55 protein-coding genes and 1 pseudogene (1 of these 56 cut by a window edge) are annotated in these 57,398 nt (G+C 53.4%); 26 read left to right on the top strand and 30 right to left on the bottom strand.

What is annotated here, in order from left to right; all coding sequences use genetic code 11:
- Positions 1 to 65: 65 nt before the first annotated feature.
- From BZK41_RS01375 to nagB, 3 genes are all read right to left on the bottom strand, one after another.
- Positions 66 to 1,286, bottom strand: a complete 1,221-nt coding sequence (locus BZK41_RS01375) for an N-acetylglucosamine repressor (RefSeq protein ID WP_043015581.1) — start codon at positions 1,284 to 1,286, stop codon at positions 66 to 68.
- Positions 1,287 to 1,294: 8 nt separating this feature from the next.
- Positions 1,295 to 2,443 (bottom strand): N-acetylglucosamine-6-phosphate deacetylase, encoded by a 1,149-nt coding sequence (nagA, locus tag BZK41_RS01370; protein ID WP_079936928.1) that lies wholly within the window; start codon positions 2,441 to 2,443, stop codon positions 1,295 to 1,297.
- 61 nt (positions 2,444 to 2,504) lie between these two features.
- The gene (gene nagB / locus BZK41_RS01365) at positions 2,505 to 3,305 is read right to left on the bottom strand and encodes a glucosamine-6-phosphate deaminase (protein WP_003022803.1); all 801 of its coding nucleotides are present in this window, start codon (positions 3,303 to 3,305) and stop codon (positions 2,505 to 2,507) included.
- Between the two features lie 342 nt (positions 3,306 to 3,647).
- Between nagB and nagE the strand changes: the two genes are divergently transcribed.
- From nagE to chiQ, 4 genes are all read left to right on the top strand, one after another.
- A complete protein-coding gene (gene nagE, locus BZK41_RS01360) occupies positions 3,648 to 5,597 on the top strand; it encodes a PTS N-acetyl glucosamine transporter subunit IIABC (protein ID WP_079936927.1) in 1,950 nt (649 codons plus the stop codon).
- 187 nt (positions 5,598 to 5,784) lie between these two features.
- Positions 5,785 to 7,452, top strand: coding sequence for a glutamine--tRNA ligase (gene glnS / locus BZK41_RS01355; protein ID WP_079936926.1), 1,668 nt, complete (start codon positions 5,785 to 5,787; stop codon positions 7,450 to 7,452).
- 436 nt (positions 7,453 to 7,888) lie between these two features.
- Positions 7,889 to 9,295: a chitoporin gene (chiP, locus tag BZK41_RS01345; RefSeq protein WP_003831346.1), complete on the top strand. Its 1,407-nt coding sequence runs from the start codon at positions 7,889 to 7,891 to the stop codon at positions 9,293 to 9,295.
- Positions 9,296 to 9,344: 49 nt separating this feature from the next.
- Positions 9,345 to 9,677, top strand: coding sequence for a ChiQ/YbfN family lipoprotein (chiQ, locus tag BZK41_RS01340; protein WP_008784106.1), 333 nt, complete (start codon positions 9,345 to 9,347; stop codon positions 9,675 to 9,677).
- A gap of 51 nt (positions 9,678 to 9,728) precedes the next feature.
- On the opposite strand, the gene BZK41_RS01335 is transcribed toward chiQ, so the two are convergent.
- From BZK41_RS01335 to ybfF, 9 genes are all read right to left on the bottom strand, one after another.
- A complete protein-coding gene (locus tag BZK41_RS01335; protein ID WP_079936925.1) occupies positions 9,729 to 11,024 on the bottom strand; it encodes an MFS transporter in 1,296 nt (431 codons plus the stop codon).
- Between the two features lie 53 nt (positions 11,025 to 11,077).
- The gene (gene tcuB, locus BZK41_RS01330) at positions 11,078 to 12,217 is read right to left on the bottom strand and encodes a tricarballylate utilization 4Fe-4S protein TcuB (protein ID WP_079936924.1); all 1,140 of its coding nucleotides are present in this window, start codon (positions 12,215 to 12,217) and stop codon (positions 11,078 to 11,080) included.
- A complete protein-coding gene (gene tcuA / locus BZK41_RS01325; RefSeq protein ID WP_079936923.1) occupies positions 12,204 to 13,607 on the bottom strand; it encodes an FAD-dependent tricarballylate dehydrogenase TcuA in 1,404 nt (467 codons plus the stop codon). Before tcuA ends, tcuB begins: the two co-directional genes overlap by 14 nt.
- 97 nt (positions 13,608 to 13,704) lie before the next feature.
- A complete protein-coding gene (gene tcuR, locus BZK41_RS01320) occupies positions 13,705 to 14,631 on the bottom strand; it encodes a tricarballylate utilization LysR family transcriptional regulator TcuR (RefSeq protein ID WP_079936922.1) in 927 nt (308 codons plus the stop codon).
- 128 nt (positions 14,632 to 14,759) lie between these two features.
- The gene (gene fur / locus BZK41_RS01315) at positions 14,760 to 15,206 is read right to left on the bottom strand and encodes a ferric iron uptake transcriptional regulator (RefSeq protein WP_003022836.1); all 447 of its coding nucleotides are present in this window, start codon (positions 15,204 to 15,206) and stop codon (positions 14,760 to 14,762) included.
- A complete protein-coding gene (locus tag BZK41_RS26810) occupies positions 15,199 to 15,285 on the bottom strand; it encodes a ryhB-regulated fur leader peptide (RefSeq protein WP_100247215.1) in 87 nt (28 codons plus the stop codon). The genes fur and BZK41_RS26810 overlap by 8 nt, the downstream gene beginning before the upstream one ends.
- 210 nt (positions 15,286 to 15,495) lie before the next feature.
- Positions 15,496 to 16,026 carry a flavodoxin FldA gene (fldA, locus tag BZK41_RS01310; protein WP_003022839.1) on the bottom strand — a complete coding sequence of 177 codons (531 nt, stop codon included), beginning with the start codon at positions 16,024 to 16,026 and terminating at the stop codon, positions 15,496 to 15,498.
- 155 nt (positions 16,027 to 16,181) lie between these two features.
- A complete protein-coding gene (ybfE, locus tag BZK41_RS01305) occupies positions 16,182 to 16,469 on the bottom strand; it encodes a LexA regulated protein (RefSeq protein WP_079936921.1) in 288 nt (95 codons plus the stop codon).
- 128 nt (positions 16,470 to 16,597) lie between these two features.
- On the bottom strand, positions 16,598 to 17,371 hold the full coding sequence (gene ybfF / locus BZK41_RS01300) for an esterase (protein WP_079937017.1): 774 nt from the start codon (positions 17,369 to 17,371) through the stop codon (positions 16,598 to 16,600).
- A gap of 194 nt (positions 17,372 to 17,565) precedes the next feature.
- Here ybfF and seqA point away from each other — a divergent pair, with 194 nt between their 5' ends.
- Together seqA and pgm are read left to right on the top strand one after the other, a co-directional pair.
- Complete coding sequence (gene seqA / locus BZK41_RS26805; protein WP_003022848.1) at positions 17,566 to 18,108, top strand: replication initiation negative regulator SeqA; 543 nt, start codon at positions 17,566 to 17,568, stop codon at positions 18,106 to 18,108.
- Positions 18,109 to 18,132: 24 nt separating this feature from the next.
- Positions 18,133 to 19,773, top strand: coding sequence for a phosphoglucomutase (alpha-D-glucose-1,6-bisphosphate-dependent) (pgm, locus tag BZK41_RS01295; protein WP_016152262.1), 1,641 nt, complete (start codon positions 18,133 to 18,135; stop codon positions 19,771 to 19,773).
- 100 nt (positions 19,774 to 19,873) lie between these two features.
- On the opposite strand, the gene kdpE is transcribed toward pgm, so the two are convergent.
- From kdpE to kdpF, 6 genes are read right to left on the bottom strand one after another with little or no spacing between them, the layout of a single operon-like run.
- On the bottom strand, positions 19,874 to 20,551 hold the full coding sequence (kdpE, locus tag BZK41_RS01290) for a two-component system response regulator KdpE (protein ID WP_079936920.1): 678 nt from the start codon (positions 20,549 to 20,551) through the stop codon (positions 19,874 to 19,876).
- Complete coding sequence (kdpD, locus tag BZK41_RS01285; RefSeq protein WP_079936919.1) at positions 20,548 to 23,232, bottom strand: two-component system sensor histidine kinase KdpD; 2,685 nt, start codon at positions 23,230 to 23,232, stop codon at positions 20,548 to 20,550. The genes kdpE and kdpD overlap by 4 nt, the downstream gene beginning before the upstream one ends.
- Positions 23,233 to 23,242: 10 nt before the next feature.
- Complete coding sequence (kdpC, locus tag BZK41_RS01280) at positions 23,243 to 23,809, bottom strand: potassium-transporting ATPase subunit KdpC (protein WP_079936918.1); 567 nt, start codon at positions 23,807 to 23,809, stop codon at positions 23,243 to 23,245.
- 8 nt (positions 23,810 to 23,817) lie between these two features.
- Complete coding sequence (gene kdpB / locus BZK41_RS01275; RefSeq protein ID WP_079936917.1) at positions 23,818 to 25,866, bottom strand: potassium-transporting ATPase subunit KdpB; 2,049 nt, start codon at positions 25,864 to 25,866, stop codon at positions 23,818 to 23,820.
- Positions 25,867 to 25,886: 20 nt separating this feature from the next.
- Positions 25,887 to 27,566, bottom strand: a complete 1,680-nt coding sequence (gene kdpA / locus BZK41_RS01270; protein WP_079936916.1) for a potassium-transporting ATPase subunit KdpA — start codon at positions 27,564 to 27,566, stop codon at positions 25,887 to 25,889.
- Positions 27,566 to 27,655 carry a K(+)-transporting ATPase subunit F gene (kdpF, locus tag BZK41_RS01265; RefSeq protein WP_001670793.1) on the bottom strand — a complete coding sequence of 30 codons (90 nt, stop codon included), beginning with the start codon at positions 27,653 to 27,655 and terminating at the stop codon, positions 27,566 to 27,568. Before kdpF ends, kdpA begins: the two co-directional genes overlap by 1 nt.
- 308 nt (positions 27,656 to 27,963) lie before the next feature.
- On the opposite strand from kdpF, the gene BZK41_RS01260 reads away from it, so the two are divergent.
- From BZK41_RS01260 to BZK41_RS01245, 4 genes are all read left to right on the top strand, one after another.
- Complete coding sequence (locus tag BZK41_RS01260) at positions 27,964 to 28,170, top strand: YbfA family protein (protein WP_003022870.1); 207 nt, start codon at positions 27,964 to 27,966, stop codon at positions 28,168 to 28,170.
- A 97-nt stretch (positions 28,171 to 28,267) separates the two neighbouring features.
- Positions 28,268 to 28,822 carry a DUF1722 domain-containing protein gene (locus tag BZK41_RS01255; RefSeq protein WP_123268345.1) on the top strand — a complete coding sequence of 185 codons (555 nt, stop codon included), beginning with the start codon at positions 28,268 to 28,270 and terminating at the stop codon, positions 28,820 to 28,822.
- An 18-nt stretch (positions 28,823 to 28,840) separates the two neighbouring features.
- Positions 28,841 to 30,259: a deoxyribodipyrimidine photo-lyase gene (gene phrB, locus BZK41_RS01250; protein WP_079936915.1), complete on the top strand. Its 1,419-nt coding sequence runs from the start codon at positions 28,841 to 28,843 to the stop codon at positions 30,257 to 30,259.
- A gap of 65 nt (positions 30,260 to 30,324) precedes the next feature.
- The gene (locus BZK41_RS01245) at positions 30,325 to 30,669 is read left to right on the top strand and encodes an Rpn family recombination-promoting nuclease/putative transposase (RefSeq protein WP_139762563.1); all 345 of its coding nucleotides are present in this window, start codon (positions 30,325 to 30,327) and stop codon (positions 30,667 to 30,669) included.
- Between the two features lie 49 nt (positions 30,670 to 30,718).
- Here the strand turns inward: BZK41_RS01245 and dtpD are convergent, their stop codons facing one another.
- Positions 30,719 to 32,200, bottom strand: a complete 1,482-nt coding sequence (dtpD, locus tag BZK41_RS01240; RefSeq protein ID WP_079936913.1) for a dipeptide permease DtpD — start codon at positions 32,198 to 32,200, stop codon at positions 30,719 to 30,721.
- Positions 32,201 to 32,489: 289 nt separating this feature from the next.
- Between dtpD and ybgI the strand changes: the two genes are divergently transcribed.
- From ybgI to nei, 8 genes are read left to right on the top strand one after another with little or no spacing between them, the layout of a single operon-like run.
- Positions 32,490 to 33,233, top strand: coding sequence for a radiation resistance protein YbgI (gene ybgI / locus BZK41_RS01235; protein ID WP_079937015.1), 744 nt, complete (start codon positions 32,490 to 32,492; stop codon positions 33,231 to 33,233).
- Between the two features lie 15 nt (positions 33,234 to 33,248).
- On the top strand, positions 33,249 to 33,905 hold the full coding sequence (pxpB, locus tag BZK41_RS01230) for a 5-oxoprolinase subunit PxpB (protein WP_079937014.1): 657 nt from the start codon (positions 33,249 to 33,251) through the stop codon (positions 33,903 to 33,905).
- Positions 33,899 to 34,831 carry a 5-oxoprolinase subunit PxpC gene (gene pxpC, locus BZK41_RS01225; protein WP_079936912.1) on the top strand — a complete coding sequence of 311 codons (933 nt, stop codon included), beginning with the start codon at positions 33,899 to 33,901 and terminating at the stop codon, positions 34,829 to 34,831. Before pxpB ends, pxpC begins: the two co-directional genes overlap by 7 nt.
- Positions 34,821 to 35,555: a 5-oxoprolinase subunit PxpA gene (gene pxpA, locus BZK41_RS01220; protein ID WP_079936911.1), complete on the top strand. Its 735-nt coding sequence runs from the start codon at positions 34,821 to 34,823 to the stop codon at positions 35,553 to 35,555. The genes pxpC and pxpA overlap by 11 nt, the downstream gene beginning before the upstream one ends.
- 52 nt (positions 35,556 to 35,607) lie before the next feature.
- The gene (locus BZK41_RS01215) at positions 35,608 to 36,330 is read left to right on the top strand and encodes a DUF969 domain-containing protein (protein WP_063940693.1); all 723 of its coding nucleotides are present in this window, start codon (positions 35,608 to 35,610) and stop codon (positions 36,328 to 36,330) included.
- Complete coding sequence (locus tag BZK41_RS01210) at positions 36,327 to 37,322, top strand: DUF979 domain-containing protein (RefSeq protein ID WP_079936910.1); 996 nt, start codon at positions 36,327 to 36,329, stop codon at positions 37,320 to 37,322. The genes BZK41_RS01215 and BZK41_RS01210 overlap by 4 nt, the downstream gene beginning before the upstream one ends.
- 9 nt (positions 37,323 to 37,331) lie before the next feature.
- On the top strand, positions 37,332 to 37,976 hold the full coding sequence (gene pcp / locus BZK41_RS01205) for a pyroglutamyl-peptidase I (RefSeq protein WP_079936909.1): 645 nt from the start codon (positions 37,332 to 37,334) through the stop codon (positions 37,974 to 37,976).
- A 14-nt stretch (positions 37,977 to 37,990) separates the two neighbouring features.
- Positions 37,991 to 38,782, top strand: coding sequence for an endonuclease VIII (gene nei, locus BZK41_RS01200; RefSeq protein WP_079936908.1), 792 nt, complete (start codon positions 37,991 to 37,993; stop codon positions 38,780 to 38,782).
- On the opposite strand, the gene BZK41_RS01195 is transcribed toward nei, so the two are convergent.
- The 3 genes and pseudogenes from BZK41_RS01195 to BZK41_RS27365 all read right to left on the bottom strand — a co-directional run bounded on the left by BZK41_RS01195 (position 38,779) and on the right by BZK41_RS27365 (position 41,598).
- The gene (locus BZK41_RS01195) at positions 38,779 to 39,825 is read right to left on the bottom strand and encodes an AbrB family transcriptional regulator (RefSeq protein ID WP_079936907.1); all 1,047 of its coding nucleotides are present in this window, start codon (positions 39,823 to 39,825) and stop codon (positions 38,779 to 38,781) included. The two genes, nei and BZK41_RS01195, sit on opposite strands and share 4 nt — an antisense overlap.
- A gap of 175 nt (positions 39,826 to 40,000) precedes the next feature.
- Positions 40,001 to 41,284, bottom strand: a complete 1,284-nt coding sequence (locus BZK41_RS01190) for a citrate synthase (RefSeq protein WP_079936906.1) — start codon at positions 41,282 to 41,284, stop codon at positions 40,001 to 40,003.
- Positions 41,285 to 41,487: 203 nt separating this feature from the next.
- Positions 41,488 to 41,598, bottom strand: a pseudogene (locus BZK41_RS27365) (hypothetical protein).
- A 383-nt stretch (positions 41,599 to 41,981) separates the two neighbouring features.
- Between BZK41_RS27365 and sdhC the strand changes: the two are divergent.
- From sdhC to sucD, 8 genes are all read left to right on the top strand, one after another.
- Complete coding sequence (gene sdhC, locus BZK41_RS01185; RefSeq protein ID WP_003831406.1) at positions 41,982 to 42,386, top strand: succinate dehydrogenase cytochrome b556 subunit; 405 nt, start codon at positions 41,982 to 41,984, stop codon at positions 42,384 to 42,386.
- On the top strand, positions 42,380 to 42,727 hold the full coding sequence (gene sdhD, locus BZK41_RS01180; protein ID WP_003831408.1) for a succinate dehydrogenase membrane anchor subunit: 348 nt from the start codon (positions 42,380 to 42,382) through the stop codon (positions 42,725 to 42,727). Before sdhC ends, sdhD begins: the two co-directional genes overlap by 7 nt.
- On the top strand, positions 42,727 to 44,493 hold the full coding sequence (sdhA, locus tag BZK41_RS01175) for a succinate dehydrogenase flavoprotein subunit (protein ID WP_003831409.1): 1,767 nt from the start codon (positions 42,727 to 42,729) through the stop codon (positions 44,491 to 44,493). Before sdhD ends, sdhA begins: the two co-directional genes overlap by 1 nt.
- A gap of 15 nt (positions 44,494 to 44,508) precedes the next feature.
- Entirely contained in the window at positions 44,509 to 45,225 is a 717-nt protein-coding gene (gene sdhB, locus BZK41_RS01170; RefSeq protein ID WP_003022921.1) for a succinate dehydrogenase iron-sulfur subunit SdhB, read from the top strand.
- Between the two features lie 328 nt (positions 45,226 to 45,553).
- A complete protein-coding gene (sucA, locus tag BZK41_RS01165) occupies positions 45,554 to 48,355 on the top strand; it encodes a 2-oxoglutarate dehydrogenase E1 component (protein ID WP_003831411.1) in 2,802 nt (933 codons plus the stop codon).
- Positions 48,356 to 48,369: 14 nt separating this feature from the next.
- A complete protein-coding gene (gene odhB / locus BZK41_RS01160) occupies positions 48,370 to 49,593 on the top strand; it encodes a 2-oxoglutarate dehydrogenase complex dihydrolipoyllysine-residue succinyltransferase (protein WP_003022925.1) in 1,224 nt (407 codons plus the stop codon).
- A 90-nt stretch (positions 49,594 to 49,683) separates the two neighbouring features.
- The gene (gene sucC, locus BZK41_RS01155; protein WP_003022927.1) at positions 49,684 to 50,850 is read left to right on the top strand and encodes an ADP-forming succinate--CoA ligase subunit beta; all 1,167 of its coding nucleotides are present in this window, start codon (positions 49,684 to 49,686) and stop codon (positions 50,848 to 50,850) included.
- A complete protein-coding gene (gene sucD / locus BZK41_RS01150) occupies positions 50,850 to 51,719 on the top strand; it encodes a succinate--CoA ligase subunit alpha (RefSeq protein ID WP_079936905.1) in 870 nt (289 codons plus the stop codon). Before sucC ends, sucD begins: the two co-directional genes overlap by 1 nt.
- Before the next feature lie 97 nt (positions 51,720 to 51,816).
- Here the strand turns inward: sucD and BZK41_RS01145 are convergent, their stop codons facing one another.
- The 8 genes in view from BZK41_RS01145 to otnK are tightly spaced (at most 34 nt apart) and all read right to left on the bottom strand, a layout consistent with a single transcriptional unit that may run on beyond the window.
- Entirely contained in the window at positions 51,817 to 52,470 is a 654-nt protein-coding gene (locus BZK41_RS01145) for an aspartate/glutamate racemase family protein (protein WP_079936904.1), read from the bottom strand.
- A complete protein-coding gene (locus tag BZK41_RS01140; protein WP_079936903.1) occupies positions 52,467 to 52,886 on the bottom strand; it encodes a heme-binding protein in 420 nt (139 codons plus the stop codon). The genes BZK41_RS01145 and BZK41_RS01140 overlap by 4 nt, the downstream gene beginning before the upstream one ends.
- Positions 52,887 to 52,891: 5 nt before the next feature.
- Positions 52,892 to 54,238: a bile acid:sodium symporter family protein gene (locus BZK41_RS01135; RefSeq protein ID WP_079936902.1), complete on the bottom strand. Its 1,347-nt coding sequence runs from the start codon at positions 54,236 to 54,238 to the stop codon at positions 52,892 to 52,894.
- Positions 54,239 to 54,259: 21 nt separating this feature from the next.
- Positions 54,260 to 55,072 (bottom strand): 3-keto-5-aminohexanoate cleavage protein, encoded by an 813-nt coding sequence (locus BZK41_RS01130; RefSeq protein WP_079936901.1) that lies wholly within the window; start codon positions 55,070 to 55,072, stop codon positions 54,260 to 54,262.
- 34 nt (positions 55,073 to 55,106) lie between these two features.
- The gene (locus BZK41_RS01125; protein WP_079936900.1) at positions 55,107 to 55,883 is read right to left on the bottom strand and encodes a TIM barrel protein; all 777 of its coding nucleotides are present in this window, start codon (positions 55,881 to 55,883) and stop codon (positions 55,107 to 55,109) included.
- Positions 55,864 to 56,673 carry a DeoR/GlpR family DNA-binding transcription regulator gene (locus BZK41_RS01120; RefSeq protein ID WP_172313033.1) on the bottom strand — a complete coding sequence of 270 codons (810 nt, stop codon included), beginning with the start codon at positions 56,671 to 56,673 and terminating at the stop codon, positions 55,864 to 55,866. Before BZK41_RS01120 ends, BZK41_RS01125 begins: the two co-directional genes overlap by 20 nt.
- Before the next feature lie 6 nt (positions 56,674 to 56,679).
- Positions 56,680 to 57,324: an aldolase gene (locus tag BZK41_RS01115; protein WP_008784146.1), complete on the bottom strand. Its 645-nt coding sequence runs from the start codon at positions 57,322 to 57,324 to the stop codon at positions 56,680 to 56,682.
- A protein-coding gene (otnK, locus tag BZK41_RS01110; RefSeq protein ID WP_079936899.1) for a 3-oxo-tetronate kinase crosses the window boundary here: on the bottom strand, positions 57,321 to 57,398 show its final stretch. 1,179 nt of this gene lie beyond the right edge of the window; only the last 78 of its 1,257 coding nucleotides appear in the window; its start codon lies off the right edge, out of view; the stop codon is at positions 57,321 to 57,323. Before otnK ends, BZK41_RS01115 begins: the two co-directional genes overlap by 4 nt.

The following is a 57,398-nucleotide window of genomic DNA, read 5'->3' as shown; positions in this document are numbered from 1 at the left end:
CTGAAGTAAGTGACCGGGGTGAGCAGATGCAGCTAACGCAGAGGCAGCTCGAAGAATGACGTGTATTAGTTTTCCAGCAAACGTTGCAGCAGTGTACCGTTGAGCATTGCGCGCTTCACCAGCGCAAAAGCGCCAATGGCGGAGCGATGATCCAGCGTGGACCGAACCACCGGTAAATTATGGCGAAACGCCTTCAACGCCTGCGTGTTGATACAGCTTTCTATTGCAGGCAGCAGCACCTTATCCGCCTCGGTAATTTCGCCTGCAATGACGATTTTTTGTGGATTAAACAAGTTAATGGCGATGGCGATGGTTTTACCCAGGTGGCGACCAACGTGCTCAATGACTTCTGCTGCCAGATTATCGCCTTTATTTGCTGCCTTACAGATGGCTTTGATGCTGCAATCATCCAGCGTGAGTCGACTTGGATAACCCTGCTTCAGTAAGTTCTGCACGCGATGTTCAATAGAAGCATTGGCGGCAATGGTTTCCAGACAGCCGAAATTACCGCAGTGACAGCGCTCACCCAGCGGCTCTACCTGAATATGACCAATCTCGCCGACGTTGCCATTGCGACCGATGAAAATTCGGCCATTGGAGATGATTCCTGCCCCGGTTCCGCGGTGCACTCGCACCAAAATAGAGTCTTCGCAATCCTGACTTGCCCCGAAATAGTGCTCAGCCAGCGCCAGGCTGCGAATATCGTGACCAACAAAGCAGGTGACTTTAAAGCGTTTTTCGAGCGCTTCGACCAGTCCCCAGTTTTCGACCTGAATGTGTGGCATATAGCGGATGACGCCGCTTTCAGGATCGACAAGGCCTGGCAGGATGACAGATATTGCGATCAGCTCACGGATTTTCCGCTGGCAGCTCTCAATAAAGGTGGCAATGGTGTTGAGCAGCGCATATTCCAGCGTTTCCTGGGTGCGCTCCGGGAGGGGGTAATGCTCTTCGGCGACCACTTTACTGCTCATATCATAGAGAGTGAGCGTTGTGTCGTGACGGCCCAGGCGTACGCCGATGGCGTGGAAATTGCGGGTTTCTGTGACGATAGAGATAGCGCGGCGGCCCCCGGTGGAGGCCTGCTGATCGACTTCTTTGATCAGCCCGCGTTCGATCAACTGACGCGTAATTTTGGTTACGCTGGCGGGGGCAAGCTGGCTTTGCTCGGCAATTTGAATTCGCGAGATTGGCCCATGCTGGTCAATCAGGCGATAAACCGCCGCGCTGTTAAGCTGTTTTACGAGATCAACATTACCTATTTGAGCTTGTCCGCCTGGTGTCATTCTTTCTCTTACTCAGTAACGACCTCGTTGCCATTAACGATGGTCTTGATGATTTTAAAGTCGTGCGTGAACGCAGTCAGGTTGGCTACTTTGCCTGGCGCGATGCTGCCGAGTTGTTTGTCGACGCCAATGGCGCGAGCAGGGTAGAGCGTTGCCATGCGTAAGACTTCGTCGAGGGCGATATTTGCATGCTCGACCAGATTGCGTACGCCTTCAATCATGGTTAATGATGAACCGCTTAACGTGCCATTCTCATCAACACACAGTCCATTGCGGTAGTATATTGTTTTACCAGCGAAAATGAACTGTTCAATGTTTGCACCTGCCGGCGCGGTCGCGTCAGTGACCAGGCACAGCTTGTCGCCTTTCAGGCGCTTAGCATTACGAATGTTAACGTAGTCAACATGCAGGCCATCGGCGATGATACCGCAGTAGATATCGGCTTCATCCAAAATAGCGCCCGCCAGACCGGGTTCGCGGCCGGTAATGTACGGCATCGCGTTGAACAGATGCGTTGCAAAGGTAATACCTGCACGGAAGCCGATTTTTGCTTCTTTTACCGTTGCATTGGAGTGACCCGCAGAAACCACGATACCCGCATTCACCAGTTTGGTGATGACCTCTACCGGGACCATTTCTGGTGCCAGTGTGACTTTGGTGATCACATCGGCATTATCGCACAGGTAATCAACCAACGCAGCGTCCGGCTGACGGACAAATCCCGGATTATGGGTGCCTTTTTTCACCAGGTTCAGCCACGGGCCTTCAAGATGAAGTCCTAATGCCTGATTCGGGTGTTTCGCCAGGTATTCACGCATCACGCGAACACCTTGTTTCATCAGGTCATCGCTGGTGGTGATAAGCGTTGGCAAATAGTTGGTGCAGCCAGATTTTTCATTGGCTTTCTGCATGATTTCTAGCGTTTCAACGGTCACGGCTTCTGCCGTATCGTTAAACTGTACGCCGCCGCAGCCGTTCAGCTGTACATCAATAAAACCGGGGGAAACAATGGCCCCATTCAGTGAGCGCTGTTCGATCCCTGACGGTAATTCAGCCAGTGGGCAAACGCTGTCGATCAGGCCATTGGCGACAACAATCGCATGGTCATCAAGAATTTCGTGACCGGTAAAGATCCGGCCCTGGGTTAAAGCATACATTCCGACCCCCGATTTCAAAAAAATGCCGCCCTGCAACTTATCGACAGGGCGGAGACATCAATTACAGACCTTTAATATTTTCCGCTTCTAACTCGTTGAAGTATTTCAGCGTCTTCACTTTCAGTTCCATGGTGGAAGGCTCATCGCAGACCACAACGGCTTTTGGATGCAGCTGCAGGCAACTGATGGTCCACATGTGGTTAACGTTGCCTTCAACGGCGGCTTGCAGCGCCTGTGCTTTTTGGTGGCCCAGAACCAGGATCATCACTTCTTCAGCATCCAGCAGGGTGCCCACGCCAACGGTCAGCGCATATTTAGGCACCTGGCTTACGTCGCCGTCAAAGAAGCGTGAGTTAGCAACACGTGTGTCGTGAGTCAGCGTTTTGATGCGGGTACGGGAAGCCAAAGAGGAAGCAGGTTCGTTGAACGCGATGTGACCATCGTTGCCTACACCGCCCATAAACAGGTGGATTTTACCGTAAGAACGGATTTTTTCTTCATACTGACGGCATTCTGCATCAATATCCGGCGCGTTACCATTGAGGAGGTTGATGTTTTCTGCTGGAATATCAACGTGATCAAAGAAATTGCGGTGCATAAAGCTGTGGTAGCTTTCCGGATGCTCTTTCGGCAGGCCAACATATTCGTCCATGTTGAAAGTAACAACATGCTTGAAGCTCACCTGGCCCGCTTTGTGCATTTCAACCAATGCTTTATAAGCTGTCAGCGGAGTACCGCCAGTCGGCAGGCCCAGAACGAACGGACGATCTGCCGTTGGTTTGAACGCGTTAATACGGTTAACGATATGGCGAGCAGCCCATTTGCCGACTTGTTCAGCGGTATTCAGGGGGATCAGTCTCATTCTTCACCTCAAAAGTAAATGTAAGCAATTGGCGGATTGAGTCTCTGTGCAGTATTAAGCGTAACCTGGTTTTGCATCGGTAAGGATCAATCCGTTTCGATTTTTTGAATGATAAAATAAGTTTTCGTAGTTAGCCAGTGAAAGGGAGGGTTAATAACGATATTTGGTGACAGAAATCACAAAAAACATGCGTTTAATTTGCGATACGAATTAATTTTTCACACACTCTGAATGTAGATGAATGGTTAATATCGTTGTTCCAGAATCTTGCTGTCAGGAATGGTCGCACAATAAAAATATGGCTTCAAAGAAGCCTAATCGGGGTCTCGTAGGGGGAATAAAATGAATATTTTAGGTTTTTTCCAGCGGCTGGGTAGGGCGTTACAGCTCCCCATCGCTGTGCTGCCAGTCGCGGCACTGCTGCTGCGATTCGGCCAACCAGATTTACTTAACGTACCCTTCATCGCGCAAGCGGGTGGGGCCATCTTTGATAACCTCGCGTTAATATTTGCGATCGGTGTTGCTTCCAGCTGGTCAAAAGACAGTGCAGGTGCAGCAGCACTGGCAGGTGCGGTCGGTTATTTCATATTGACCAAAGCAATGGTTACCATTAACCCTGCAATCAATATGGGCGTGCTGGCTGGTATCATCACCGGTTTGGTCGGCGGTGCCGTGTATAACCGCTGGTCTGGTATCAAACTGCCTGACTTCCTGAGCTTTTTTGGCGGCAAACGCTTTGTGCCGATCGCCACTGGCTTCTTCTGTCTGGTGCTGGCTGCTATCTTCGGTTACGTATGGCCACCGGTACAGAACGCCATCCATGCGGGTGGTGAGTGGATCGTGGGCGCTGGCGCGCTGGGTTCCGGTATCTTTGGTTTCATCAACCGTCTGCTGATCCCAACCGGTCTGCATCAGGTGCTGAATACTATCGCCTGGTTCCAGATTGGCGAATTTACTAACGCTGCAGGTACCGTATTCCACGGTGACATCAACCGCTTCTACGCGGGTGACGGCACTGCGGGTATGTTCATGTCTGGCTTCTTCCCGATCATGATGTTTGGTCTGCCGGGTGCGGCGCTGGCGATGTACTTCGCGGCTCCGAAAGCACGTCGTCCGATGGTTGGCGGTATGCTGCTGTCCGTTGCGATCACCGCGTTCCTGACCGGTGTTACCGAGCCGCTGGAATTCCTGTTCATGTTCCTGGCTCCACTGCTGTACCTCCTGCACGCACTGTTAACGGGTATCAGCCTGTTCGTTGCAACACTGCTGGGGATCCACGCAGGCTTCTCCTTCTCCGCAGGTGCTATCGACTACGTGTTGATGTACAACCTGCCGGCAGCAAGTAAGAACGTCTGGATGCTGGTCGCTATGGGCTTGGTGTTCTTCGTCATCTACTTTGTGCTGTTCAGCGCGGTTATTCGTATGTTTAACCTGAAAACGCCGGGCCGCGAAGATAAAGAAGACGATATCGTTACTGAAGAAGCCAACAGCAACACTGAAGAAGGTTTGGCTCAACTGGCAACCAACTACATTGCAGCGGTTGGCGGTACTGATAACCTGAAAGCGATTGATGCCTGTATCACTCGTCTGCGTCTGACCGTTGCCGACTCCGGTCGCGTAAACGATGCGATGTGTAAGCGTTTAGGTGCATCGGGTGTAGTTAAGCTGAACAAGCAAACTATCCAGGTCATCGTGGGTGCGAAAGCCGAATCCATCGGCGACGAAATGAAGAAAGTTGTCGCGCGTGGCCCGGTGGCAGCAGCGTCTGGTGAAAGTGCGCCAGCAGCAGCGGCTCCGGTAGTAAAACCGCAGGCTGTAGCGAACGCAGTCACCGTTGAAGCGCTGGTTTCTCCGATTACCGGTGACGTAGTAGCGCTGGAGCAGGTTCCTGATGAAGCCTTCGCCAGCAAAGCTGTAGGCGACGGCGTAGCGGTGAAACCAACAGATAAAATCGTGGTTGCGCCGGCTGCGGGTACCATCGTGAAAATCTTCAACACTAACCATGCGTTCTGTCTGGAAACTGTTAAGGGCGCGGAAATCGTGGTCCATATGGGCATCGATACCGTAGCGCTGGAAGGTAAAGGCTTCAAGCGTCTGGTTGAAGAAGGTGCGGAAGTTACTGCAGGGCAACCGATTCTGGAAATGGATCTGGAATTCCTGAACGCTAACGCACGTTCCATGATAAGCCCGGTTGTGTGCAGCAACAGCGATGATTTCGGCGCTCTGGTCATTAAAGCCGAAGGTCATGTGGTTGCTGGTCAAACACCACTGTATGAGATTAAAGGTAAATAACTGCTCCTGAGTAAAGTGAGTTAAGTGCCTTAAGCGGCGGGGGATATTCCTCCGCCGCTTTTTTTTGCAGCAAATGCCCTCATATATCCTGTTGAAACACCTTTTTTGTGCAACTAATAGTTGTCTCCTGACGTCGCTTATAAGATCATACTCCGTTATACGTTGTTTACGCTTTGAGGAATCCACGATGAGTGAGGCTGAAGCCCGCCCGAGTAACTTTATTCGTCAGATCATCGATGAAGATCTGGCCAGTGGTAAGCACACCACTATCCATACCCGTTTTCCGCCGGAGCCAAATGGCTATCTGCACATTGGCCACGCGAAATCCATTTGTCTGAACTTTGGCATTGCGCAAGATTACCAGGGCCAGTGCAACCTGCGTTTTGATGATACGAACCCGGTTAAAGAAGATATCGAGTACGTTGAGTCGATTAAAAACGACGTTGAATGGTTAGGTTTCCACTGGACTGGCGACATTCGCTACTCTTCGGATTACTTCGATCAGCTTCACGCCTATGCGGTAGAGCTTATTAATAAAGGCCTGGCGTACGTTGACGAACTGTCAGCGGACGAAATCCGCGAATACCGCGGCACGCTGACTGCGCCTGGCAAAAACAGCCCGTACCGCGATCGTAGCGTCGAAGAGAACCTGGCGCTGTTCGAAAAAATGCGTACCGGTGGCTTTGAAGAAGGTAAGGCCTGTCTGCGCGCGAAAATCGATATGGCTTCGCCGTTTATCGTGATGCGCGATCCGGTGCTGTACCGCATTAAGTTCGCCGAACACCACCAGACCGGCAACAAATGGTGCATCTACCCGATGTACGACTTTACCCACTGCATCAGCGATGCGCTGGAAGGCATTACGCATTCCCTGTGTACGCTGGAGTTCCAGGATAACCGTCGTCTGTACGACTGGGTGCTGGACAACATCACCATTCCGGTTCATCCACGCCAGTACGAATTCTCGCGCCTGAATCTGGAATATACCGTGATGTCCAAGCGCAAGCTGAACCTGCTGGTGACCGACAAGCACGTTGAAGGCTGGGACGATCCGCGTATGCCGACGATTTCTGGCCTGCGTCGTCGTGGTTACACCGCTGCCGCGATCCGTGAGTTCTGCAAACGCATTGGCGTGACCAAGCAGGACAACACCATTGAGATCGCTTCTCTGGAATCCTGTATCCGCGAAGATCTGAACGAAAACGCCCCGCGCGCAATGGCAGTTATCGATCCGGTGAAACTGGTTATCGAAAACTATCCGCAGGGTGAAAGTGAACTGGTCACCATGCCTAACCATCCGAACAAACCGGAAATGGGCAGCCGCGAAGTGCCATTTAGCGGTGAAATTTGGATCGATCGTGCAGACTTCCGTGAAGAAGCGAACAAGCAGTACAAGCGTCTGGTGATGGGCAAAGAAGTACGCCTGCGTAATGCTTATGTGATCAAAGCCGAACGTGTTGAGAAAGATGCGGAAGGGAATATCACCACCATTTTCTGCACCTACGATGCCGATACCCTGAGCAAAGATCCGGCCGATGGTCGTAAAGTTAAAGGCGTTATTCACTGGGTGAGCGCGTCCCATGCGCTACCGATTGAAATCCGTCTGTACGACCGTCTGTTTAGCGTGCCAAACCCAGGTGCGGCGGAAGACTTCCTGTCCGTTATTAACCCGGAATCGCTGGTCATTAAGCAGGGGTACGGTGAACCGTCGCTGCAGGCAGCGGTTGCAGGTAAAGCGTTCCAGTTTGAGCGTGAAGGTTACTTCTGCCTGGACAGCCGTTATGCAACGGCTGATAAGCTGGTGTTTAACCGTACCGTTGGTCTGCGTGATACGTGGGCTAAAGCGGGCGAATAAGCTGCAACACATCCTCTCTAAACGCCGCTTCATGCGGCGTTTTTTTTCGCAAAAAAACCGTGAAACAGGCTCCATTTGCGGAGCGAATTAATTACATGCTTGTAATAATGGCTTAGCTGAATGTTTTTGCGTTTAAATAACTTACCTCAATGTGAAATGGGCTGAAACCGATTTCATCTCCATGGAAAACAAGCGCTTTTTTCATTTTTTCAACGCTTTTTTATCTCCCAATGAAAATGTAACAGAAAGCAATGAAATATGTGCGGTTGCTCATACTATTACATACTCGTTACAGAAAGAGATTGATAATTCGCGTCGCGAAAAATAGTCTATTCATTGTAGTCACTGAGGTTTTCTTGGCGCTACTTTTTTAATTTTTGTTTTTTCGCTGACCGCTTTTATCGGCAGCATTTTATATGTCAAAGAGGATTAACATATGCGTACGTTTAGTGGCAAACGTAGTACGCTGGCGCTGGCTATCGCCGGTATCACAGCAATGTCGGGCTTTGTTGTCGCTCCCCAGGTACACGCCGAAGGATTTATTGATGACTCAACCTTAACCGGCGGCATCTATTACTGGCAGCGTGAGCGTGACCGTAAAGATGTGACCGATCATGACAAATACAAAACCAACCTTTCTCACTCCACCTGGAACGCTAACCTCGACTTCCAGTCCGGTTATGCGGCCGATATGTTTGGTATTGATATCGCAGCATTCACCGCTATTGAAATGAACGAAAGTAGCGAAAGCGGCCATCCAAACGAAATCGCATTCTCTTCCAAAAATAAAGGCTATGACGAGGATTACTCCGGCGATAAGAGCGGGATTAGCCTTTATAAAGCAGCAGCTAAATTTAAATACGGCCCAACCTGGGCCCGCGCCGGTTACATTCAGCCAACCGGCCAGACTCTGCTGGCACCGCACTGGAGTTTTATGCCAGGTACCTATCAGGGTGCTGAAGCTGGTGCCAACTTCGACTATGGTGATGCCGGCGCGCTGAGCTTCTCCTATATGTGGGCTAACGAATATAAAGCACCGTGGCACACCGAAGTTGATAAATTCTATCAGGCGGATAAAAAGACCAGCGTTGATTACCTGCACTCGATTGGCGCGAAATATGACTTCAAAAATAACCTGTTGCTGGAAGCGGCATTTGGTCAGTCTGAAGGTTATGTCGATCAGTACTTCGCAAAAGCCAGCTACAAATTCGATTTAGGCGGTAACCCATTTACCACCAGCTACCAGTTCTACGGTGCACGCGACAAAGTTGATGATCGTACCGTGAACGATATTTATGATGGCACAGCCTGGCTGCAAGCGTTGACCTTTGGCTACAAAGTGGCGGAAGTCGTTGACCTGCGTCTGGAAGGGACCTGGGTTAAAGCGGACGGCCAGCAGGGTTACTTCCTGCAGCGTATGACCCCAACCTACGCCTCTTCGAACGGTCGTCTGGATGTCTGGTGGGATAACCGTTCTGACTTTAACGCCAACGGTGAAAAGGCAGTCTTCTTCGGCGCAATGTATGACCTGAAAAACTGGAATCTGCCGGGCTGGGCGGTAGGCGCCTCCTATGTTTACGCATGGGATGCTAAGCCATCAACCTGGCAGCTTAACCCGGATGCGTACTACGACAAAAACCGGACTATCGAAGAGTCTTCTTACAGCCTGGATGCGGTCTATACCCTGCAGGACGGTCGTGCGAAGGGCACCATGTTTAAGCTGCACTTCACTCAGTACGACAACCATTCAGACATTCCGAGCTGGGGCGGTGGTTACGGCAACATGTTCCAGGATGAGCGCGACGTGAAGTTCATCGTTATTGCTCCGTTCACCATCTTCTAATGCCAACAGCGGCAGGCCGGGTGCCTGCCGCCTCGTTGAGGAAAGTGTTATGAAAAAACTGATACTCATCGCCGTTATGGCATCAGGGCTGGTGGCGTGTGCGCAATCTCCTGCGCCGAAAGAAGACAGCCGTCTGAAAGAAGCCTACAGTGCGTGTATTAATACCGCTCAGGGTTCGCCGGAGAAAATTGAAGCCTGCCAAAGTGTGTTAAATGTGCTGAAGAAAGAAAAACAGCACCAGCAGTTTGCCAATGAAGAAAGCGTACGCGTGCTGGATTATCAGCAGTGTATCCAGGCCACGCGCACGGGTAACGGTCAGTCCGTTAATGCTGATTGTGACAAAGTCTGGCAGGAAATACGCAGTAAGAATACTGCGCAGTGAATCGAGAAATGAAAAAGACGACGGGCGGAGAAATTTCCGCCCGTTTGCATTTCAGAGCTTATGTTCCACTGGTTGATAACCCCGACTCAGCCGGACAAACAGCATTGCCGTGGCGGCGAGTCCGCAAAGCGCCGCGCACATCAGCCACCATCCCGGTGAGCTTTTATCCCCGGTTAGCTGAACCAGCGCCGTGGATATGACCGGCGTTAGGCCGCCAAAAATCGCCGTGGCAAGACTGAATGCCAGTGAAAAGCCCACCGTACGCACATAGACCGGCATCACCTCGGTGAGTGCGGCTACCATTGCCCCGTTATACATCCCAAAAAAGAACGAGAACCAAAGCAGGACCAACGTCATGCGCGTAAAATCTGGTGCGGCGGTGAGCCAGTGCATTACCGGCCAGGTGGTGATCAGTGCGAGTACGGTAATCCCCATTAACACCGGACGACGACCAATTCGGTCAGAAATTGCCCCGCCAATCGGCAGCCAGATAAAGTTAGAAATACCGACCAGCATGGTGACGACCAGGCTGTCGCGAGCGCTCAGGTGGAGTACAGCCCTGCCGTAGGTCGGGGTGTAGACGGTAATGAAATAGAACGTCGTAGTGGTCATCGCTACCAGCAGCGTACCCGCAGCAATGAGTCGCCAGTTTTTGATGATAGTGGTGAAAATTTCCCTGGTGTCGGGACGATGTGTTCGTTGTAAAAATGCGTCTGTTTCCTGAAGCGAGCGGCGTAGCACGAAGATCAAAGGAATAATCATGCAACCAATAAAGAAGGGAATGCGCCAGCCCCATTCAGAGATCTCATCGTGTCCCAGCGTGGCATTCAGGCCGTAGCCAATCAACGCCGCCACCACAATGGCGACCTGTTGGCTGGCGGACTGCCAGCTTGTGTAAAAGCCTTTATTGCCAGGTGTGGCGATTTCAGACAGATAAACCGAGACGCCGCCCAGCTCCACGCCCGCGGAGAAGCCCTGTAATAATCGGCCGAGCAATACCAGCGCGGGGGCCAGCAGACCAATACTATGATAACCGGGTACCAGGGCAATCAGCAGGGTACCGCAGCCCATAATGGCCAGCGTCACCATCAGCCCTTTCCTGCGACCAATTCTGTCGATGTAAGCGCCCAGCACAATTGCGCCAACCGGCCGCATTAAGAAACCCGAGCCGAAAACAGCAAAGGTCAACATTAGCCCGGCAAATTCACTCTCCGCAGGAAAGAAAGTCCTGGCAATATAGGTGGCGTAAAAACCGAACAGAAAAAAGTCGAACTGTTCGAGAAAATTACCGCTGGTTACCCGCAGTATTGCGCCGAAAGTTCCGGCACGCGATGGTTGTTGTGTCATTGGGTTTGCTCCACTGTCTTATCATAATATTTATAGAGGTAAGAGTTTGCGGGTTAGTTGCCTGTGACCCCCGCCTGTTTGCCGCGCCGTTTCTCAATCGCCCACTTGAGTAAGGCTGCGCAGCGGTAAAATCCATGGGCAAATTTTCCGTAAGGAATGGTCAGAAAGAGCGCCATGACCACGCCGAGGTGAATGGCGAGTAAAATAGCCATCCAGGACGAGTCTCTTCCTGCCAGCAGGGCTAAACCGGTCAGACTGGTCAGCAGCAGCAGCAAAATAAAACCGCGATCCATCGGTTTTTGCCGTGCATCTCCATGTAGCGGTGAGCGCTTGAGATTGAGCCATAGCAAGCCAGCCGGGCCGACAACCAGGCCAATTCCTCCCAACGTGCCCAGCATGACCGGAACGCTGAAGAACGGATAGGGTGCTTCTATGCCGGCAAAGTAGTGATAGCCCGTTGCCACCACGGTGGCGGCAAAGCAGAGTAGAAAACCGTAGAAGGTGAAGTGATGGAAACGGCGGCGCATCAGGGTGAAGGCATCATCTGCTTCGTTACAACCTTTGCCGTGCCCACCATCGAGATACTTCAGCGTCAGCGCATCGTGTGAAGCTTGAGCAATTTCGACGGAACGTGGCATACCGGGAGAGATCTCGCGCCAGAAGCGGATAACGCCCGCCATCAGCAGACCTGTCGCCAGAATAAATACCGAACCAAACATCCAGGCCAGCAGGTTATGCGGGAAAATTTGGTAGAAATCTCCGGCCAGCGGTGGATGGAGTAACGAGCCTGTTAAGCCTATGGCGAGGAGTAAAAACAGGATCAGACCGAAAACCAGCGCCAGCGTCACGGTAACGCCTGCACGACGATAAAGCGCGCCAAAGGCGGCAGGTTGCGCGTAGTGCTGATAGGTTTCAAGCCGGACTTCCGCCATCGCCTTCGGCACGTTGATGGCAAACTCATGAGGCGGGGCATACTGACAGGCGTGCAGGCAGGCACCGCAGTTATGGCACAAGTTCGCCAGATAATTGATATCCGCTTTACCGAATTCCAGGCGTAGCGTCATGGCCGGGAACACGGCGCAAAATCCTTCACAATAGCGACAGGCGTTGCAAACCTGCATCACGCGTTCAACTTCCGCTTCCGGTTCGGTGATAATTTGTGCTTCGATGATCAGTTTCTCAAGCGGTTTCATGACGTGCCTCCTTACGTGCGGCCAGCGCGGCCTCTTTTCCGGCAATACGACCAAAGGTTGTGCCGATTGACATGCCCACGCCTGCGGTATAGCCCTTGCCCAGCACGTTGCCTGCCATCATCTCTCCGGCGACGAACAGGTTACGGCTTGGCTGCCCGGCAAAGTGTACGGCAGCGCGCTCATTCACTTTTAACCCGAGATAGGTGAAGGTGATCCCTGGCCGTAGGGCATAGCCGTAGTAAGGTGGCTGGTCCAGCGGCCGCGCCCAGTGTGTTTTCGCGGGGGTTAACGTTTTGGTCGTACAATTATCCAGAACCGTATGGTTGAACTGGCCGGGCTGGCAGGCGTTGTTGTACTCCTCCACGGTGTGGGTTAAGCATTCGGCATTCAGCCCCAACTGATGAGCCAACTCCGCCAGCGTATTGGCCTGCGCGCCGGGAAAAACGGGGGGCATGAAGTGGCCAATGGCTTTACTGTCGATAATGGAGTATCCAATCTGCCCCGGCTGCTGGGCGACCAGACGACCCCAAATGGCGTAGCGTTTAGGCCAGAAATCTTCGCCTTCATCATAGAAACGCTCAGCGTCACGGTTGACAACTATGCCGAGCGAAACGCAGTCTACGCGGGTACAAATCCCGCCGTCATATAATGGCGCTCTGGCGTCAATGGCTACGCAGTGTGACTGGGAGGGTTCGCCGATGATGTCCGCCCCTGCATCCATCATAAATTTGAGCAATACGCCCTGATTAAAACGCGTGCCACGAATCAGAAAGTTATCCGCAGGCCACTCGCCGCGGGCATTTTCCCCCCAGGCTTCGCGCAACCACTCCCGGTTAGATTCGAATCCGCCAGCAGCAAGCACGCAGGATTTCGCTGTGATACGCTCTTTGCCTGCCAGCGCCGCCACGAACTCGCCGTTGTGCAGTTCAAGCGCCTGCACCGGTGTGTTATAGCGGATTTGCACGCCCAGCTTTTCTGCGCTGCGATAATAGGCATTGACGAGAGCTTTGCCGCCCCCCATAAAAAAAGCGTTGGTTCGCGCCACGTGTAGAGCGCCAGAGAGTGGAGGCTGAAAATTGACGCCGTGCTGGCGCATCCAGTCGCGACACTGTGATGAGGTACGGATCACCAGACGCGCCAGGGCTTCGTTGGTATTTCCTTCTGTTACGCGCTGCAGGTCTTGCCAGAACTCCTCTTCCGGATAGCTTTCCACCAGCACATCCTGCGGCGCATCATGCATACAACGCAGATTACGCGTGTGTTGGGAATTTCCCCCACGCCATTCCCGGGGAGCCGCTTCGAGTAGTAAAACGGAAGCGCCTTGCTCCCGGGCGGTAAGGGCAGCGCATAAGGCAGCATTGCCACCGCCAATCACCAGAACATCAACCATCGTATACTCCATTACCATTTAACTAATTGTTAAATTTGTAATTGAAATGTATACGTACGGCTTGTGCGGGCGCTATGACGTAGCGCTAAAGTGGGCTTTAGTTATTGTAAAGGATGGCGCCTGGCCAGCTTCCTGCTTCTACCAGTTGATGCATCACTTTCGTCAGCACCACGCGGGCAGCGAGGCCCGCCGGGGTGAGCTCATCGTCAGAGAGGCTCACCAGAAAGTTGGGGCGGCTAAGTATCGGATTATGGACGCCGATCACTCTTAGCGTCTCTTTATCGAGATGAGAAATCGCCGCTCCGGGTTGAAGAGTGGCGCCAATGCCACTACGCACGGCGCGCATCAGCAGCGCCAGGCCATCAATTTCTGTAGCGATCTCAATGTTCAGCGTGTGTTCCTGACAAATTGCGTCCAGCCTGCCGCGCAGACCGTGACCTGGGCTTGGCATTATCAATGGAATACTCGCCAACTGGGCAGGAGCAATATTGTCATCGGCAATACCAGCCAGTAGGGCGTGGGTCCCAATCAAAAACAGCCGTTCTTCGAGAATCGGTCTGGCACTCCAGCGCAGGATCTTTTCTTTTTGAAACACTACAGCCAGATCAATCTGGCGGGTATTAATCATCCGTTCCAGATTACCAGAGAGACTTTCCACCACGTGAAGGCGAACATCGTTATAGCTTTCCCGCATGGCGTGAATAAAAGGCATACCGAGAACGGAAGCGGTACTGGGTGCCATGCCGACGCTGACGTGTCCAGAAAGCCGGGACTCTCGTGCAGCGAGGATCGCATCGTCTGCGTGACGGAGCGCCAGCTGTGCCTGGGAGTAAAAAGCCAGTCCGGCGCTGGTAGGCGTCACGCCTCGCGAGGTGCGCTGCAGCAGGCGAATAGCGAGTTCGTTTTCCAGACGCGACATTTGCTGGCTGAGTGCCGAAACCCCGATATTGAGATCGAGCGCCGCGCTACCCATGCTGCCGGTTTCTACAATGCGCACAAAATAGCGTAGTTGGCGAAGTTCCATTTCGATTCTCCGGAAGGGGCAATTGATTTTTACATTAAAGCAACACAGGAACAGAGGGAAGGGGAAAAGGGCAGGTAACGCCCATAAAAAAAGCCAACCGGAGGGTTGGCTTTTCAGAAAGCATTACATTATTTGCCGTCGTGGGCGTGCTCATCTTCGCGGCAATCGCCTTCGGCGCAGTGACCGTAAAGATAGAGGCTATGGTTAGTTAAGCGAATGCCATGTTTAGCCGCAATCTCACGTTGGCGGGCTTCGATGGAATCATCGCTGAACTCGACCACTTTGCCGCAGTCAAGGCAGATGAGGTGATCGTGATGATGCTGTTGAGTCAGTTCGAAGACGGATTTACCACCTTCAAAATTATGGCGGGTCACGATACCGGCATCATCAAACTGGTTCAGCACGCGATACACGGTCGCCAGACCAATTTCTTCACCCATATCGATCAGGCGTTTGTATAAGTCTTCCGCACTGACGTGATGGTTATCCGGTTCCTGAAGAACTTCCAGAATTTTTAAACGAGGAAGCGTTACTTTCAGGCCAGCCTTCTTTAATGCGGTATTGTTGTCAGTCATGCGGAATCTGTCCTGTAGCTAAACGATTCACTTCATTAACAGAAGTGACAGAAATTGCACTTGAGATAATGCGTATCATTATAGAACTGCCATGGCTAAATGAAAACTGCAAGTCTCTGGCATATATTGTTAATCAAAACGTGGTATCGCCGACAAACACACTGTGCAACACCCGATTGGCATCCAGCCATTGTACAGGGTCAGACGAAAAAGTTACAAATTTGTAGCAATTATTTTGATTGGTTTTATCTATTGATGCGGCGCAGATGGAAATCTGCGCCGCACGAAATCAGGCATTAATGATTTCGTCGAGGTGCAGCTCTTCAGAGATCTGCTTAACCCATTTTTCTACGCGTTCTGCGGTCAGTTCAGGCTGGCGATCTTCATCGATAGCCAAACCGACAAAGTGGTCATCGTCAGCCAGGCCTTTGGACGCTTCAAAGTGATAACCTGCCGTCGGCCAGTGACCAACGATGGTTGCACCGCGCGGTTCGATGATGTCGCGAATGGTACCTAAGGCATCGCAGAAATATTCTGCGTAATCTTCCTGGTCGCCACAGCCGAACAATGCAACCAGTTTGCCGTTAAAATCAATATCTTCGAGGGTAGGGAAGAAGTCATCCCAGTCACACTGCGCTTCACCGTAATACCAGGTTGGGATGCCTAGCAGCAGAATGTCATAACCTTCGAGGTCTTCTTTGCTGCTTTTTGCAATGTCATGAACATCGGCAACGTCTTTACCAAGCTGTTTTTGAATCATTTTTGCGATGTTTTCGGTATTACCGGTGTCGCTGCCGAAAAAGATGCCAGTGATTGCCATGAGTTAAATAACCTCTTGAAACTTATTGAAATGGTGGTGGCGCATTGCCCACGGATAAGGGCAATCATAGCAGAACAGTCAGGCATGCGGAAACAGCAAACACGCAGGACTGCACTCTGTGCTACACGATTTATGATTTAGAGCAGAAATTCAGACTATGCCTGACCGCGCAATGTGGTGAGTTGATTCATCAGCATTTCTTCGATGAGTTCACTGCGACTCATGTTGCGTGCCTCGGCCAGCTCGTTCAGAGCATCAACGGCATCAGCGTTCAGTTTCAGTTCGACACGCTTAAGCCCGCGAACTTTATCGCGTTTAAGCTGATTACGTTTGTTAATACGTAACTGTTCATCACGCGAGAGCGGATTGGTTTTGGGTCGTCCCGGGCGACGCTCCTGCGCGAACAGATCTAATGTCGTACGGTCCGTTTGTTCTTTGGCCATGATCTTGGTGACTTCGGGGAAACAATCAGCCAGGCGTCTGCCCGGATGGATAGCGCGCCATAATACATCAGCAGGGGAGACACGCCAACGCCCACGCGCGTAATCGCGCGCAGACGCTGAGTTTTTAATCAGTTAGCCTGCTCGTTCAGATAACGACGGATGGCACGCAGCACCGCCTCCGGTTTTTCCGCATGTACCCAATGCCCCGCGCCAGTAATAACATGCGCCCGAGCCTGCGGGAATTGCGCCAGCAGCTGTTCGCGATACGCTTCGGTAACATACGGTGAGTTGCCGCCTGGGATAAACAACGCCGGGTGCTCCCACGCAGGAATGGTTTCCCAACCGACGATATGAGGATATTGATCCCACAGCACGGGAACGTTAAAACGCCACTCGCCGTCGACGAAAGATTTAAGCAGAAACTGGATTACGCCTTCCTCATGCAGATGTTGACGCATGACGCTGGCCGCCTGCTGACGTGAAGTGGCCTGGGCATCGGTTACGGCATTAATAGCGGTAAAGATCGCATCGTGACGGCGAACATGATAGTCGACCGGCGCAATATCAATAGCCACAAGTCGATCGATACGATCAGGGGCCAGCGCGGTTAACGCCATGACGGCTTTTCCACCCATAGAGTGACCAATAAAGGTCGCCTTCTCTATTTGCTGATCGTCCAGCGTATCCAGCAAATCTTGCGCCATGGCCGGATAATTCATCTCAGGGGAGCGAGGGGAGAGGCCATGATTTCGCATATCGACCTGGATGATATCGTGATCGACCACCAGATCGCGCGCCAGGATCCCCAGGTTATCCAGACTGCCAAACAGGCCGTGAACCAGGACGATGGGAGAATTATTGTGCAGGTTTTGCGCAGATTGCGCTCGGATATTCAATTTCATGGCAAAGTTCTTTTTTTCACACTCACGGGTTAGGGTATCATGTTGACCATTCTGCCACATGGCTGCAACAACTACGGTTACTCTGAGTTTTGCTGGCCACCAGGCTTGACGCTATCCGCTGTTGGGATTTGCCTTTACACTACGTGTGTTTACCCCGACAACTTGTATTCAGCTAAACACTGCACTGGATTAAGATGAAAACGATTGAAGTTGATGATGAACTCTATAGCTATATTGCCAGCCACACCAAGCATATTGGCGAGAGCGCATCCGACATTTTACGGCGTATGTTGAAATTTTCCGCCGCATCACAGCCTGTCACTCCGATAGTCAAGGAAGTCCGCGCTGTGCAACCTGTCGTGGAAGCCAAGCCGGTTAACCCCGTAAAAGATAAAGTGCGCGCGATGCGTGAACTGCTGCTGTCCGACGAATACGCGGAACAGAAGAAAGCAGTAAATCGCTTTATGCTGGTGCTGTCTACACTCTATTCACTGGATCAAAACGCGTTTGCCGAAGCAACGGAATCGTTGCATGGCCGTACGCGCGTTTATTTTGCAGCGGATGAACAGACGCTGCTGAAAAATGGTAATCAAACCAAACCAAAACACGTGCCAGGCACGCCGTACTGGGTGATCACCAACACCAATACCGGCCGTAAATGCAGCATGGTTGAACACATCATGCAGTCAATGCAATTCCCCGCGGAATTGATTGAAAAGGTTTGCGGAACAATTTAATCCTTGCATTAGAAGGACCAGGCAATGGCAATCCACAACCGCGCAGGTCAACCTGCGCAACAGAGTGATTTGATTAACGTCGCCCAACTGACGGCACAGTACTACGTACTGAAACCAACGGCAGGGAACGCTGAGCACGCCGTTAAGTTCGGTACGTCCGGACATCGCGGCAGTGCAGGTCGTCATAGTTTTAACGAGCCGCATATTCTGGCTATCGCTCAGGCGATTGCTGAAGAACGTGCGAAAAACGGGATTACTGGCCCGTGCTATGTGGGCAAGGATACCCACGCGCTGTCTGAACCGGCTTTTATCTCTGTACTGGAAGTGCTGGCGGCGAACGGCGTTGACGTCATCGTGCAGGAAAATAACGGCTTTACGCCAACCCCTGCGGTGTCGAATGCTATCCTGGTCCACAACAAAAAAGGCGGCCCGCTGGCTGATGGCATTGTGATCACGCCGTCCCACAACCCGCCGGAAGATGGCGGCATTAAATACAACCCGCCAAACGGTGGTCCGGCCGATACCAACGTCACCAAAGTGGTGGAAGACAGAGCCAACGCGCTGCTGGCTGACGGTCTGCAAGGCGTGAAGCGCATGTCGCTGGACGCCGCGCTGGCATCTGGTCATGTAAAAGAGCAGGATCTGGTTCAGCCGTTTGTTGAAGGACTGGCTGACATCGTCGACATGGCGGCGATCCAGAAAGCGGGCCTGACGCTGGGTGTCGATCCGCTGGGCGGTTCCGGTATCGAATACTGGAAGCGTATTGCTAAGCACTACAACCTGAACCTGACTATCGTTAACGATCACGTTGATCAAACTTTCCGTTTCATGCATCTCGACAAAGATGGCGCAATCCGCATGGACTGCTCTTCCGAGTGCGCGATGGCGGGCCTGTTGGCGCTGCGCGACAAGTTCGATTTGGCTTTTGCTAACGATCCGGACTACGACCGTCACGGTATCGTCACCCCGGCGGGGCTGATGAATCCGAACCACTATCTGGCGGTGGCGATCAACTACCTGTTCCAGCACCGTCCGCAGTGGGGTAAAGACGTTGCCGTCGGTAAGACGCTGGTGTCATCGGCGATGATTGACCGCGTGGTGAATGATTTAGGGCGTAAACTGGTCGAAGTGCCGGTTGGCTTTAAATGGTTTGTTGACGGTCTGTTCGACGGCAGCTTTGGCTTTGGTGGTGAAGAGAGCGCGGGGGCATCTTTCCTGCGTTTCGACGGTACACCGTGGTCAACCGACAAAGACGGCATCATCATGTGCCTGCTGGCGGCAGAAATTACCGCAGTGACCGGTAAGAATCCGCAGGAGCACTACAACGAACTGGCTGCCCGCTTTGGTGCGCCGAGCTACAACCGCCTGCAGGCAAGCGCGACCTCCGCGCAGAAAGCGGCGCTGTCTAAGTTGTCTCCGGAAATGGTGAGCGCCAGTACGCTGGCGGGCGATCCGATCACCGCACGTCTGACGGCGGCGCCGGGTAACGGTGCTTCTATCGGCGGTCTGAAAGTGATGACTGACAACGGCTGGTTTGCCGCGCGTCCGTCAGGTACGGAAGACGCTTACAAAATCTACTGCGAGAGCTTCCTCGGTGAAGAACATCGCAAGCAGATCGAAAAAGAAGCGGTTGAGATCGTCAGCGAAGTGCTGAAGAACGCGTAAACCGTAGGCCGGATAAGACGCTAGCGTCGCTATCCGGCATGAATAATGAAAAAGCCGGACAGCTAATATGCTGATCCGGCTTTTTTAATTCGGCTTAGATTCACGGCATAAACCGATAACCAATCCCGGTTTCGGTCAGAAAATGACGCGGACGTGCCGGATCCAGTTCCAGCTTCTGGCGCAAATGTCCCATGTAAATTCGCAGATAGTGGCTGTGTTCGACGGCGTTCGGTCCCCAAACCTGATTTAACAACTGGCGTTGCGTTAGTACCTTTCCGGCATTATTTAGCAGTACTGCTAACAGGCGAAACTCAATCGGCGTCAGATGAATCTCTTCATCACCGCGATGTACGAGCCGGGCAGCGATATCTACTTTTACGTTGGAAAAATGCACCACCGGTTCGGGAGAGGCACCGCTGGCGTGGCGACGCAATGCCACACGCAATCGCGCCTGTAGCTCGCCTATACCAAAGGGTTTACTGAGATAGTCATCGGCACCGACATCCAGGGCGGCGATTTTATCGCTTTCTTCGCTGCGGGCTGAGAGCACAATTACCGGTATCGCGCTCCATTGTCGCAGGTCACGAATAAAATCAATGCCGTCACCGTCCGGCAGACCGAGATCGAGAATGATGAGATCGGGTTTTCGCGTGGCGGCGTCCAGCAGACCACGTTGCAGCGTTTCCGCTTCATATACACGCAGGCCATCGGCTTCCAGCGCGGTGCGCAGAAAGCGACGGATAGCCTGTTCATCTTCAACAATCAGTACGTTCGTCACATATCCTCATGAAAATCTTCAAGTTCAGGGGGGATTTCCTGGGGCAGTGTAACACGGAAACATGCTCCTCCCTGTGCGCGATTGTGGACGGAAATTGTACCGCCGTGCACGTCCACAATGGCCTGGCAGATTGCCAGCCCCAGCCCAACCCCCGGCACAGATGACTCTTTGTTTCCCCGGGAAAACTTGTCAAAAACTTGCTGCTCCATACCCGATGGAATGCCGGGGCCATTATCCCAGACGTCCAGTTGCAGGTGTTCGCCATCGACGCTGGCATCAATACCGATTTGCGCCTGTGGACCTGCGTATTTAACGGCGTTTTCCAGCAGGTTAATCAGCACCCGTTCAAAGAGCGGGCCATCGACGTGGATCAGCGTCAACGGTGATGGTAGCGACAAATTAATAGGAGCAGAGAGTCCTGGCTCCAGCATCTGCAGGGCGCTGCCGACCACCTCTTCCAGCGTTAACCACTCTTTCTTAAGATTAAAGCCTCCAGACTGAATTCGCGCCATATCCAGCAGGTTATTAACCAGTCGGGTCGTATTCAGGACGTGCTGGCGAATCTCACTGGCCTGGCGCGCGTGCGGCGATCCTTCGCTGGCCAGATCCAGCGTTAAAATCTCTGCCTGACCGAACAACACCGTCAGCGGCGTGCGTAAATCGTGGGAAAGGGCGGCGAGCAGGGCGTTGCGAATGCTTTCCCGCTCGCTGGCAAACCGGGCCTGCTCTTCGCTGGCGGTCAGCGTCAAACGCTCCAGCGCACTGGCGACCAGTAAAGTGAAAGTTTCCAGCAGGCGTTGCTGTTCGGGGATCATTAGCTGGCGTAAATTTCCCGGTTCCACCACCAGCAGCCCATGCGTTTTATCAGCGCTTTTTAGCGGTAGAATTTGATACGGCACACCCGGTAACGTGTCAGTACCTGCGCCAGCCGGTTGCCCTTTATCAAAGCTCCATTGGGCAATGGCATCATCCCACGGCGTCATGCCCTGTTGATGGGTGAGAGGGGCCAGCTTACCGTTCTCACCGGGCAGTAAAACCTGGCTGCGGGCCTGAAACGTTGAGGCAATAAACTGTTCGCTGGTGGCGGCGATATCCTGTTGACTCCGTCCGACGGCCAGCGCTTTCGACATTTCATACAAATGGCGCGTACGCTGTTCACGATAACGGGCAACTCGCGCCTGATAACGCACTCCAGCGGTCAGATTACCAATAACCAGACCTACCGTTAGCATCACGGCGAAGGTGAGCAGGTACTGGACGTCGGAAACGGCTAGCGTACCGCGTGGGGCAATAAAGAAGAGATCGAAGCTGGCGACGTTAATAAAAGTTGCCAGTACTGACGGCCAGCGTCCGTAAAAGAGGGCGATAACTACCACACCCAATAAATAGATCATCACCAGGTTGGCGGCGTCAAAGGCCATCAACCACTGCATGGCAATTAACGTAATAATGGCGCACAGCGCGACGGCAACTACACAACCCTGGATTTGTACCCGCCATTTATCCTTAAAGGTGCGGTTATCTGCAGTTTGTAGCACAGGGCGCGAAGGTGGCTCATCGAGCGCAACAATCATCAGGTCGAGATCCGGTGCGCGATGGGCCAGTTTCTCAGCAAAGGAATCACTGCGCCACCAGCGTCGTGTAGTCGGACGTCCGAGGACAATTTTTCCCAGATTATGCTCACGGGCGTAGCGGATTACCGCTTTGTCTTCAGCGGGATCGGAAAGGGTGGCGGTTTCTGCACCCAGCTCCTGGGCTAACCGCAGAGCGCTTAAAATTGCGCGGCGCTGTTTTTCGGGCAGTCGGTGCAGCGCTGGCGTTTCGACATACACTGCATGCCATACGCTGCCGAGGCGCGCTGCCAGACGCGCGGCGGCACGCACCAGCTTTTCGCTACCGGTGTTGTGTCCAATACACAGCAATATGGCGTCGCGGGTATGCCAGACTTTCTCCTCTCCCGGACGTCCACGCCAGGCACGCATCTGATCGTCAACCCGATCGGCCGTGCGGCGCAGGGCCAGCTCACGTAGCGCGATCAAGTTCCCTTTGCGAAAGAAATGCTCGATAGCTCTTTCCGCCTGACCGGCGATATAGACCTTGCCTTCATTCAGGCGTTGGCGCAAATCGTCGGGGGGAAGATCGACCAGCACCACATCGTCGGCGGCATCGAAAAAAGGATCGGGCACGGTTTCGCGCACCTGAATGCCGGTAACGCCGCTGACCACATCATTGAGGCTTTCCAGATGCTGCACGTTGACGGTAGTAAAAACGTCAATACCTGCTTCCAGCAGTTCTTCAATGTCTTGCCAACGCTTAGGGTGGCGTGAGCCAGGCGCATTACTGTGCGCCAGTTCATCCATCAAAATGAGCGCCGGACGGCGGGCAAGCGCCGCGTCGAGATCGAACTCGCTGATATGACGACCATGGCGCGCCTGTCGCTTTAGCGGCAGGATGCTGAGACCGTCCAGCAGCGCGGCGGTCTCTTTGCGTCCGTGGGTTTCCACCACGCCAATCAGCACATCTAACCCCTGCGCCCGCAGCCGCTGGGCCTCTGCCAGCATGGCCCAGGTTTTACCGACGCCAGCACACGCGCCGAAGAAAATTTTCAGTTTTCCGCGGTGCGGGGCGGTGGTCTGCTCCAGCAGGCGATCGGGGTCGGGGCGTAAGGGTTCGTTATGCATGTCCTTTTTCTCAGTGCTTATCCAGCGCTAAATTAAGTTCCACCAGGTTCACCACCGGCTGGCCGATAAAACTGACCAACGGCTTTTGCGTGTATTGTGCAACCAGGCGCGTGACCTCTTCAACGCTGAGGTTGCGAGCCTGCGCCACGCGGGGGATTTGCCAGGCCACCGCGGCGGGTGTCAGGTTGTTGTCCAACCCGCTGGAAGACGCCGTTACCAGCTCTACCGGAACGGCAGGACTTGCCTGCGGGTTGGCGGCACGTAGCGCGGCAATTCGGCTTTGCAGCAGTTTATCCAGTTCCGGGTTGCTGACTGCCAGATTGCTGCCGCCTGAAGCCATTGGATTATAGGGCATTTCTGCTGTAGCTGACGGGCGTCCCTGAAAATAACCAGCCGCGGTAAAATGTTGCCCAATGAGCGCAGAGCCGCGAACGACCTGACCTTCACGCAGAAGCGAGCCGTTAGCCTGATGGGGAAACCACCATTGCCCCAGCGCGGTGGTCAACAACGGGTAAGCTCCGCCGGTGATAAGCATCAGGAAAATCAATGTTGATAATGCAGGACGTAATCCACTCATCTGAAACCTCACACCAGACCCAGCAGGGTCAGCAGTAAATCAATTGCTTTGATACCGATAAACGGCACAACCAGACCACCCAGACCATAGATCCACAAATTGCGGCGCAGCATCGCGGACGCGGATAACGGTTTGTAGCTCACGCCTTTAAGCGCCAGTGGGATCAGAAAGACGATAACCAGCGCGTTAAAGATAACCGCGCTGAGGATCGCCGAGTCCGGCGAATGCAGACCCATCACGTTAAGCGCATTGAGCTGCGGATAGGTGGCGGCAAACGCGGCCGGGATAATGGCGAAATACTTCGCCACGTCGTTGGCGATACTGAAGGTGGTCAGCGAGCCGCGCGTCATCAGCATCTGTTTACCAATGTGCACCACTTCAATCAGTTTGGTGGGATTAGAGTCAAGATCCACCATGTTGCCTGCTTCCTTCGCCGCCTGGGTTCCGGAGTTCATGGCGACCGCCACGTCGGCTTGCGCCAGCGCCGGGGCGTCATTGGTTCCGTCGCCGGTCATCGCCACCAGACGACCTTCCGCCTGATACTGACGAATCAGCGCCAGCTTGGCTTCCGGCGTGGCTTCAGCTAAGAAGTCATCTACTCCGGCTTCAGCGGCGATCGCGGCGGCGGTCAAACGGTTGTCGCCGGTGATCATTACTGTTTTGATCCCCATTTTGCGCAGTTGGGCAAAACGTTCTTTGATCCCGCCTTTTACAATATCTTTCAGGGCAATCACGCCCAGCACGCGGGAGCCTTCGGCAACCACCAGCGGCGTAGCGCCAAGGCGTGCGACGTTTTCAACCTTCTGCTCCACGTCGGCAGGGAAGTGGCCGCCGTTGGCTTCGACGTGACGACGAATAGCATCGACCGACCCTTTGCGGATCATACGGTTGTCGATGTTAATACCGCTCATCCGACTTTGAGCGGTAAATGGCACAAAGGTGGCGTGCAGCGATTGTACGTCGCGAATACGCAGATTAAATCGCTGTTTAGCCAGAATCACGATACTGCGGCCTTCCGGGGTTTCATCGGCCAGCGATGAAAGCTGCGCGGCGTCGGCCAGCGTTTTTTCGTCCACGCCCAGGGCGGGCAGAAAATCCGAAGCCTGGCGGTTACCCAGCGTAATGGTGCCGGTTTTGTCCAGTAGCAGTACGTCCACGTCACCCGCCGCTTCAACTGCACGTCCGCTGGTAGCGATGACGTTCGCGCCCAGCATGCGGCTCATCCCAGCGACGCCAATTGCGGAGAGCAACCCGCCGATGGTGGTGGGGATCAGACACACCAACAGGGCAACCAGCACCGTGACACTGACCGCGCTACCGCCCCAGGCGGAGAACGGCCACAGCGTGGCGGTCGCCAGTAGAAAGACGATGGTCAGGGCTATCAACAGGATCGTCAGGGCGATCTCATTGGGCGTTTTACGCCGCTGTGCACCTTCAACCATGGCGATCATCCGGTCGAGGAACGTTTCACCAGGGTTTACGCTGCATTCGATCACCAGCCAGTCGGAGAGGATACGAGTCCCGCCGGTGACGGAGGCAAAATCACCACCGGATTCACGAATGACAGGCGCGGATTCACCGGTAATGGCGCTTTCATCTACCGATGCGCCACCTTCGATGACCTCGCCGTCACACGGGATAATATCGCCAGCTTCCACCAGCACGATATCCCCTTTACGTAAATCATCGGCGGGAACGTGATCCATAGCCGCGCCGTATTTTGGTTCGCGAAGTTTGCGGGCAAAGGCAGTTTTTTTAACGCCTTTCAGACTGTTAGCCTGAGCTTTACTGCGTCCTTCTGCCAGCGCTTCGGCAAAGTTGGCGAACAGAACGGTAATCCACAGCCACAGACTTATCGCGCCGGTAAACCACGGATTGCCTTGCATATGGCCTGTTGCCATTGCCACCGTTAACAGGGTTGTCAGCAGACTGCCCAGCCAGACGATAAACATCACCGGATTGCGCCACTGGGTATGTGGGCTTAATTTTTTCACGGCGTCCATCAGCGCCTGTGCGACCAGAGAGGGTTCGAACAGCGCCAGTTGCTTGCGACTCATAGTCATGTGCTCCGCATCACTCAGTGTAATGACAGGTATTCTGCGACCGGGCCAAGCGCCAGGGCAGGAACAAAGGTGAGGGCGCCAACCAGTAACACCGTACCGATTAACAACCCGACAAACAGTGCACCGTGGGTAGGCAGTGTGCCAGGACTTGCTGGTTGGATCTTTTTACTGACCAGCGATCCGGCAATTGCCATCACGGGAATGATCACGCCGAAGCGGCCTAAGAACATGCACAGGGCCAGCAGACAGTTCCAGAACGGGCTGTTGGCACTTAATCCGGCGAAGGCGCTGCCGTTGTTGTTCGCGGCAGACGATACGGCGTACAACACCTCACTAAAACCATGTGGACCAGGATTGAGCATGGCGCTGCGCCCGGCATCGCTCATCATCGCTATCGCCGTACCGAGTAGCACCAGCGCAGGGGTGACCAGAATCGCCAGCGCGGTCATTTTCATTTCGCGCACGTCTATTTTCTTACCCAGATATTCAGGCGTGCGACCAATCATCAGTCCCGCGATAAACACCGCCAACAACACGAACAGCAGCATGCCGTACAGACCCGAACCGACACCACCGAAGACCACTTCGCCAATCTGCATTAGCCACATCGGCACCATCCCGCCCAGCGCGGTGAAGGAGTCATGCATCGCATCGACAGCGCCGCAGGATGCGGCTGTCGTCACGACGGAAAACAGACTCGTGGCCAGCACGCCAAAGCGGCTTTCTTTGCCTTCCATATTGATATTGCTGTCTGCACCAAATGCCATCAGGTGCGGGTTGCCTTGAACTTCAGCCCACATCACCACGGCTACGCAGACTACAAATATCAGCGACATGGCCCACAGCAGGGTCCGCCCCTGGCGACGATCGCCCACCACGTCACCAAAGGCAAAACACAGTGCGGTGGGAATCAAAAAGATCGCCAGCATCTGTACCAGGTTGGTCAGCGCAGTCGGGTTTTCAAACGGATGTGATGAGTTAGCGTTAAAGAAACCGCCCCCGTTAGTACCAAGCATTTTAATCGCTTCTTGTGAGGCGACGGGTCCCATCGGCAGCAGTTGTTTCACTCCTTCAAGGGTAGTAATGGGCTGATAGGGCAACACGTTTTGCAGCACACCTTGCTGAATGAAGAACAACGCAATAAGCAATGCAATGGGGAGCAGGATCCACAGCGTAATGCGAACCAGATCGACCCAGGCGTTACCCAGCGTGTTCATACTCTGGCGAGTAAAGGCACGGGCCAGGGCAAAAATCACCGCAATCCCGGTTGCCGCTGACAGGAAGTTCTGCACGGTCAGCCCGACCATCTGGCTGAAGTAGCTTAAGGTGGTTTCACCAGCATAGGATTGCCAGTTGGTATTAGTGACAAAACTCACTGCTGTGTTGAGTGCCAGATCCCACGAAAGCCCTGGTAACTGTTGCGGATTTAGCGGCAGCAGGTTTTGTGCCATCAGCATTGAAAACAGGACCAGCAAACCCAGCACATTAAGTGCGAGGATCGCCAACAGATACTGCCGCCAGTTCATCTCCTGTTGCGAGATGCCCAGACCGCGCCAGAGCAAACTCTCCACGCCAGCCAGGCCCGGCAGGGACGTATTATTGATCAGCCGAGCCAAGCCAAAACCCAGCGGTCTGGCGATGACAAACAACACCAGCAAGAAGCTGGCAATGAGTAAAAATCCTTGGGCCGCCATCAGAACGCCTCCGCATTAATCAGGGCATACACCAGATAACCTAATAATAAAAAGACCAGCACAATGCCGGTTATCACGCCTGCACTCACGGTGCACCTCCAGTGGCATAAATGTGATAACCAGAGCGTAGATTTTTGCTTGCAAAGATTTCGCAAAAATCAGTGGGTAGGGTGTAAAAAAAGTATAAAAATGGCAAAGACCATTATTTAACTAATGATTAGTATTAATTTAACTTTTATGTAACTTAATTACGATTTTTAGCTAAACGGAGCATCAATAGATAAAAATAAGTGGTCGGATGAGTAGCAAAATTACACACAAGGCGGTATTATTTTCATCAGTTAACCAAGTTTATTTTTCCGGTGCGATTCACCGAACAGATATATGGGAGAGGATTATGGACTTTTATAAAGAATATCCAGCACACATTGTTTTCTTGCGCCGTACCTTTGCCGTTGTGGCGGGCGTGCTGGCGCTGCCGGTCATGTTGTTCTGGAAAGACCGCGCCCGTTTTTACAGCTACCTGCACCGCGTCTGGTCCAAAACCAGTGATAAACCGGTGTGGATGGAGCAGGCTGAAAAAGCCACCTGCGACTTCTATTAAGTTGCCGTTTTTGCTCAAGAAAACCGCTAACAGCAATGTGGCGGTTTTTTTATACGCCGCCGTCTACACTTATCTGAGTAATGGATAAGGAGTGGCGATGAGCACGAGAATTCCTGTTGGTATCCGCACCTGTCTGACCACAGAAGCGAGTGAGGCACCTCAGTTCGACGAAAATACATTAATACGTATTTATGCTTTGCACGAATTGCACCGTATGCGTCAGCGAAGATTAACGCGGGGCGCATTAATTGACTATCATACCCGCTACAAACTGGTACTACTGGCGCATTCCCAGCCAGAGTATCGGGAGCTTGGCCCCTTCGTTGCCGCAATCCACGAATGGCAAGATCTCGATGCCTTTTTTATCGAGTATCGCCTACGCTTGACCCATCTGTTATTAAATCCTGCTACCCGGCGTAACCATACCAATGTATTGATGCACGTACAGGGCTATTTCCGCAATCAGCTCGATCTGCGTCAACGTCAGGAACTGACCTCGATAATCGATAACTATCGACGCGAGGCGCAGCCGCTACTTGCACCCTTAATGCTCCTCAAACACTATATGGCTGAGCACCCGAACACCTGGTTGTCCGGGCAACGTTATTTTGAACTCTGGCCTGCGATTTGGCGTTTACAGGGCAATGATTAATTATTATCAGGGAGTGTTATGACCACGCATCTGGTCTGGTTTCGGCGTGATTTACGTCTGCATGACAATCTCGCGCTGGCGGCGGCTTGTCGGGATCGTTCTGCACATGTACTCGCGCTCTATATCTCCACGCCTGAACAGTGGAAGGCGCATGATATGGCCCCACGTCAGGCGGCATTGGTTAACGCGCAGTTGAACGCGTTGCAAACGGCGCTGGCAGAAAAGGGCATCCCGCTTCTGTTTCATGAAGTTGCTGATTTTGCGACCAGCGTGGAAACCGTCATAAACGTCAGCGTAAAACATGGCGTCAGTCGATTATTTTATAACTATCAATATGAAATAAACGAACGCCAGCGTGATGCTGCCGTCGAAAAGTCATTACCTCAGGTGGTGTGCGAAGGGTTTGACGACAGCGTGATCCTGCCTCCGGGGGCGGTCATGACCGGTAATCATGAGATGTATAAAGTCTTTACGCCGTTTAAAAATGCCTGGCTGAAGCGGATAAAAGACGGGATTCCAGAATGTGTCAGTGCGCCGAAGGTGAGAGAATGTAGTGCTCTTGACTCTCCATTAACATCCTTCGCGCTGAGCTACCCGCAGCAAGATTTTGATACGCAGCTGTTTCCGGTAGAAGAAAAATTGACCATCGCGCAATTACGCCATTTTTGCCAGCAGGCCGCCGGAGAATATGAGCAGCAGCGTGACTTTCCGGCGATTGACGGAACCAGTCGATTATCCGCGAGCCTGGCGACAGGTGGACTATCACCGCGCCAGTGCCTGAATCGACTGCTCGCTGAGCAACCTCAGGCGCTTGAGGGTGGGTCAGGCAGCGTCTGGCTGAACGAGCTTATCTGGCGTGAATTTTATCGTCATCTGATGACTTACCATCCGGCGCTGTGTCGGTATCAACCTTTTATTCGCTGGACCGATCGCGTGCAATGGCAGAATAATCCGACGCATTTGCAGGCCTGGAAAACAGGGAATACGGGCTACCCAATTGTGGATGCGGCCATGCGTCAGCTCAACGCCACGGGCTGGATGCATAATCGTTTACGCATGATTACCGCCAGTTTTTTAGTGAAAGACCTGCTGATCGACTGGCGTAAAGGCGAACAATATTTCATGTCGCAACTGATCGATGGCGACCTGGCGGCTAATAACGGCGGCTGGCAGTGGGCCGCCTCAACCGGAACCGACGCCGCACCGTATTTCCGTATCTTTAACCCTACGACGCAGGGCGAAAAATTCGACCGTGACGGTGAGTTTATCCGCCAGTGGGTGCCGGAACTGCGCGACGTGCCGGGTAAAGCCATTCATAATCCGTGGACGTGGGCTGAAAAAGCGCAGGTAACACTAAGTTATCCTCGCCCGATTGTGGATCATAAACAGGCAAGGCTGGCGACGCTGGCGGCATATGAGGCGGCACGTAAGGGATAAGCTCGCAGCGGATTTCTGCGTAAAACCTTCCAGCAGAATGAATATGTTGCAGTGGGGCGCAGTTAGTGCTGAAACTGTTACTTACAGGGTGCGCTAATGACACCCAACTACAGGCGATGTTTAATTACATTCTGCAATCCGGTGATGAATCTCGTTTTAATGAATTCATGCAAGAGATGGCGCAACGGATCCCCCAACACAAGGAGAAGCTGATGACGATTGCCGAGCGTTTACGATTAGATGGATTACAGGAAGGGATGCAGCGAGGACTACAACAAGGATTACAACAAGGAACACGAGAAGCTGCATTACGTATAGCGCAAACCATGTTGGAGCAGGGAATAGATCGCGATATGGTGCTACTGGTTACAGGTCTTTCTGAAGAGGACTTGACTGCCAGTCATGCGTAATTCCCTGAAAAAACAGGCCCGAATCAGATTGCATCATCGGGCCGTACACTCAGGATTCTACCACCAGCGGACGGTTTCTGAACTTAAGCGACTGGTACAGCCAAATCAGCAACACCAGCACCACACAGGCCAGCGCGCCCCAGGTAATTTCACTAAAGACATCAATATAGGCATTGATGGAGTAGTTGATAGCGCCCGCAGCATCAAACGAGCCTTGTGAGGTCTGATCGGCGATAACACCTGCCAGGTAATTGGCGATGGCTCCGGAAAGCAGCATATAAATGCCAGTTAATACGCCGGTAACACCAGGGATCTCAATACGCGTAATTTGTGACATTGCCACCGGATCGATAAACAGTTCGGCAAAGCCCATGACCGCCAACCCAAGTACCATCAGCGGCATGGAAGAGTGGCCGTAAGCTGCGGACCAGCGAGCGCTCAAGGTTAGAATACAGAACCCAGCGCTCATTAAGCCGAGGCCAAGGGCAAATTTACCCCAGATACGTACGGTACGATTGCCACTCACGCTCTCTTTGACTACCCATGCCAGCACGATACCGCACAGCATCACGGCAAAAGCGTTAACCGACTGGAACATCGCAGTTGGGACGGAATACCCCATGATATCGCGGTTAACGAAGCGGTCGATATACAGGCTAATCGAGCTGCCGCCCTGTTGAGCAAAGGCCCAGAACAACAGGCTGAAGAAGGTCAGGGTGACGATAAGCCCCAGTTCTTTGCGCTGTTTCTGCGTCTGTGCCTGGCGGTAAATCTTTGCCAGAACCGCCAGACCAATAATGGTGGCAACGATCAGGGCGTAAACGGACCACTCTTTCCAGAACAGGACAGTAATAAGCAGCGGTGCAGCAACCAGCAGAACTAACAGCCAGGCCCAGTTTGGCAGAATAAAAGTTTTAGCACACAGAACGGCCTTGTTGACGCCGGTGGTGTGGGCGAAATGGCGATTACCACATAAGAAAATCACCAGTCCTGCCAGCATGCCGATGGCAGCCAGCGCAAAGCCCATCGCCCAGCTGTATTCTTCCTGCACGTAGCCACAGGCAATTGGTGCGATGATCGAACCGATGTTACCGGCAGCGTACAGTAGAGAGAATCCACCGTCGCGACGCGGGTCTTCAGGTTGATACAACTCGCCCAGCAGGCAACTGATATTTGATTTAAACAGACCGTAGCCGCAGACAATTATCGCCAGCGACAAATAGAGGAACGCCGGGGCCATTTCGCTGGCACCCAATACCAGATGTCCCACCGCCATTAGAAATGCGCCGATCATCACCGCCATTCGATTGCCGAGCACTTTATCGGCCAGGTATCCCCCGAGAATAGGGGTGACATAGACCAGCGAGCAGTAGGCGCTGAACAGTTCATATGCGTGATTATCGTCGTACTTAAGCTGATTGGTGAGATACAGGATCAGCAGCGCACGCATGCCGTAAAAACTGAAGTATTCCCAGATTTGTAGCGCGACAACGTAGTAAATCGCCCGTGGTTGAGATGCTTGTTTATTCATTATTTTCTCGAAGTAAATGCCTCGCGACTGGCTGAACGTGCTGCGCGAGTGTGTTTCCTTAAAGTTGTAACTTTGATACAGATCTGATTATTTTTGCAATATGCTGTCTGATTGCATAAATATACATGAATTAGATCGGGTGGTGGTAAGCAAATTACGTTCAAAGCGGGAGTGATTGTTTCTTGATGTGTCAGTGAAATGGCTATCGACGAACGCAGGCGGGGACGCTATTTTAACCTAAGCTGTGTTGCTGATTGGGCAGGCAGAAATGATGACTACGAGGACGATGATGAAAAACACCGAACTGGAACAACTGATCAACGACAAACTAAACAGCGCCGCCATTAGCGATTATGCGCCGAATGGTTTGCAGGTTGAGGGCAAAGAGACGGTGCATAAAATCGTGACCGGCGTGACTGCAAGCCAGGCATTGCTGGACGAGGCGGTACGCCAGCAAGCGGATGCGGTTATCGTTCACCACGGTTATTTCTGGAAAGGCGAATCTCCGGTTATTCGCGGCATGAAGCGCAATCGTCTGAAAACGCTGTTAGAAAATGATATCAACCTGTATGGCTGGCACTTGCCGCTGGATGCGCACCCGGAACTGGGGAATAACGCGCAGCTTGCCGCACTGTTGGGAATCACCGTGATGGGGGAAATTGAACCGCTGGTGCCATGGGGAGAACTCTCCATGCCGGTTCCGGGACTGGAGTTGGCGTCGTGGATTGAAGCACGTCTAGGTCGTAAACCGTTATGGTGCGGTGATACCGGGCCGGAAAACGTTCAGCGCGTTGCCTGGTGTACCGGGGGCGGTCAAAGTTTTATTGATAGCGCAGCCCGATTTGGTGTCGACGCCTTTATTACCGGTGAAGTCTCTGAGCAAACCATTCACTCAGCCCGCGAGCAGGGGCTGCATTTCTATGCTGCCGGTCACCATGCGACCGAACGCGGCGGCATTCGCGCATTAAGCGAATGGCTGAATGAAAATACCGATCTGGACGTAACCTTTATCGATATTCCTAATCCAGCGTAATAAAGAGGGATGAAAGTGCAGCGAGCGCGTTGTTATCTGTTAGGTGAAACGGCGGTGGTTCTCGAACTGGAGCCTCCCATCACGCTGGCGACTCAGAAACGCATCTGGCGTCTGGCTCAGCGTTTAGTTGATGCCCCGAATGTGCTTGAAGCTATTCCGGGAATGAACAATATCACGGTTACCCTGCGCGACCCGCAAACGCTGGCGCTGGATGCTATTGAACGCCTGCAGCGCTGGTGGGAAGAGAGCGAAGCACTGGAGCCGGATTCACGCTTCATTGAAATACCAGTGACCTATGGTGGTGAGTTTGGCCCCGATCTGACAGAGGTCGCACGACACAGTGGATTAAGCGACAAGCAGGTCGTCGAACTTCATGCGTCAGTTGACTATGTGGTGTGGTTTATCGGTTTTCAGCCGGGATTTCCCTATCTCGGGAGCTTACCTGAACAGCTGCATACCCCCAGACGCGCGGAACCGCGCTTGCTTGTTCCGGCAGGTTCTGTCGGTATCGGTGGATCTCAAACGGGGATCTACCCGCTTTCCACACCCGGTGGATGGCAATTGATTGGGCGTACCTCCGTTTCGTTATTTGATCCAAAACGGGAGGAGCCGATTCTGTTACGGGCTGGCGATACCGTGCGTTTTGTCCCGCAGAAGGAGGGGATATGTTAAACATCATCCGCGCTGGTATGTACACCTCAGTACAGGACGGGGGACGCCATAGTTTTCGTCAATCCGGAATCAGTCACTGTGGCGCGCTGGATAAACCGGCGCTGAACGTCGCCAACCTGCTGGTGGGTAATGATGCGAATGCCGCAGCGCTGGAAATCACTCTGGGGCAACTGGTGGTGGAGTTTGAAGCCGATGGCTGGTTTGCCCTGACCGGTGCCGGATGCGAAGCGCATCTGGATCGTACTCCCGTATGGAGCGGATGGCGGTTACCGGTAAAAGCCGGGCAGCGCCTGACGCTAAAACGTCCGCTTCATGGCATGCGCAGTTATCTGGCGGTAGCGGGCGGTGTTGATGTTCCCGAAGTGATGGGCTCGCGCAGTACCGATCTGAAAGTGGGCATTGGTGGGTTTGAAGGGCGTCTGCTGCGTGATGGCGATCGACTGGCGATTGGCGTATCTACCCGGCAATTCAACGGGCCACAAGGTGTAAAACAACTGATGTGGGGTAATCTCATCCGCGCACTGCCTGGCCCTGAATATCAGGAGTTTGATGAGGTATCGCAGGCCTCTTTCTGGCGCTCGCCGTGGCAGCTTAGCCCACAAAGTAACCGTATGGGGTATCGTCTTCAGGGGCAGCCGCTGACGCGCACGACCGATCGCGAGTTGCTGTCGCATGGTTTGCTCCCCGGCGTGGTGCAGGTTCCGCATAATGGCCAGCCAATCGTGCTGATGAACGATGCTCAGACGACGGGTGGCTATCCGCGCATCGCCTGTATCATCGAGGCAGATATGTACCATCTGGCGCAGATCCCACTCGGTCAACCGATTCACTTTGTGCAGTGTTCGCTGGAGGAGGCGCTAAAGGCGCGGTACGACCAGCAGCGTTACCTGGAACAGTTAACATGGCGACTTAACAATGAAAATTGATCTCAACGCGGACCTCGGTGAGGGATGTGCGAACGATGCAGCGCTGCTGCAACTCGTGTCTTCAGCCAATATTGCCTGTGGGTTTCATGCCGGTGATGCGCAGACCATGCTCTCAAGCGTGCGCGAAGCGCTAAAAAATGGCGTGGCGATAGGCGCGCATCCGAGCTTTCCGGATCGGAAAAATTTTGGCCGTAGTGCCATGGCACTGCCTGTGCAAACGGTGTATGCACAGACGCTGTATCAAATTGGCGCGCTGGCTGCCATCACGCGGGCAGAAGGCGGCGTGATGCGTCATGTCAAACCGCATGGCATGCTCTATAACCAGGCGGCGAAAGATCCTCAATTGGCCGATGCGATTGCTAAAGCAGTTCATGCCTGCGATCCGTCGCTGGTTCTGGTCGGGCTGGCGGGAAGCGAACTGATTCGCGCCGGAGAACACTATGGCCTGGTAACGCATCAGGAGGTTTTTGCCGATCGGGGTTATCAGGCCGATGGCAGTCTGGTACCTCGCAGCCAGCCGGGCGCACTGATTGAGGATGAAGAGCAGGCGCTGGCGCAAACGTTAGAAATGGTGCAATCCGGCAGAGTAAAAAGCCAAAGTGGAACATGGGCAAGCGTGACCGCCCAGACGGTATGCATTCATGGGGATGGCGAGCACGCACTCGCTTTTGCCCGTCGCTTGCGTAGCGCCTTTAATGCATGCAATATTCAAATTAGCGCATAATTTTTTAATATAAAACAATAAGATATTACACAACAACATAAGGGTTTTAATTATGGGAGAGGCTATTTCTCTCTGGCCATTGACGGGCATCGCCGTCATTGTGGTCGGATTTCTTTTACGTTTTAATCCGGTATTGGTGGTTATTATTGCCGGGATCGTCACGGGACTGGCGGCGCATATGCCGATCGCCACCATCCTCGAGAAGCTGGGTGAAGGTTTTCTTAACACCCGCAACCTGCCGTTTATCCTGCTGATCCCGCTGGCGGTTATTGGCCTGCTGGAACGTCACGGACTCAAAGAGCGCGCTCAGGCGTGGATTGCTAAAATCCGCAGCGCTACCAGTGGCCGTCTGCTTATTGTCTATCTGTTCATTCGCGAAGCGACCGCTGCGTTAGGGCTGACCAGTCTGGGCGGGCATCCGCAGATGGTGCGCCCGCTGCTGGCGCCAATGGCGGAAGGGGCCGCCGAGAAAAATCACGGCGAGATACCCGGCGCGGTTCGATATCGACTGCGCGCAATGTCAGCGGCGACCGATAACGTTGGGCTGTTTTTCGGTGAAGATATCTTTGTTGCCTTTGGCGCGATCATATTCATGCACAACTTTATGCTGGAGTCTGGTGGCATCCAGACTGAACCGTTGCATATCGCCTTGTGGGGGATCCCAACGGCAATTTGTGCTTTCCTGATCCACGGCACGCGTTTGTGGCGTCTGGATAGCTATTTGCAACGTGAGGTGGCGAAAGCGAATGCCGCAGCGAAAGGGGAAGCGAAATGAATTTTCAACAAAGCTATCTCTACTGGCTGGCGGGTGCGGTATTACTGATTGTGGCGCTGATGTCCTGGCAGGACAAAGCGAACCCGCGTCGTTTCACCACAGGCCTGTTTTGGGGCATATACGGCGTACTGTTTCTGCTTGGTGACTGGACATACTCGCTGTTTGGCGATAAACGCGCGGTGCATATTGCCGTCGGCGTTGCGGTGGTCGTGCTGGCCCTGATCGCAGGTTTTGGCGGCGTGAAGCTGGGAAGCTACCATCAACGGACGCAGCAACAGCGCGAAGAAAGCGCCAGCCGCCTGGGCAACCGCCTGTTTTTCCCAGCGTTGGCGATCCCGGTGGTAACTGTTATTGGTGTATTGATGTTCAACCATATTCCTGGCTTACAGGATGCACTGTTCGGGCCGGGTAATCACGCCACGCTGGTGACGCTCTTTTCAATGACAGCGGGCTCGTTGATTGGTCTGGCGATGGCGGTAAAAATGACCCATGAGCGGGTGCATCAACCGATTCAGGAGGCGCGCCGTCTGCTGGACTCCATTGGCTGGGCGTTCATTTTGCCGCAAATTCTGGCTACGCTCGGGCTGCTGTTTACAGCGGCAGGTGTGGGTAGCGGCATTTCATACCTGACGCAGGAATATCTGGCGGTGGATAGTCGCTTTATTGCGGTGGCGGTGTACACCATCGGCATGGCATTGCTGACTATGGTCATGGGTAATGCGTTTGCTGCTTTCCCGATCGTGACCGCTGGGATTGGTATTCCGATCCTTGTACTGCAACACGGCGGCAATCCAGCGGTAATGGCGGCGATTGGTATGTTCTCCGGCTATTGCGGGACGCTGATGACGCCGATGGCGGCGAACTTTAATATTGTTCCAGCAGCGCTGCTGGAGCTACCGGACAAAAACGCGGTGATTAAAGCGCAGGTGCCAACCGGCGTACTGCTGCTACTGGTCAACGTGTTCCTGATGTATTTCCTGATGTTCTTGTAAGGAGGAAGGATGAAAACAGTACTCATCACGGGATTTGAACCCTTTGGCGGCGAGTCAGTTAACCCTTCCTGGGAAGTGGTCTCGAGCCTCGACAATGCTATTATCGGCGGATGCCGCGTTATTGCCCGCCAACTACCGTGTGTATTTGGCGAGTCTCTTGCCGTACTCAATGCCGCGATTGACGCGTTGTCGCCATCACTGGTGCTGGCGGTGGGGCAGGCGGGTGGTCGCACGGATATCACCGTGGAACGCGTGGCGATTAACGTTGACGATGCGCGTATTGCGGATAACCAGGGACAACAGCCGGTAGATGTGCCGATTGTGGTCGATGGCCCGGCGGCATGGTTTAGTACGTTGCCGATTAAAGCGATGGTTGTCGCCATGCGCAACGCGGGAATACCGGCCTCGGTTTCCCAGACTGCGGGTACTTTCGTGTGTAACCACGTGATGTATGGCCTGCTGCATAAACTACGCGACGTACCGGCGGTGAAGGGCGGCTTTATTCATATCCCTTATTTGCCGCAACAGGCTGCACAGCATCCCGGGGCGCCAAGTATGGCGACAGAAACGGTGCGCCGTGCGCTGGAGATTGCGATTGCTACCGCCTTGCAGGTGGAAAGCGATATCGTAGTGACGGGCGGCGCAACACATTAACAAAGGACAGTATTATGCCTGAAGGCCCGGAGATTCGCCGCGCGGCGGATAACCTGGAGGCGGCAGTCAAAGGCAAACCCCTGACGGATGTCTGGTTTGCCTTTGAGCAGTTAAAACCGTATCAATCTCAACTAATTGGGCAACGTGTTACCCAGCTTGAAACGCGGGGGAAAGCATTACTGACCCATTTTTCTAATGGCCTGACGCTGTACAGTCACAATCAGCTCTATGGTGTGTGGCGAGTGGTGGATACCGGCACAATCCCGCAAACTTCGCGGGTACTGCGCGTCAGTCTGCAAACACATGACAAGACAATTCTGCTCTATAGCGCGTCTGATATCGAAATGCTGACGCCAGAGCAGGTTGCCACCCATCCGTTCCTGCAACGGGTTGGGCCGGATGTACTGGATTTACGTTTAACTCCCGATGAGGTTAAAGCGCGTCTGTTATCTCCGCGTTTTCGCAATCGCCAGTTTTCTGGTCTGCTACTGGACCAGGCGTTTCTGGCGGGATTAGGTAATTACCTGCGGGTAGAGATCCTTTGGCAGGTTGGGTTGACCGGGCAGCATAAAGCGTCGCAGCTTAGTGATGAGCAACTGGATCAACTGGCACATGCGCTGCTTGATATTCCGCGCCTGTCTTATAATACCCGCGGCCTGGTCGATGAGAATAAACATCACGGCGCGCTGTTTCGCTTCAAGGTCTTTCATCGGGATGGTGAAGCCTGTGAGCGCTGTGGTGGAATCATCGAAAAAACGATGCTCTCTTCGCGCCCCTTTTACTGGTGCCCTGGTTGTCAGCGCTAAGCGGGTTGTTTTGGCGCGTGCACCGAAATAAACCTTGCGACTGCGGGGCCAGTTAACAAAATGCTGAACAGTCGCAGGGTTTGCATCGCCATGATGAGCGCCATATCTGCGTGGCTTCCTGCGGCGATTACCGCAACAGAATCCACTCCTCCAGGACTGGTTGCCAGATAGGCAGTGAGAAAGTCGATCTGCATGTAATGCGCCAGTCCCCAGGCCATGGCGGCGCAGATCGCCATCAGTGAAAAAATGGACAACAGGATCTGCGGCAGTGGTCGTAATGCCATTAAAAAGATCTGCTTATCAAAGCCAAGACCGATTTGCCAGCCAATTGACATGTAGGCTATCGCCAGCAGCCACTCCGGCAGTTCAATCACCATCACTCCGCTTGCATTCAGCAAGGCACCCACCAGCATTGGCAATAGCATGACGCCAGAGGGAATACGCAGTAGGCGTCCAGCCGTACCGGCAACGGCGGCCAGCATCAGAGTGCTGAAAAGATTGCCGCTTAGCGGTGGAAACCAGATGATTTGTTCACTGACCGTTTGCGCCTGGTCGCCCATCACCAACCGGGTGACCAGCGCTGCCGCGCCGACCACCAACAGTACGCGCAGATACTGCATAAACGCCACCAGCCGGATGTCGGCGCCGTAATCCTGGGCCATCGCGACCATTGCCGCTGCGCCGCCTGGTGACGAGCCCCACGCACCTGTATTCCCCGGTAGATTACTGTAGCGAACCAGCAGCCAGCCGATTATCGCGCTGCTGATAAGGGTTACCAGCAGGATAGCAATCACCATCGGCCAGTGGGCCGCAAGGGTTGTGAAGATTGAACCGGTCAGATTTTGGGCAATCATGCAGCCGAGAATTGCCTGTGCGCCAAGAAATGTGCAGCGGGGAGGGTGCAGAGAGATGCCGCGCATACTGAAAATGATGCCGACGATCATCGACCCGAGCAGCAAGGGGCCTGGAAGATGGATAAACAGAAAGAGCAGGGAAAGAAGGAGCGATAGCACAAACAGCAGGCTCCACTGCAAAACAGGCATCCCATGCTCCTGAGTAAAATGTGAGAAATCTCAGTAAATCATAGAGAAAGCACGATAAGAATAAAATAATGTGGATCAAATAAAAACAGGTCGGATTCTGGCTTTAATGCCTTGTCCGACCCGTGAGAGTTAATGGCAATAAGCCGGACAGGCATTGGCACCGTCCGGCAGACAATTAACGCTTAATAGCAGACTTAAAATCGCGCTTGTCGTAGCCGGTGTACAGCTGACGCGGACGGGCGATTTTCATGCCGTCGGTGTGCATTTCGTTCCAGTGTGCAATCCAGCCAACGGTACGCGCCATGGCGAAGATAACGGTGAACATGGAGGACGGAATACCCATCGCTTTCAGGATGATGCCGGAGTAGAAGTCTACGTTCGGGTAGAGTTTCTTCTCAATGAAGTACGGGTCGTTGAGCGCAATGTGCTCAAGTTCCATCGCCACTTCCAGCAGATCATCTTTGGTGCCCAGTTCTTTCAGTACTTCATGGCAGGTTTCACGCATGACAGTAGCGCGCGGGTCATAGTTTTTATAAACACGGTGACCAAAGCCCATCAGGCGGAAGGAATCATTCTTGTCTTTCGCGCGGCGAACAAATTCCGGAATGTGTTTAACAGAGCTGATTTCTTCCAGCATTTTCAGCGCAGCTTCGTTCGCGCCGCCGTGAGCCGGTCCCCACAGGGAAGCAATACCGGCCGCGATGCAGGCAAACGGGTTAGCGCCAGAAGAGCCTGCGGTACGTACGGTAGAGGTTGAGGCGTTCTGTTCGTGGTCAGCGTGCAGGATTAAGATACGGTCCATTGCGCGTTCCAGGATCGGATTCACTTCGTATTTTTCGCACGGCGTAGAGAACATCATGTTCAGGAAGTTACCGGCGTAAGAGAGGTCATTACGCGGGTACACGAACGGCTGTCCGATGGAATATTTGTAGCACATCGCTGCCATGGTCGGCATTTTGGACAGCAGACGGAAGGCGGCGATTTCACGGTGACGCGGGTTATTCACATCCAGCGAGTCGTGGTAGAACGCTGCCAGCGCTCCGGTGACACCGCACATAACGGCCATCGGGTGAGAGTCGCGGCGGAAACCGTGGAACAGACGGGTGATCTGCTCGTGGATCATGGTATGGCGAGTGACTGTGGTTTTGAACTCGTCGTACTCTTCCTGCGTCGGTTTTTCGCCGTACAGCAGGATGTAACACACTTCCAGATAGTTAGACTCGGTCGCCAGTTGGTCAATCGGGAAGCCGCGATGCAGCAAAATACCTTCGTCACCGTCGATGAAAGTAATTTTGGATTCGCAGGATGCGGTAGAGGTGAAACCTGGGTCAAAAGTAAACATCCCTTTTGAGCCAAGGGTACGAATATCAATAACATCTTGACCGAGCGTACCTTTCAGCACATCCAGTTCAATAGCAGCGTCACCATTTAGAGTGAGTTTTGCTTTAGTATCAGCCATTTACGGTCTCCTTAGCGCCTTATTGCTTAAGACTGCCGGAACTTAAATTTGCCTTCGTGCATCAATAAACCGTTACCAGTTTGTTATTTGGCTCGCCGCTCTGCGAAAGAGGGGATGACCTGGGTACAGAGCTATGGGCGCTTGCAGGTAAAACGGTCTTTTCATGGCGAATAAACTGCAAATCAAGAACTTAGCAATCCGAATTATTTAACCTGTCTATCACTAATAACTGTCCTGAAGGTATTGGTCAATACTTCCACACTGTTACATAACTAAATCTCCGGTGAAAGAGTGACCCCATAACTTTTACGCATTATATGCTTTTTCTGGTGTCGTTTGTAACAACTTTGTTTAATGATTGTCAAATCAGATGATTAAAAATTAAAATAATGTTGTTATCGTGACCTATGTCACTGTTCGGGATAAAACCCGACAAACTATATGTAGGTTAATTGTAATGATTTTGTGAACGTCCTATACTGCCGCCAGGTCTCCGGAATACCCTGCAATCCCGAGCCAACCAGCGTTGTAACGTGTCGTTTTAGCATCTGGAAGCAGTGTTTTATATGACGCGTAGTTATAGTAAGGACGCTGTCTGACCCGCACGCAGACCGGAGGAAGGAAATCCCGTCGTCTTTCAGGCTACAGGTGTCTTCATCTTCTGTACCCGAAGTCTAAAGGGAATAATAAGAACAGCATGTGGGCGTTATTCATGATAAGAAATGTGAAAAAACAAAGACCTGTCAATCTGGATCTGCAAACGATCCGGTTCCCAATCACGGCGATAGCGTCCATTCTCCATCGCGTATCCGGAGTGATCACCTTCGTGGCGGTCGGGATTCTGTTGTGGTTATTGGGTACCAGCCTTTCCTCCCCTGAAGGTTTCCTCACCGCGTCATCCATTATGAATAACTTCTTTGTGGAGTTAATTCTGTGGGGGATCCTGATTGCGCTGGCATATCACGCCGTAATGGGCATTCGCCATCTGTTGATGGATTTTGGCTATATCGAAGAAACCCTCGAAGCAGGGACACGCTCCGCCAAAATTTGTTTCGTTATCATTGTCGTGCTTTCACTTCTCGCAGGAGTCCTCGTATGGTAAGCAACGCCTCCGCATTAGGACGCAACGGCGTACATGACTTCATTCTGGTCCGTGCTACCGCTATCGTTCTGACGTTATACATCATCTATATGGTCGGTTTCTTCGCCACCAGCGGCGAGCTGACGTATGAAGTCTGGACCGGTTTCTTCTCATCGGCATTCACCAAAGTCTTCACCCTGCTGGCACTTTTCTCCATCTTGATTCATGCCTGGATCGGCATGTGGCAGGTGTTGACCGACTACGTTAAACCTCTGGCTGTGCGCCTGATTCTGCAACTGGCTATCGTCGTTGCGCTGGTGGTTTACGTCATTTATGGATTTGTTGTGGTGTGGGGTGTGTAATGAAACTGCCAGTCAGAGAATTTGATGCTGTTGTGATTGGTGCCGGCGGCGCAGGTATGCGCGCGGCGCTGCAAATTTCCCAGAGCGGTCAGACCTGTGCGCTGCTCTCCAAAGTGTTCCCAACCCGTTCCCATACCGTATCCGCGCAGGGTGGCATCACCGTTGCGCTCGGTAATACCCATGAAGATAACTGGGAATGGCACATGTACGACACTGTTAAAGGGTCGGACTACATTGGTGACCAGGACGCTATTGAATATATGTGTAAAACCGGTCCGGAAGCGATTCTGGAGCTGGACCACATGGGGCTGCCGTTCTCTCGCCTCGACAATGGCACAATTTATCAACGTCCGTTTGGCGGTCAGTCGAAGAACTTCGGCGGCGAGCAGGCGGCACGTACCGCGGCAGCGGCAGACCGTACCGGTCATGCGCTGTTGCACACGCTGTATCAGCAGAACCTGAAAAACCATACCACCATCTTCTCCGAGTGGTATGCGCTGGACCTGGTGAAAAACGCTGATGGCGCCGTTGTCGGTTGTACCGCGCTGTGTATCGAAACCGGTGAAGTGGTTTACTTCAAAGCCCGCGCAACCGTGCTGGCGACCGGCGGCGCTGGCCGTATTTATCAGTCCACCACCAATGCCCACATCAATACCGGTGACGGTGTTGGTATGGCTATCCGCGCTGGCGTGCCGGTGCAGGATATGGAGATGTGGCAGTTCCACCCAACCGGTATCGCCGGTGCAGGCGTTCTGGTAACAGAAGGCTGTCGTGGTGAAGGTGGCTACCTGCTGAACAAACATGGCGAGCGCTTCATGGAGCGTTATGCCCCGAATGCGAAAGACCTGGCGGGTCGTGACGTGGTGGCGCGTTCCATCATGATCGAAATTCGCGAAGGTCGCGGCTGCGACGGCCCGTGGGGGCCGCACGCCAAACTGAAACTCGACCACCTGGGTAAAGAAGTACTGGAATCCCGTCTGCCGGGCATTCTCGAACTGTCCCGTACCTTTGCTCACGTTGACCCGGTCAAAGAGCCAATCCCGGTTATCCCAACCTGCCACTATATGATGGGCGGTATTCCGACCAAAGTTACTGGCCAGGCGCTGACCGTGAATGAGCAGGGTGAAGATGTGGTGATCCCTGGGCTGTTTGCCGTCGGCGAAATCGCCTGCGTATCGGTTCACGGCGCCAACCGTCTGGGCGGCAACTCGCTGCTGGACCTGGTCGTATTTGGTCGTGCGGTTGGTCTGCACCTGCAGGAATCTATTGCTGAGCAGGGTGACCTGCTGGATGCGACCGAAGATGAAATCGATGCTTCTCTGGCGCGTCTGAACCGCTGGAACGGTAACCGTAACGGTGAAGACCCGGTGGCGATTCGCAAAGCGCTGCAAGAATGTATGCAGCATAACTTCTCGGTATTCCGCGAAGGCGATGCGATGGCGAAAGGTCTGGAAGAGCTGAAAGCGATCCGCGAACGCCTGAAAAATGCCCGTCTGGACGATACCTCCAGCGAGTTCAACACCCAGCGCGTTGAGTGCCTGGAGTTGGATAACCTGATGGAGACCGCGTACGCCACTGCAGTATCTGCAAACTTCCGTACCGAAAGCCGTGGCGCGCATAGCCGCTTCGACTTCCCGGAACGTGATGATGAAAACTGGCTGTGCCATTCCCTGTACCTGCCAGAGTCGGAATCCATGACGCGACGTCAAGTCAATATGGAACCGAAGCTGCGCCCGGCATTCCCGCCGAAGATTCGTACTTATTAATGCGGAGACAGGACAATGAAACTCGAGTTTTCAGTTTATCGCTATAACCCGGATGTTGACGACGCTCCGCGCATGCAGGATTACACCCTGGAGGCGGAAGAAGGGCGCGACATGATGCTGCTGGATGCATTGATGCAGCTGAAAGAAAAAGATCCGTCGCTGTCGTTTCGTCGCTCCTGCCGCGAAGGGGTTTGTGGCTCCGACGGTCTGAACATGAATGGCAAAAATGGACTGGCCTGTATCACACCTATTTCTGCGCTGAATCAGCCGGGCAAGAAAATTGTCATTCGCCCGCTGCCGGGCTTACCGGTTGTGCGCGATTTGGTGGTAGACATGGGGCAATTCTACGCACAGTATGAGAAGATTAAGCCTTACTTGTTGAATAATGGGAAAAATCCGCCGGCTCGTGAGCATTTACAAATGCCAGAGCAGCGTGAGAAGCTCGATGGGCTGTATGAATGTATTTTGTGTGCATGCTGCTCAACGTCCTGCCCATCATTCTGGTGGAACCCGGACAAGTTTATTGGCCCGGCAGGCCTGCTGGCAGCGTATCGCTTCTTAATCGATAGCCGCGATACCGAAACCGACAGCCGCCTGGAAGGTTTAAGTGACGCTTTCAGCGTATTCCGCTGCCATAGCATCATGAACTGCGTCAGCGTATGTCCGAAAGGGTTGAACCCGACGCGCGCCATCGGCCATATTAAGTCGATGCTGCTCAAACGTAGTGCGTAAGTAATTGTTGTTGCCGGGGAAGTGATTCCCCGGTAGTGCAGGAAACCTCTAAAAACTGCCACATTGATAGCAATAATCGAGATGTTCAGCGCGAGACAAGGCGCGAACGGAACGAATCTTCGGGAGCATAGTTAACTATGTGACCGGAGTGAGTGGAGGTTGCAACGCAGTCGCAGCCTGAACAGCGACGATTATTAGACAGTTTTTAAAGGTTCCTTAGCGGACGCAGAAAACACGACAGTCCGCAACAAGTGAACCCCGGCACGCACATCGGTGTGCGTGGTAGTATCCACGGCGAAGTAAGCATACAAATGCTTAAGGGATCACGATGCAGAACAGCGCTTTGAAAGCCTGGTTGGACTCTTCTTACCTCTCTGGTTCTAACCAGAGCTGGATAGAACAGCTCTATGAAGACTTCTTAACCGACCCTGACTCGGTAGATGCTAACTGGCGTTCGACGTTCCAGCAGTTACCTGGTACCGGAGTCAAACCGGATCAACTCCACTCAAAAACACGTGATTATTTCCGTCGACAGGCGTTGATTACCCCACGTTACTCTTCTTCTATTTCCGACCCTGATGCCAATGTGAAGCAGGTTAAAGTCCTGCAGCTCATTAACGCCTATCGTTTCCGCGGTCATCAGCATGCGAATCTCGATCCGCTGGGACTGTGGCAACAAGAAAATGTGGCCGATCTGGACCCGTCTTTCCACGATCTGACCGATGCGGATTTCCAGGAAAGCTTTAACGTAGGTTCTTTTGCCGGCGGCAAAGACACCATGAAGCTGAGCGACCTGGTTGTTGCGCTGAAACAAACCTACTGCGGCCCAATTGGCGCCGAGTATATGCACATCACCAGCACCGAAGAAAAACGCTGGCTTCAACAGCGTATCGAGTCTGGACGTGCCGCGTTCAGTAGTGAAGAGAAGAAACGCTTCCTCAGCGAACTGACCGCAGCGGAAGGCCTGGAACGCTACCTGGGCGCTAAGTTCCCGGGCGCAAAACGCTTCTCGCTGGAAGGCGGTGATGCGTTAATCCCAATGCTTAAAGAGATGATCCGCCACGCCGGCAACAGCGGTACCCGTGAAGTGGTGCTGGGCATGGCGCACCGTGGTCGTCTGAACGTTCTGGTTAACGTACTGGGCAAACGCCCGCAGGAACTGTTCGACGAATTTGCGGGCAAACATAAAGAACACCTCGGCACCGGTGACGTGAAGTACCACATGGGCTTCTCGTCTGATATCGAAACCGAAGGCGGTCTGGTACACCTGGCGCTGGCGTTTAACCCGTCGCACCTGGAAATCGTTAGCCCGGTGGTTATCGGTTCCGTACGTGCACGTCTGGATCGTCTGGACGAGCCGAGCAGCAATAAAGTCCTGCCAATCACCATTCATGGTGACGCGGCAGTTACCGGGCAGGGCGTGGTTCAGGAAACCCTGAACATGTCGAAAGCGCGTGGTTACGAAGTGGGCGGTACCGTTCGCATCGTTATCAACAACCAGGTAGGCTTCACCACCTCTAACCCGCTGGATGCGCGTTCTACACCGTACTGCACCGACATCGGTAAGATGGTTCAGGCGCCGATTTTCCACGTGAACGCGGATGACCCGGAAGCGGTTGCTTTCGTGACGCGTCTGGCGCTGGATTTCCGTAATACCTTTAAACGCGATGTCTTCATCGATCTGGTGTGCTACCGCCGTCACGGCCACAACGAAGCCGACGAGCCGAGTGCAACCCAGCCGCTGATGTATCAGAAAATCAAAAAGCATCCGACCCCGCGCAAAATCTACGCTGATAAGCTGGAAGCGGACAAAGTTGCCACGCTGGAAGATGCGACCGAAATGGTCAATCTGTACCGTGACGCGCTGGATGCTGGCGAATGCGTAGTGAAAGAGTGGCGTCCAATGAACATGCACTCCTTCACCTGGTCGCCGTACCTCAACCACGAGTGGGATGAAAACTACCCGAACAAAGTTGAGATGAAGCGTCTGCAGGAGCTGGCAAAACGCATCAGCACCGTACCTGAAGCGGTTGAAATGCAGTCGCGCGTTGCCAAGATTTACGGCGACCGTCAGGCCATGGCCGCAGGTGAGAAGCTGTTTGACTGGGGTGGTGCAGAGAATCTGGCTTACGCCACGCTGGTTGACGAAGGCATTCCGGTCCGTCTGTCGGGTGAAGACTCCGGCCGCGGCACCTTCTTCCACCGTCACGCGGTAATTCATAACCAGGCGAACGGTTCAACCTACACGCCGCTGCAGCATGTGCATAACGGCCAGGGGACGTTCCGCGTATGGGACTCCGTGCTGTCTGAAGAAGCCGTGCTGGCGTTTGAGTACGGTTATGCCACAGCAGAACCGCGCACGCTGACCATCTGGGAAGCGCAGTTCGGCGACTTCGCCAACGGTGCACAGGTGGTTATCGACCAGTTCATCTCTTCCGGTGAGCAGAAATGGGGCCGTATGTGCGGTCTGGTTATGCTGCTGCCGCACGGTTACGAAGGTCAGGGTCCGGAGCACTCCTCCGCGCGTCTGGAACGTTATCTGCAACTTTGCGCTGAGCAAAACATGCAGGTTTGCGTCCCGTCTACCCCGGCACAGGTCTACCACATGCTGCGTCGTCAGGCGCTGCGCGGTATGCGTCGTCCGCTGGTAGTGATGTCGCCGAAGTCGCTGCTGCGTCATCCGCTGGCGGTGTCTACGCTGGACGAACTGGCAAACGGCACCTTCCTGCCAGCCATTGGTGAAGTCGATGAACTTGATCCTAAAGGCGTGAAGCGTGTCGTGATGTGTTCTGGTAAGGTTTATTACGACCTGCTGGAGCAACGCCGCAAGAACGACCAAAAAGATGTTGCCATTGTGCGCATCGAACAGCTCTATCCGTTCCCGCATAAAGCGGTGCAGGAAGCGCTGAAACCGTTTGCTCATGTACATGATTTTGTCTGGTGCCAGGAAGAGCCGCTCAACCAGGGCGCATGGTACTGCAGCCAGCATCATTTCCGTGAAGTAATTCCATTTGGGTCAGCTCTGCGTTATGCAGGTCGCCCGGCCTCTGCCTCTCCGGCAGTAGGGTATATGTCCGTTCACCAGAAGCAGCAACAAGATCTGGTAAATGACGCGCTGAACGTCGATTAAATAAAGGATAAATAATGAGTAGCGTAGATATTCTTGTTCCCGACCTGCCTGAATCCGTAGCGGATGCAACGGTTGCAACCTGGCACAAAAAACCGGGCGATGCAGTACGTCGTGATGAAGTACTGGTAGAAATCGAAACTGACAAAGTGGTACTGGAAGTACCGGCATCAGCGGACGGTATTCTTGATGCGGTTCTGGAAGATGAAGGGACAACCGTCACTTCTCGCCAGATCCTCGGTCGCCTGCGTGAAGGCAACAGCACCGGTAAAGAAACCAGTGCTAAGTCTGAAGAGAAAGATTCTACTCCGGCACAGCGCCAGCAGGCGTCTCTTGCTGAGCAGAACAACGATGCCCTGAGCCCGGCGATCCGTCGCCTGCTGGGTGAGCATAACCTCGAAGCCAGCGCTATCAACGGCACCGGTGTCGGCGGTCGTATCACCCGTGAAGATGTTGAAAAACATCTGGCGAAAGCTCCGGCTGCGAAAGCCGAAGCAAAAGCGCCGGCAGCAGCACCTGCACCACAGGCTCAACTGGGCGCGCGTGGCGAAAAACGTGTTCCGATGACCCGTCTGCGCAAACGCGTAGCTGAGCGTCTGCTGGAAGCGAAAAATTCCACCGCCATGCTGACCACGTTCAACGAAGTCAACATGAAGCCAATCATGGACCTGCGTAAGCAATACGGTGATGCGTTCGAGAAACGCCACGGTATCCGTCTGGGCTTTATGTCTTTCTATGTGAAAGCGGTTGTTGAAGCGCTGAAACGCTATCCGGAAGTGAACGCGTCCATTGATGGTGATGACGTGGTTTACCACAACTACTTTGATGTCAGCATGGCGGTCTCCACGCCGCGTGGCCTGGTCACGCCGGTCCTGCGTGATGTGGATCTGCTGGGTATGGCTGATATCGAGAAGAATATTAAAGAACTGGCAGTTAAAGGTCGCGACGGCAAGTTGACGGTCGAAGATCTGACGGGTGGTAACTTCACCATCACTAACGGTGGTGTGTTCGGTTCCCTGATGTCCACGCCGATCATCAACCCACCGCAGAGCGCCATCCTGGGTATGCATGCCATCAAAGATCGTCCGATGGCAGTAGACGGCAAGGTTGAAATCCTGCCGATGATGTATCTGGCGCTGTCTTATGACCACCGTCTGATCGATGGTCGTGAGTCAGTGGGCTTCCTGGTAACCATTAAAGAGTTGCTGGAAGATCCAACGCGTCTGCTGCTGGACGTGTAGTTAATAAGAGTATCACCTGCCCCGTAGGTCTGGACGCTTATCAGGCCTACGGGTAAAAGATAACGATTACCTGAAGGATGGACAGAACACATGAACTTACATGAATATCAGGCAAAACAACTTTTTGCCCGCTATGGCTTACCGGCACCGGTGGGTTATGCCTGTACTACTCCGCGTGAAGCCGAAGAAGCTGCATCTAAAATCGGCGCTGGCCCGTGGGTAGTGAAATGTCAGGTTCACGCTGGTGGCCGTGGTAAAGCGGGCGGTGTGAAGGTGGTAAACAGCAAAGAAGACATTCGCGCTTTTGCTGAACACTGGCTGGGTAAACGTCTGGTTACTTACCAGACAGACGCTCATGGCCAACCGGTAAATCAGATTCTGGTTGAAGCCGCGACCGACATTGGTAAAGAACTTTACCTCGGCGCAGTTGTTGACCGTAGCTCCCGTCGCGTGGTCTTCATGGCCTCTACCGAAGGCGGCGTGGAAATCGAAAAAGTAGCGGAAGAAACCCCGCACCTGATCCACAAAGTGGCGCTCGATCCGCTGGCAGGCCCAATGCCTTACCAGGGTCGTGAGCTGGCGTTCAAACTGGGTCTGGAAGGTAAACAGGTTCAGCAGTTCACCAAGATTTTCATGGGTCTGGCGACTATCTTCCTGGAGCGCGATCTGGCGCTGATCGAAATCAACCCGCTGGTGGTGACCAAGCAGGGTGACCTGATCTGCCTCGACGGCAAACTGGGCGCTGACGGCAACGCGCTGTTCCGCCAGGCTGACCTGCGCGAAATGCGCGACCAGTCTCAGGAAGATCCGCGTGAAGCGCAGGCTGCACAGTGGGAACTGAACTACGTCGCACTGGACGGTAACATCGGTTGTATGGTTAACGGTGCGGGCCTGGCAATGGGCACCATGGACATCGTTAAGCTGCACGGCGGCGAACCGGCTAACTTCCTTGACGTTGGCGGCGGTGCGACCAAAGAGCGTGTAACCGAAGCGTTCAAAATTATCCTCTCTGATGACAATGTTAAAGCCGTACTGGTTAACATCTTCGGCGGTATCGTACGTTGCGACCTGATCGCTGACGGTATCATCGGCGCGGTAGCAGAAGTAGGTGTAAACGTTCCGGTCGTGGTACGTCTGGAAGGTAACAACGCTGAACTCGGCGCGAAAAAACTGGCTGATAGCGGCCTGAATATTATTGCAGCGAAAAGTCTGACGGATGCAGCTCAGCAGGTTGTTGCCGCAGTGGAGGGGAAATAATGTCAGTTTTAATTAATAAAGATACCAAGGTTATCTGCCAGGGCTTCACCGGTAGCCAGGGGACATTCCACTCTGAACAAGCGATCGCTTACGGTACGCAAATGGTCGGTGGCGTTACGCCGGGTAAAGGCGGCACCACGCATCTGGGTCTGCCAGTGTTCAACACCGTACGTGAAGCGGTAGAAGCGACCGGCGCAACCGCCACCGTTATCTACGTTCCGGCGCCGTTCTGCAAAGACTCCATCCTGGAAGCTATCGATGCAGGCATCAAGCTTATCATCACCATCACCGAAGGTATCCCAACGCTGGATATGCTGACCGTGAAAGTGAAGCTGGATGAAGCTGGCGTACGTATGATCGGCCCGAACTGCCCAGGCGTTATCACTCCGGGTGAATGTAAAATCGGTATCATGCCGGGCCACATTCACAAGCCGGGTAAAGTGGGTATCGTTTCCCGTTCTGGCACCCTGACCTATGAAGCAGTTAAGCAGACCACCGACTACGGTTTCGGCCAGTCTACCTGTGTGGGCATCGGCGGCGACCCGATCCCTGGCTCTAACTTCATCGACATCCTGAAGCTGTTCCAGGAAGATCCGCAGACTGAAGCGATCGTCATGATCGGTGAGATCGGCGGTAGCGCGGAAGAAGAAGCGGCTGCTTACATCAAAGATCATGTGACCAAGCCTGTTGTGGGTTACATCGCGGGTGTGACTGCGCCGAAAGGTAAGCGTATGGGTCACGCGGGTGCGATCATCGCGGGTGGTAAAGGTACAGCGGATGAGAAATTCGCTGCGCTGGAAGCCGCAGGCGTGAAAACAGTTCGTAGCCTGGCCGATATCGGCGAAGCACTGAAAAGCGTTATTAAGTAAGAAATAAAAAAACAGCCCTGACTGTCTGCGTGGTCAAGGGCTGGTCCCGTTTCGACATGGTTGGCCATCTGATGATGGCCTTTTTTTTGCCGGGAATTTAGCTTTCAGCCAGCGTTTTTAACCAGCGAATACCGCTTTCCGGTGAGGTCATTACCGGTACCGGCGGGGAAGGGAGCTGTTGTAAAACGCGCGCCATCGAAGCCTGTGCCAGCATCACGACATCCGCTTGAGTAAAGGCGCTCTGTAACCCTTCACTGACGATACGGTCATGGGTATCCATATCTCCCGCCAGCAGCGCGTGGAATGCCTCCTCCATTAATACAGGCGTAATGGTTCGCGATTTACCGCTTTGTTGAACTTTGCGCTGGACGTAATCCAGCGTTGGCTTCAGCGTGGTTGCCACGGTTGCTAACACGGCGATCCGTTCGCCTTTTTCAATCGCCTCTTCCACCATCGCGCAGTCAATGCGCGCGAGCTGGAGCGGGGTCATAAACTGGCATTGCTCTACCGCAGTACCAATTGAGGAACAGGCGGTAATAAAGATATCGCAGTCCGCCTTTTCGGCAATATGCACATAGTCGGCGATGCGGGCGGCAATATTTGGCGATACGCCTCCGGCTTTCATCACCTGTTTAATCATAGATTCTTCAACCAGGTGCATCACTTCAACGTCCGGCATAATGTCGGCGATCAGCTGTTGCATCATCGCAAGCGTGGCTGCACTGGTATGCAGCATGGCGACCTTTTTCATTGGGCAATCTCCTTAAGTAACGTTTCCGCGACGGCCAGCGCCGCATCATGATCTTCCTGCGCGGATAAACCGCCTACCGCGACGGCTCCAAGGCATTTCCCCTGGTGCAGAATTGGGATCCCGCCCGGCAGCGCCGTAAAACGCGGGTCGGCAAAATAGCCAATATCCAGTTGCTCTTTTTGCAGACGCTGTAAAAATGCCTGCGTGGTGCAGCCCAGGCGGCTACTGGTGCGCGCTTTACGCTGGGTTAACTCGATGGTTAACAGTTTGGCGTTATCCATCCGCGCAAAGCTAAGCAGTTCTCCATTTGCATCGCATACGGCCACGCTTAACGGGCGATTTGCGTAACGTGTTTCGGCGAGTTCGAGCGCACAGGTTACGGCACGCTGGGCGTGTTCCAGAGTGAGAGTTGTCATCGTGATTATCCTTTCGACAGATTTTCGCAAGCGGGTTGAACGGGATCTTTGGCTGCGGCAGCCTTCGCCTGTCTGGCGTCTTTTTTGCGCCAGTAGTTGGCGAGCAGCGAGCCGCTAACGTTACCCAGAGGTGTCATCACCGCTGATGCGAGGCCAACCGTTGCCAGTTTGCCCATCGCCGCGGCGAGCCCGGATGCCATACCGCCGTTTTGCAGGCCAACTTCAAAGGCCACGGTACGGGCAGACTGCACGTCCATGCGGAAGATCCAACGGCTCATCAGATAACCAATCAGGAAGCCGCCGAGGTTATGCATCAGCATGGCGAAACAGAGCAGGAAACCGACCTGCACCAGGTTGTCGCGCCCGGCTGCTGCGGCGGTGGTGGTAAAGAAAATGATCCCCATCATTGAGATGGTTGGCATGACCTTCTTCACGCCCGCCACGCGGCCATACAGCCAGTTGTAGAACAATGCCCACACGAGACCGCCTGCTACGAAGTTGAGGACCACCGCGTACATCTGTGCTTCGGCGCTGGCGTGACCAAACAGCGCGTCCCAGCCGCCGGCAATCATATACAGCAGCCAAAGCGCGCCGATCCCGGCCAGCATCTGGACGACACGGCGGCCGCGCACGCCGGCATAGGTTTTCAGATAGTCATGCAGAATTGCTGTGCCAATGGGAATTAATACGATTTTCACCACGTCCATCACCATCGCGGTGAGCTGGATATCGATCATCGAACCCGCCAGCAGATTAACCCACAGTGGCGTCATTACCGTTGCTGCCAGCGTTGAGACTGCGGCGATTGACACAGCCAGCGCGAGGTTAGCGTTGGCGATGTAAACCATCACCGTCGACGAGAGGCCACTGGGGCAGGCGCCAATCAACAAAATGCCCACCGCTACTTCAGGCGGAAAATCAAAGATCAGGGTAATGCTCAGGCCGAGCAGGGGCATGATCACGAAATGGCAGAAAGTACCGATAAAAACGGCCCACGGCATTTTGGCGACATCAATAAAATCCTGGATCGTCAGCTTTGTGCCCATGCTGAACATGGTGGCCTGAATCACGAGGAACACGATCCATTTATGGGTGATATTGAAACCGCCCCAGACAATCAGATCCGTAGACCAGGTCATGGCGGCAACAAAACCGGCGATGATCCACAGCGTAAACTGATAGCTGCGTAAACCAGGCCAGTAGCCCGCACCGGCGGCGAATCCGGCAGTGAACATCACCAGCCCAGGTTGCCATAGCGCCGCGGACTGGATGAGTGCGCCGATAATCGCCAGCGCCGCGCCCGCAACGCTGATGCCGAGTCCGGTTTTGTGAATAACAGTGGTCATAGTCATGTTGAAATGTCCTTGCTGTTGTTATTGCTGCCGGGGTGGAATAGATAACATGCGCCGCGCAATTTCCGGCGTAGCGACTTTTTTATCCATGCTGCGAATGAGCGTGGCGAGTTTGGCGACCTGCTGATAATTATGCTGCGCTTTTTCTTCGGCGCTTAAATAATAACTATCTTCAAAGCCGATTCGCACTTCACTGGCACCCATAGCGACCGCAGCAGCGATAATATCGAAATTCTTTCTGCCAAAATGAGTAATTCCCCATAAGGCGTCGCGTGGGATCATGCTACGCAGAGCAATTAATGCGTCAACGGTTGCAGGCGTACTGCCGCGGTGACCTAGAACGATATTAAAGAGCATAGGTTTTCGAAATTTTATGTTATCTTCAAGGTTCAGGATATTATTAATCATGCCGATTTCAAAAACTTCAAACTCTGGAATAATATTGCGTTCGGTTATTTGCCGGGAACAATATTCCACGTCAGGGCCGGGATTAAAATACACCGCATCACCGAGGTTGACGGAACCGACGTTCAGCGAGGCCATCTCCACGCCGGGGCAGGCCAGTGGTGCGCAGCGCTCGGCGATGGACATCGAAGAGACGCCGCCGGTAGAAGCCTGAATAATCAGGTTTGAATGGCGCATAACGCGGTCAATGGTTGCCTGAAAGTCGGTAGTATCTGGCGTCAGACGTCCCTGTTTATCGCGAACGTGTAAATGTACGATGGACGCGCCATGTTCTACGCTGGCGAGTATTTCTTGCGCCAGTTCTTCGGGTATAACTCTGGGGCAATCCGCGGCAACGGGTGCCAGCGAAATAATAACAGTATCCGACATTTTTTCCTCCGGTACAGAGATAGAGATATTAAAATTATAGGTAAGGCGTTATCCAGCGTAATGATTCCGGCCCTGATGTTGACGGTTGATATTCACAGCCAATCCAGTCCTGGTAATTCATTTTTCTTATGAAATTAAATAACCATGCTTCATTTAACTCCCCGGTTCCCGGTTCATGGCGATAAGGAACAGAGGCGATTTGAAAATGTTTAATAATGGCAAAATAGCGTTCGATATTTTTCGCCACGTTGCCATGAATTTTCTGACAGTGATAAATATCAAACTGTAAGCCGATATTTTTCTTACCAACCTCGTGAATGATAGATTCAGCCAGCGGGAAACTGTCAATAAAATAACCGGGCATATCCTGCGAATTTAATGGTTCAATCAGTACATCGATTTCCGCGTCTGCCATCACATCGCAAGCGATGCGCAGTCGGTTCGTCAGGAGATCGCGCTGGGCGTGCAGCGTCAGGTCATTACAGCGCAAGCCGGACATAACGTGAACCCGGCGACAACCCAGTGCTGTGGCGTAATCTCGCGCCACGTTCAGGCTGTGATGAAATTCCTGGTCTCGACCAGGCAATGCAGCGAGCCCCCGTTCACCCTGCGCCCAGTTGCCAGCCGGGGCGTTCATCAGCACCACCGGCAGTGATGTTTCCCGCTGAGCGGCTCGCAAATGCTCCAGCGGGTGCTGCCAGAGAAACAGCCCTTCTACGCCGCGAAAGCCAGCCGCCTGCGCCGCTGAAAATCGCGCTGCTATCGGTAAATCAGTAAATAACCAATCGAGGTTAGCCGCTAACTTCAGCATGGCGTGCACCCTCCCGGCCATCAACCAGATGCAGCTTAACGCCCTGGCTGGCAATAGTCTGCTGAGCATTTTCCGGTAACCGGTTATCAGAAATAATGTCCGTTAACTGCTCCAGCCCACAGATGTGGAACATGCCGTATTTGCCAAACTTACTGCTGTCGCAGACCAGCACCCGACGCCGTGAGACGGTGAGTACCGCTTCTTTGACTGAGGCTTTCCCTTCACTCGGCGTCGACATGCCGCGCTCGGTATCCCACGACGATGAGCTGAGAAACGCCACATCAATATTAATGGTGCGCAGAAAACTGGCGGCGCTTTTGCCAAGACATGAGCGGTTACGCTGATCCACCAGACCGCCGGTGTGGTAGAGCGTAATGTGTGGCATATCCATCAGATAGTGGCTGATGGAAAAATCGTTGGTGACGACCGTCAGATTGAAACAGTGGCTGGCGGCCACCGCTTTCGCCACTTCAAACAACGACGTTCCGGCATCCAGATACAGCGTTTGTCCAGGCTCAATGAGCATTGCGGCGAGCTGGCCCATCTTACGCTTCACGTCATGATTCAACTCGGCTTTTTCCCGCCACGGCAGTTCGGATTTCAGCAGGTTATTGAGCTTTACGCCGCCGTTAATGGCAATAACTTTGCCTTCTTCTTCCAGCAACTGAATGTCGCGACGCACGGTCATATGCGACACGCTCATCAGATCTGCCAGTTCATTAAATGAGGCGGCATTCTTTTCGTGCACGTAGCGGTAGATAAAATCACGTCGTTGCTCGGGGATCATCATGTCACCTCACGCTTGCCGGGAATGTTCAAGTTCGGCCACCGCCTCTTCTGAGAGCGGAACATAGCCGAGCGGTTTTAATGTCAGCCAGATGCGGGCGCTGTCTTCCAGCTCCTCGGCGTTAAACACTGCCTCACGCAGCGAGCGACCGCTTACTACCGGCCCGTGATTAGCCAGCAACGCTGCCGTATGATCTGCCGCAATTTCACTCAGTGCGCTGGCAATGCCTTCATGGCCGGGTTTGAAATAAGGCAGCAGCGGCAACTGCCCGACGCGCATCACATAGTATGGCGTTAGTGGCGGTAGACAGTTTTCTGGCGTGGAGCAAGGCAGACAGGAGAGCGCGGTCAGCCATGGAGAATGCAGGTGCACAACCGCGCCGCAGGATGGCCGATGCCGATACCACGCCAGATGCATGGGCACCTCTTTTGACGGTTTGTCGCCGCTAAGATGCACGCCGTTGGCATCCAGCCTACTCAGCGTGGCAGGATCAAGCTCGCCCAGGCAGGAGTTGGTCGGGGTTACCAGATAGCCGCCATCCGGTAATTTGACGCTGAGGTTGCCGGAGCCGCCGCTGCTGTAACCACGCATAAACAAGGAACGGCCATAGTGGACGAGTAGTTCGCGTAGTTGGTGTTCACTCACCGGATTCATGATGCGTACTCCTGGGCTGTAAAAAAGAAATCTTCGTCACCAAAGTTGCCTGACTTCAGCGCCAGCGCCAGACC

Origin of the sequence: Citrobacter sp. A316 (assembly GCF_002042945.1) — a bacterium.
GTDB lineage: Bacteria > Pseudomonadota > Gammaproteobacteria > Enterobacterales > Enterobacteriaceae > Citrobacter > Citrobacter portucalensis.
The sequence above is the reverse complement of the archived record's forward strand: the minus strand, read 5'-3'. Positions and strand labels throughout refer to the sequence as shown.

Coding starts and splice junctions, on each gene's coding strand:
- BZK41_RS01375 (WP_043015581.1), bottom strand. CDS start 1,286: ATGACACCAGGCGGACAAGCTCAAATAGGTAATGTTGATCTCGTAAAA.
- nagA (WP_079936928.1), bottom strand. CDS start 2,443: ATGTATGCTTTAACCCAGGGCCGGATCTTTACCGGTCACGAAATTCTT.
- nagB (WP_003022803.1), bottom strand. CDS start 3,305: ATGAGACTGATCCCCCTGAATACCGCTGAACAAGTCGGCAAATGGGCT.
- nagE (WP_079936927.1), top strand. CDS start 3,648: ATGAATATTTTAGGTTTTTTCCAGCGGCTGGGTAGGGCGTTACAGCTC.
- glnS (WP_079936926.1), top strand. CDS start 5,785: ATGAGTGAGGCTGAAGCCCGCCCGAGTAACTTTATTCGTCAGATCATC.
- chiP (WP_003831346.1), top strand. CDS start 7,889: ATGCGTACGTTTAGTGGCAAACGTAGTACGCTGGCGCTGGCTATCGCC.
- chiQ (WP_008784106.1), top strand. CDS start 9,345: ATGAAAAAACTGATACTCATCGCCGTTATGGCATCAGGGCTGGTGGCG.
- BZK41_RS01335 (WP_079936925.1), bottom strand. CDS start 11,024: ATGACACAACAACCATCGCGTGCCGGAACTTTCGGCGCAATACTGCGG.
- tcuB (WP_079936924.1), bottom strand. CDS start 12,217: ATGAAACCGCTTGAGAAACTGATCATCGAAGCACAAATTATCACCGAA.
- tcuA (WP_079936923.1), bottom strand. CDS start 13,607: ATGGTTGATGTTCTGGTGATTGGCGGTGGCAATGCTGCCTTATGCGCT.
- tcuR (WP_079936922.1), bottom strand. CDS start 14,631: ATGGAACTTCGCCAACTACGCTATTTTGTGCGCATTGTAGAAACCGGC.
- fur (WP_003022836.1), bottom strand. CDS start 15,206: ATGACTGACAACAATACCGCATTAAAGAAGGCTGGCCTGAAAGTAACG.
- BZK41_RS26810 (WP_100247215.1), bottom strand. CDS start 15,285: ATGATACGCATTATCTCAAGTGCAATTTCTGTCACTTCTGTTAATGAA.
- fldA (WP_003022839.1), bottom strand. CDS start 16,026: ATGGCAATCACTGGCATCTTTTTCGGCAGCGACACCGGTAATACCGAA.
- ybfE (WP_079936921.1), bottom strand. CDS start 16,469: ATGGCCAAAGAACAAACGGACCGTACGACATTAGATCTGTTCGCGCAG.
- ybfF (WP_079937017.1), bottom strand. CDS start 17,371: ATGAAATTGAATATCCGAGCGCAATCTGCGCAAAACCTGCACAATAAT.
- seqA (WP_003022848.1), top strand. CDS start 17,566: ATGAAAACGATTGAAGTTGATGATGAACTCTATAGCTATATTGCCAGC.
- pgm (WP_016152262.1), top strand. CDS start 18,133: ATGGCAATCCACAACCGCGCAGGTCAACCTGCGCAACAGAGTGATTTG.
- kdpD (WP_079936919.1), bottom strand. CDS start 23,232: ATGCATAACGAACCCTTACGCCCCGACCCCGATCGCCTGCTGGAGCAG.
- kdpC (WP_079936918.1), bottom strand. CDS start 23,809: ATGAGTGGATTACGTCCTGCATTATCAACATTGATTTTCCTGATGCTT.
- kdpB (WP_079936917.1), bottom strand. CDS start 25,866: ATGAGTCGCAAGCAACTGGCGCTGTTCGAACCCTCTCTGGTCGCACAG.
- kdpA (WP_079936916.1), bottom strand. CDS start 27,566: ATGGCGGCCCAAGGATTTTTACTCATTGCCAGCTTCTTGCTGGTGTTG.
- BZK41_RS01260 (WP_003022870.1), top strand. CDS start 27,964: ATGGACTTTTATAAAGAATATCCAGCACACATTGTTTTCTTGCGCCGT.
- BZK41_RS01255 (WP_123268345.1), top strand. CDS start 28,268: ATGAGCACGAGAATTCCTGTTGGTATCCGCACCTGTCTGACCACAGAA.
- phrB (WP_079936915.1), top strand. CDS start 28,841: ATGACCACGCATCTGGTCTGGTTTCGGCGTGATTTACGTCTGCATGAC.
- dtpD (WP_079936913.1), bottom strand. CDS start 32,200: ATGAATAAACAAGCATCTCAACCACGGGCGATTTACTACGTTGTCGCG.
- ybgI (WP_079937015.1), top strand. CDS start 32,490: ATGAAAAACACCGAACTGGAACAACTGATCAACGACAAACTAAACAGC.
- pxpC (WP_079936912.1), top strand. CDS start 33,899: ATGTTAAACATCATCCGCGCTGGTATGTACACCTCAGTACAGGACGGG.
- pxpA (WP_079936911.1), top strand. CDS start 34,821: ATGAAAATTGATCTCAACGCGGACCTCGGTGAGGGATGTGCGAACGAT.
- BZK41_RS01215 (WP_063940693.1), top strand. CDS start 35,608: ATGGGAGAGGCTATTTCTCTCTGGCCATTGACGGGCATCGCCGTCATT.
- BZK41_RS01210 (WP_079936910.1), top strand. CDS start 36,327: ATGAATTTTCAACAAAGCTATCTCTACTGGCTGGCGGGTGCGGTATTA.
- pcp (WP_079936909.1), top strand. CDS start 37,332: ATGAAAACAGTACTCATCACGGGATTTGAACCCTTTGGCGGCGAGTCA.
- nei (WP_079936908.1), top strand. CDS start 37,991: ATGCCTGAAGGCCCGGAGATTCGCCGCGCGGCGGATAACCTGGAGGCG.
- BZK41_RS01195 (WP_079936907.1), bottom strand. CDS start 39,825: ATGCCTGTTTTGCAGTGGAGCCTGCTGTTTGTGCTATCGCTCCTTCTT.
- BZK41_RS01190 (WP_079936906.1), bottom strand. CDS start 41,284: ATGGCTGATACTAAAGCAAAACTCACTCTAAATGGTGACGCTGCTATT.
- sdhC (WP_003831406.1), top strand. CDS start 41,982: ATGTGGGCGTTATTCATGATAAGAAATGTGAAAAAACAAAGACCTGTC.
- sdhD (WP_003831408.1), top strand. CDS start 42,380: ATGGTAAGCAACGCCTCCGCATTAGGACGCAACGGCGTACATGACTTC.
- sdhA (WP_003831409.1), top strand. CDS start 42,727: ATGAAACTGCCAGTCAGAGAATTTGATGCTGTTGTGATTGGTGCCGGC.
- sdhB (WP_003022921.1), top strand. CDS start 44,509: ATGAAACTCGAGTTTTCAGTTTATCGCTATAACCCGGATGTTGACGAC.
- sucA (WP_003831411.1), top strand. CDS start 45,554: ATGCAGAACAGCGCTTTGAAAGCCTGGTTGGACTCTTCTTACCTCTCT.
- odhB (WP_003022925.1), top strand. CDS start 48,370: ATGAGTAGCGTAGATATTCTTGTTCCCGACCTGCCTGAATCCGTAGCG.
- sucC (WP_003022927.1), top strand. CDS start 49,684: ATGAACTTACATGAATATCAGGCAAAACAACTTTTTGCCCGCTATGGC.
- sucD (WP_079936905.1), top strand. CDS start 50,850: ATGTCAGTTTTAATTAATAAAGATACCAAGGTTATCTGCCAGGGCTTC.
- BZK41_RS01145 (WP_079936904.1), bottom strand. CDS start 52,470: ATGAAAAAGGTCGCCATGCTGCATACCAGTGCAGCCACGCTTGCGATG.
- BZK41_RS01140 (WP_079936903.1), bottom strand. CDS start 52,886: ATGACAACTCTCACTCTGGAACACGCCCAGCGTGCCGTAACCTGTGCG.
- BZK41_RS01135 (WP_079936902.1), bottom strand. CDS start 54,238: ATGACTATGACCACTGTTATTCACAAAACCGGACTCGGCATCAGCGTT.
- BZK41_RS01130 (WP_079936901.1), bottom strand. CDS start 55,072: ATGTCGGATACTGTTATTATTTCGCTGGCACCCGTTGCCGCGGATTGC.
- BZK41_RS01125 (WP_079936900.1), bottom strand. CDS start 55,883: ATGCTGAAGTTAGCGGCTAACCTCGATTGGTTATTTACTGATTTACCG.
- BZK41_RS01120 (WP_172313033.1), bottom strand. CDS start 56,673: ATGATGATCCCCGAGCAACGACGTGATTTTATCTACCGCTACGTGCAC.
- BZK41_RS01115 (WP_008784146.1), bottom strand. CDS start 57,324: ATGAATCCGGTGAGTGAACACCAACTACGCGAACTACTCGTCCACTAT.